Origin of the sequence: Streptococcus sp. 400_SSPC (assembly GCF_001072745.1) — a bacterium.
Lineage (GTDB): Bacteria > Bacillota > Bacilli > Lactobacillales > Streptococcaceae > Streptococcus > Streptococcus xiaochunlingii.
Genome location: NZ_JVIQ01000066.1, coordinates 1 through 57,671 on the forward strand (window position 1 = coordinate 1; position 57,671 = coordinate 57,671).

At 43.3% G+C, this 57,671-nt stretch carries 55 protein-coding genes and 2 tRNA genes (1 of these 57 running past the window's edge); 2 read left to right on the forward strand and 55 right to left on the reverse strand.

Annotated features, from left to right (window positions below; genetic code table 11):
- Positions 1–158: 158 nt before the first annotated feature.
- Complete coding sequence (locus ADH49_RS08035; RefSeq protein ID WP_048691456.1) at positions 159–2,066, reverse strand: DUF2207 domain-containing protein; 1,908 nt, start codon at positions 2,064–2,066, stop codon at positions 159–161.
- Between the two features lie 120 nt (positions 2,067–2,186).
- Here ADH49_RS08035 and ADH49_RS08040 point away from each other — a divergent pair, with 120 nt between their 5' ends.
- Both ADH49_RS08040 and ADH49_RS08045 read left to right on the forward strand, forming a co-directional pair.
- The gene (locus tag ADH49_RS08040; RefSeq protein WP_048691458.1) at positions 2,187–3,749 is read left to right on the forward strand and encodes an ABC transporter substrate-binding protein/permease; all 1,563 of its coding nucleotides are present in this window, start codon (positions 2,187–2,189) and stop codon (positions 3,747–3,749) included.
- On the forward strand, positions 3,749–4,489 hold the full coding sequence (locus ADH49_RS08045; protein WP_009732258.1) for an amino acid ABC transporter ATP-binding protein: 741 nt from the start codon (positions 3,749–3,751) through the stop codon (positions 4,487–4,489). Before ADH49_RS08040 ends, ADH49_RS08045 begins: the two co-directional genes overlap by 1 nt.
- Positions 4,490–4,684: 195 nt before the next feature.
- On the opposite strand, the gene ADH49_RS08050 is transcribed toward ADH49_RS08045, so the two are convergent.
- The 54 genes from ADH49_RS08050 to ADH49_RS08320 all read right to left on the reverse strand — a co-directional run.
- Complete coding sequence (locus ADH49_RS08050; RefSeq protein ID WP_006594972.1) at positions 4,685–4,900, reverse strand: hypothetical protein; 216 nt, start codon at positions 4,898–4,900, stop codon at positions 4,685–4,687.
- A 109-nt stretch (positions 4,901–5,009) separates the two neighbouring features.
- The gene (locus ADH49_RS08055) at positions 5,010–5,897 is read right to left on the reverse strand and encodes an SPFH domain-containing protein (protein WP_023022202.1); all 888 of its coding nucleotides are present in this window, start codon (positions 5,895–5,897) and stop codon (positions 5,010–5,012) included.
- A 59-nt stretch (positions 5,898–5,956) separates the two neighbouring features.
- A complete protein-coding gene (gene ilvA, locus ADH49_RS08060; RefSeq protein ID WP_048691460.1) occupies positions 5,957–7,207 on the reverse strand; it encodes a threonine ammonia-lyase IlvA in 1,251 nt (416 codons plus the stop codon).
- Positions 7,208–7,421: 214 nt separating this feature from the next.
- Positions 7,422–8,444 carry a ketol-acid reductoisomerase gene (ilvC, locus tag ADH49_RS08065; protein ID WP_023022200.1) on the reverse strand — a complete coding sequence of 341 codons (1,023 nt, stop codon included), beginning with the start codon at positions 8,442–8,444 and terminating at the stop codon, positions 7,422–7,424.
- Between the two features lie 65 nt (positions 8,445–8,509).
- A complete protein-coding gene (gene ilvN / locus ADH49_RS08070) occupies positions 8,510–8,986 on the reverse strand; it encodes an acetolactate synthase small subunit (protein ID WP_006594976.1) in 477 nt (158 codons plus the stop codon).
- Positions 8,979–10,679, reverse strand: coding sequence for an acetolactate synthase large subunit (locus ADH49_RS08075; protein ID WP_048691463.1), 1,701 nt, complete (start codon positions 10,677–10,679; stop codon positions 8,979–8,981). The genes ilvN and ADH49_RS08075 overlap by 8 nt, the downstream gene beginning before the upstream one ends.
- 187 nt (positions 10,680–10,866) lie before the next feature.
- Positions 10,867–11,466: a response regulator transcription factor gene (locus tag ADH49_RS08080; protein WP_048691466.1), complete on the reverse strand. Its 600-nt coding sequence runs from the start codon at positions 11,464–11,466 to the stop codon at positions 10,867–10,869.
- Position 11,467: 1 nt separating this feature from the next.
- On the reverse strand, positions 11,468–12,565 hold the full coding sequence (locus tag ADH49_RS08085; RefSeq protein ID WP_048691468.1) for a sensor histidine kinase: 1,098 nt from the start codon (positions 12,563–12,565) through the stop codon (positions 11,468–11,470).
- Positions 12,562–13,302 (reverse strand): ABC transporter permease, encoded by a 741-nt coding sequence (locus ADH49_RS08090; RefSeq protein WP_048691472.1) that lies wholly within the window; start codon positions 13,300–13,302, stop codon positions 12,562–12,564. The genes ADH49_RS08085 and ADH49_RS08090 overlap by 4 nt, the downstream gene beginning before the upstream one ends.
- Complete coding sequence (locus ADH49_RS08095) at positions 13,271–14,188, reverse strand: ABC transporter ATP-binding protein (RefSeq protein ID WP_048691473.1); 918 nt, start codon at positions 14,186–14,188, stop codon at positions 13,271–13,273. Before ADH49_RS08095 ends, ADH49_RS08090 begins: the two co-directional genes overlap by 32 nt.
- Positions 14,175–14,372, reverse strand: a complete 198-nt coding sequence (locus ADH49_RS08100) for a hypothetical protein (RefSeq protein WP_048691475.1) — start codon at positions 14,370–14,372, stop codon at positions 14,175–14,177. The genes ADH49_RS08095 and ADH49_RS08100 overlap by 14 nt, the downstream gene beginning before the upstream one ends.
- Positions 14,369–14,560 (reverse strand): hypothetical protein, encoded by a 192-nt coding sequence (locus ADH49_RS08105; RefSeq protein ID WP_023027681.1) that lies wholly within the window; start codon positions 14,558–14,560, stop codon positions 14,369–14,371. Before ADH49_RS08105 ends, ADH49_RS08100 begins: the two co-directional genes overlap by 4 nt.
- A 127-nt stretch (positions 14,561–14,687) precedes the next feature.
- A complete protein-coding gene (locus ADH49_RS08110) occupies positions 14,688–15,257 on the reverse strand; it encodes an SP0191 family lipoprotein (protein WP_048691478.1) in 570 nt (189 codons plus the stop codon).
- 161 nt (positions 15,258–15,418) lie between these two features.
- Positions 15,419–17,083, reverse strand: coding sequence for a DAK2 domain-containing protein (locus ADH49_RS08115; RefSeq protein WP_048691480.1), 1,665 nt, complete (start codon positions 17,081–17,083; stop codon positions 15,419–15,421).
- 2 nt (positions 17,084–17,085) lie between these two features.
- Positions 17,086–17,451: an Asp23/Gls24 family envelope stress response protein gene (locus tag ADH49_RS08120; protein ID WP_006594986.1), complete on the reverse strand. Its 366-nt coding sequence runs from the start codon at positions 17,449–17,451 to the stop codon at positions 17,086–17,088.
- Positions 17,452–17,775: 324 nt separating this feature from the next.
- Positions 17,776–17,964 carry a 50S ribosomal protein L28 gene (gene rpmB, locus ADH49_RS08125; protein ID WP_001140948.1) on the reverse strand — a complete coding sequence of 63 codons (189 nt, stop codon included), beginning with the start codon at positions 17,962–17,964 and terminating at the stop codon, positions 17,776–17,778.
- 118 nt (positions 17,965–18,082) lie between these two features.
- Positions 18,083–18,778 (reverse strand): LiaF transmembrane domain-containing protein, encoded by a 696-nt coding sequence (locus ADH49_RS08130; RefSeq protein ID WP_048691483.1) that lies wholly within the window; start codon positions 18,776–18,778, stop codon positions 18,083–18,085.
- A gap of 4 nt (positions 18,779–18,782) precedes the next feature.
- Positions 18,783–19,229: a LytTR family DNA-binding domain-containing protein gene (locus ADH49_RS08135; RefSeq protein ID WP_048691486.1), complete on the reverse strand. Its 447-nt coding sequence runs from the start codon at positions 19,227–19,229 to the stop codon at positions 18,783–18,785.
- Between the two features lie 177 nt (positions 19,230–19,406).
- Positions 19,407–19,718 (reverse strand): hypothetical protein, encoded by a 312-nt coding sequence (locus ADH49_RS08140; protein WP_006594989.1) that lies wholly within the window; start codon positions 19,716–19,718, stop codon positions 19,407–19,409.
- A gap of 325 nt (positions 19,719–20,043) precedes the next feature.
- Positions 20,044–20,116: transfer RNA gene (locus ADH49_RS08145), tRNA-Thr, on the reverse strand.
- 47 nt (positions 20,117–20,163) lie between these two features.
- Positions 20,164–20,625, reverse strand: a complete 462-nt coding sequence (locus tag ADH49_RS08150) for a GNAT family N-acetyltransferase (protein WP_048691488.1) — start codon at positions 20,623–20,625, stop codon at positions 20,164–20,166.
- Between the two features lie 38 nt (positions 20,626–20,663).
- Entirely contained in the window at positions 20,664–21,449 is a 786-nt protein-coding gene (locus tag ADH49_RS08155; RefSeq protein ID WP_048691491.1) for an ABC transporter permease, read from the reverse strand.
- 1 nt (position 21,450) lies between these two features.
- On the reverse strand, positions 21,451–22,269 hold the full coding sequence (locus ADH49_RS08160; protein WP_048691498.1) for an ABC transporter permease: 819 nt from the start codon (positions 22,267–22,269) through the stop codon (positions 21,451–21,453).
- 1 nt (position 22,270) lies between these two features.
- Entirely contained in the window at positions 22,271–23,263 is a 993-nt protein-coding gene (locus ADH49_RS08165) for an ABC transporter ATP-binding protein (RefSeq protein WP_048691499.1), read from the reverse strand.
- Between the two features lie 478 nt (positions 23,264–23,741).
- Positions 23,742–25,148: a 6-phospho-beta-galactosidase gene (gene lacG / locus ADH49_RS08170; RefSeq protein WP_342585590.1), complete on the reverse strand. Its 1,407-nt coding sequence runs from the start codon at positions 25,146–25,148 to the stop codon at positions 23,742–23,744.
- A 213-nt stretch (positions 25,149–25,361) separates the two neighbouring features.
- On the reverse strand, positions 25,362–27,062 hold the full coding sequence (locus tag ADH49_RS08175; protein ID WP_048691504.1) for a lactose-specific PTS transporter subunit EIIC: 1,701 nt from the start codon (positions 27,060–27,062) through the stop codon (positions 25,362–25,364).
- Complete coding sequence (locus ADH49_RS08180; RefSeq protein WP_048691571.1) at positions 27,062–27,379, reverse strand: PTS lactose/cellobiose transporter subunit IIA; 318 nt, start codon at positions 27,377–27,379, stop codon at positions 27,062–27,064. Before ADH49_RS08180 ends, ADH49_RS08175 begins: the two co-directional genes overlap by 1 nt.
- Positions 27,380–27,421: 42 nt before the next feature.
- Positions 27,422–28,255 carry a PRD domain-containing protein gene (locus tag ADH49_RS08185; RefSeq protein WP_048691506.1) on the reverse strand — a complete coding sequence of 278 codons (834 nt, stop codon included), beginning with the start codon at positions 28,253–28,255 and terminating at the stop codon, positions 27,422–27,424.
- Positions 28,256–28,546: 291 nt separating this feature from the next.
- On the reverse strand, positions 28,547–29,527 hold the full coding sequence (gene lacD / locus ADH49_RS08190; protein ID WP_048691508.1) for a tagatose-bisphosphate aldolase: 981 nt from the start codon (positions 29,525–29,527) through the stop codon (positions 28,547–28,549).
- Position 29,528: 1 nt separating this feature from the next.
- Positions 29,529–30,458, reverse strand: a complete 930-nt coding sequence (locus ADH49_RS08195; RefSeq protein ID WP_048691511.1) for a tagatose-6-phosphate kinase — start codon at positions 30,456–30,458, stop codon at positions 29,529–29,531.
- Positions 30,459–30,469: 11 nt separating this feature from the next.
- Positions 30,470–30,985 (reverse strand): galactose-6-phosphate isomerase subunit LacB, encoded by a 516-nt coding sequence (gene lacB / locus ADH49_RS08200; RefSeq protein ID WP_048691514.1) that lies wholly within the window; start codon positions 30,983–30,985, stop codon positions 30,470–30,472.
- Between the two features lie 13 nt (positions 30,986–30,998).
- Entirely contained in the window at positions 30,999–31,424 is a 426-nt protein-coding gene (gene lacA, locus ADH49_RS08205) for a galactose-6-phosphate isomerase subunit LacA (protein ID WP_048691516.1), read from the reverse strand.
- A gap of 221 nt (positions 31,425–31,645) precedes the next feature.
- A complete protein-coding gene (locus ADH49_RS08210) occupies positions 31,646–32,401 on the reverse strand; it encodes a DeoR/GlpR family DNA-binding transcription regulator (protein ID WP_048691519.1) in 756 nt (251 codons plus the stop codon).
- 154 nt (positions 32,402–32,555) lie between these two features.
- Entirely contained in the window at positions 32,556–33,437 is an 882-nt protein-coding gene (locus ADH49_RS08215) for a class II fructose-bisphosphate aldolase (protein WP_006595009.1), read from the reverse strand.
- 177 nt (positions 33,438–33,614) lie between these two features.
- Positions 33,615–33,700 (reverse strand) — tRNA-Leu (locus ADH49_RS08220).
- A 163-nt stretch (positions 33,701–33,863) separates the two neighbouring features.
- Positions 33,864–34,559: a B3/B4 domain-containing protein gene (locus ADH49_RS08225; RefSeq protein ID WP_048691522.1), complete on the reverse strand. Its 696-nt coding sequence runs from the start codon at positions 34,557–34,559 to the stop codon at positions 33,864–33,866.
- A gap of 263 nt (positions 34,560–34,822) precedes the next feature.
- A complete protein-coding gene (rpoE, locus tag ADH49_RS08230) occupies positions 34,823–35,401 on the reverse strand; it encodes a DNA-directed RNA polymerase subunit delta (RefSeq protein ID WP_048691524.1) in 579 nt (192 codons plus the stop codon).
- A gap of 217 nt (positions 35,402–35,618) precedes the next feature.
- Complete coding sequence (gene tig, locus ADH49_RS08235) at positions 35,619–36,902, reverse strand: trigger factor (RefSeq protein WP_048691525.1); 1,284 nt, start codon at positions 36,900–36,902, stop codon at positions 35,619–35,621.
- A 218-nt stretch (positions 36,903–37,120) separates the two neighbouring features.
- On the reverse strand, positions 37,121–37,684 hold the full coding sequence (locus ADH49_RS08240; protein ID WP_048691528.1) for a TIGR01440 family protein: 564 nt from the start codon (positions 37,682–37,684) through the stop codon (positions 37,121–37,123).
- A gap of 3 nt (positions 37,685–37,687) precedes the next feature.
- Positions 37,688–38,158 (reverse strand): ECF transporter S component, encoded by a 471-nt coding sequence (locus ADH49_RS08245; RefSeq protein WP_048691530.1) that lies wholly within the window; start codon positions 38,156–38,158, stop codon positions 37,688–37,690.
- On the reverse strand, positions 38,148–38,909 hold the full coding sequence (locus ADH49_RS08250) for a bifunctional hydroxymethylpyrimidine kinase/phosphomethylpyrimidine kinase (protein ID WP_048691532.1): 762 nt from the start codon (positions 38,907–38,909) through the stop codon (positions 38,148–38,150). Before ADH49_RS08250 ends, ADH49_RS08245 begins: the two co-directional genes overlap by 11 nt.
- On the reverse strand, positions 38,902–39,648 hold the full coding sequence (gene truA, locus ADH49_RS08255) for a tRNA pseudouridine(38-40) synthase TruA (RefSeq protein WP_048691534.1): 747 nt from the start codon (positions 39,646–39,648) through the stop codon (positions 38,902–38,904). The genes ADH49_RS08250 and truA overlap by 8 nt, the downstream gene beginning before the upstream one ends.
- Positions 39,649–39,793: 145 nt before the next feature.
- Entirely contained in the window at positions 39,794–43,360 is a 3,567-nt protein-coding gene (locus ADH49_RS08260; RefSeq protein ID WP_048691536.1) for a family 20 glycosylhydrolase, read from the reverse strand.
- An 896-nt stretch (positions 43,361–44,256) separates the two neighbouring features.
- Positions 44,257–45,498, reverse strand: a complete 1,242-nt coding sequence (locus tag ADH49_RS08270) for an aminopeptidase (RefSeq protein WP_048691540.1) — start codon at positions 45,496–45,498, stop codon at positions 44,257–44,259.
- Positions 45,499–45,516: 18 nt separating this feature from the next.
- A complete protein-coding gene (locus ADH49_RS10285; RefSeq protein ID WP_048691542.1) occupies positions 45,517–45,666 on the reverse strand; it encodes a hypothetical protein in 150 nt (49 codons plus the stop codon).
- Positions 45,663–46,358: a hypothetical protein gene (locus ADH49_RS08280; protein ID WP_048691544.1), complete on the reverse strand. Its 696-nt coding sequence runs from the start codon at positions 46,356–46,358 to the stop codon at positions 45,663–45,665. Before ADH49_RS08280 ends, ADH49_RS10285 begins: the two co-directional genes overlap by 4 nt.
- Positions 46,359–46,394: 36 nt before the next feature.
- Positions 46,395–50,786 (reverse strand): PolC-type DNA polymerase III, encoded by a 4,392-nt coding sequence (locus tag ADH49_RS08285; protein WP_048691546.1) that lies wholly within the window; start codon positions 50,784–50,786, stop codon positions 46,395–46,397.
- Positions 50,787–50,928: 142 nt separating this feature from the next.
- Positions 50,929–52,779, reverse strand: a complete 1,851-nt coding sequence (locus ADH49_RS08290; RefSeq protein ID WP_048691548.1) for a proline--tRNA ligase — start codon at positions 52,777–52,779, stop codon at positions 50,929–50,931.
- A gap of 17 nt (positions 52,780–52,796) precedes the next feature.
- Positions 52,797–54,056 (reverse strand): RIP metalloprotease RseP, encoded by a 1,260-nt coding sequence (gene rseP / locus ADH49_RS08295; protein WP_048691550.1) that lies wholly within the window; start codon positions 54,054–54,056, stop codon positions 52,797–52,799.
- Positions 54,057–54,097: 41 nt separating this feature from the next.
- Positions 54,098–54,901, reverse strand: a complete 804-nt coding sequence (locus ADH49_RS08300) for a phosphatidate cytidylyltransferase (protein WP_023027645.1) — start codon at positions 54,899–54,901, stop codon at positions 54,098–54,100.
- An 11-nt stretch (positions 54,902–54,912) separates the two neighbouring features.
- On the reverse strand, positions 54,913–55,662 hold the full coding sequence (locus ADH49_RS08305; RefSeq protein WP_048691553.1) for an isoprenyl transferase: 750 nt from the start codon (positions 55,660–55,662) through the stop codon (positions 54,913–54,915).
- A gap of 132 nt (positions 55,663–55,794) precedes the next feature.
- Positions 55,795–56,124 carry a preprotein translocase subunit YajC gene (gene yajC / locus ADH49_RS08310; protein WP_006595033.1) on the reverse strand — a complete coding sequence of 110 codons (330 nt, stop codon included), beginning with the start codon at positions 56,122–56,124 and terminating at the stop codon, positions 55,795–55,797.
- A 146-nt stretch (positions 56,125–56,270) separates the two neighbouring features.
- Positions 56,271–56,516: a hypothetical protein gene (locus ADH49_RS08315; protein ID WP_023022151.1), complete on the reverse strand. Its 246-nt coding sequence runs from the start codon at positions 56,514–56,516 to the stop codon at positions 56,271–56,273.
- Between the two features lie 291 nt (positions 56,517–56,807).
- A protein-coding gene (locus ADH49_RS08320) for an ATP-dependent Clp protease ATP-binding subunit (protein WP_048691556.1) crosses the window boundary here: on the reverse strand, positions 56,808–57,671 show its end. 1,242 nt of this gene lie beyond the right edge of the window; 864 of the gene's 2,106 nt are visible here — the last part of the coding sequence; its start codon lies beyond the right edge, outside the window; it ends in the stop codon at positions 56,808–56,810.

A 57,671-nucleotide genomic window follows, 5' to 3' on the forward strand; every position in this document is an offset into this window, starting at 1 on the left:
GTAGGGCTGTAAAAGCTGATGAAATCAGCGTAGTAGAGCCCACTCAACCACTGCGTCTTGCTCAACAATCCCAAAATAATTGAGAGGCTAGGACTTTTGTCCCAGCCTCTTCTATAAAATTATACACACAACTGTGGCTAGCTAGCACTTGTGCGACTCTAAAAAGCACCGAAGCCACCGCCACCACCGCCACCAGAGAAGCCACCACCAGAACTACCGCTTGAAGATACTGTAAAATGACTAGCAGTTGTCGCGGTCGTTCCATAAGTAGATAAGAGATGGCTGGAATGGATCAGATTACTACGAAATGGAGTGTAGACATAGGCATCCATACTTGGGTTATCCAAGTGGATTTGACGAAGTTTCATCACTTTACTTACTTGATCTGCAAAACCAAACAGAGTAGCATAGACTAATAAGCGATTCCATAAAACCAGCGATTGAACTTCTGCTTCTTCCAAATGAGCGATATCCCGCAACATATTACGGAAGCTATCCCAGTAATAGCGCTGTTCTGCACCGAGGTCCGTTGGGACTCCATCCCGTCGATAGAGGGTGAACTTCCCTTGGAAGGATGCCGGAAGAATCCACATTATCAACACATAGATCACACAAAAGATAGAGAGCCAATTCAAGATGAAATAAGCAATTAGGCCGGCTACCAAAGCAATGCTCCACGCAGCCCATCCAAAGAAGAGACACATACGGCCTGCACGTTCCTCCCCTACCTCTAAAGGACGGTAGTAAGGAGAAAGGGCAAAGGTTTGGATCTTTTGTTGAACTGCCTGAGCGACACGAGAAATCGCTGCATCAATCCGATCTTGCGCTTGTTTTCCTCTCTTGCGAATGGCATCTTGCTCTTTCTCAGACGCATATTTATAGAGAGAATCCGAAATTTCATAATCTGAAAACAAGTCATCTGTTCTACAATATTTTTGAGAACCGAAAGCAAGTCTAAGAAACTCGCGCTCAAATTCATCCAATGTATCTTCATTTTGAATGGTTAAAACTGTATGAGTGTCGTATTGCTCACAGATGATATTTTTTCGATCAATCAAATCAAGTAAGGTTGCTTGCACCAACTGATCAAATTTAAAGGCGCCCCGAGCATGTTTTTTGGTTGGAGAAATCTCATCTAGCTCTGTAGAGTATACAATCGAGGCCATTAGTAGAGGCGCAACGTCATTTGGAATCTCATACAAGCGGCTATTTTTTGGGAAAACTCTGGTAGAAGTCACAGATTGCATGAATCGATAACGATAATAAATAGCAAGAAGAAGGATGAACAGAATAAGGATTGGGAGTAGGACCTTCATAAATAGGCGAATCCAGGTCCGTTTTTGAACAATTCCTGCTTCCGTCCGATGATAGTTGGACTCCTCCATCAAACCTGTATCGCGATAGGATTCCCCAAAGGAAGCTACATCCGATTTCCGCCAGTAAGCATAAATCTCAACACCTTCTTTTCGTTTCAGATTCTCTAGAGTAGCCTTATAGTTTGCTTCTTCTTTCTGAACAGTTGCCTCAGCCCCCATATAAGCCGTATGGATATTCAGTTCCGATTTCGAGGCAGGCGTGGCAAATTTCGGGATAACCTGTAACTCTACTTTTTTGACCTCTTGATCCCCATCACTGATTGGTTTCCAGTTCAATAATAGGATATCTTGGTGAACATAGAGCAGGTTTTTTAAGCGCCAGGTAACCTTTATCTTGACAGTATCCCCTGCACTTCCGCCGTTATAAATCTTCACCTGATAACCATCGCCTAAATTATGAACTTCTGGTTCTTGCGACAAGGTTCTACCTTCCACTTCCACCAAAGGAGGAATTACTATTTCAAAACCTTGAGGCATTTTACCCGCACTTCCCAAGGTGACATATTGACCATTATAGGAAGTTGTAAAATGATAGACCAATTCTTCCTCATAGGTAGCATCGTCCCAAGTTTCCAAGGTAAGAGTCCCCCGATAAGACTGAACCTCATAGGAAGGACCATCCGCTTTTACAAAACCTGTTATAAATAGACAGGCCATCACTGCCAATAGAACATACAGAATTTTTTTCATTTCCCCTATACTCCTTTGGTTTATTATAGCATTTTTTCATGAAAAGGTTATCAGGTTTGAAAAGTAGACCAATTTCCTGTACAATAAGATGATACTATTTATAAAGGAAGAGGAGACTACATGAAAAAAACAATTTATGCTCTCTTTACCGGACTACTTTTGTGTCTGGGAATGAGCCATATTGTCAAAGCAGATGAGTATCTCCGGATTGGAATGGAGGCTGCGTATGCTCCTTTCAACTGGACTCAAGAAGATGATTCAAATGGAGCCGTAAAGATTGATGGCACCAATCAATATGCCAACGGGTACGATGTTCAAATCGCCAAAAAGGTTGCTGAGGGACTAGGTAAAAAACCTCTGATCGTAAAAACATCTTGGAACGGACTAATTCCAGCCCTCACTTCTGGGAAAATCGATATGATTATCGCCGGGATGAGTCCTACTGCTGAGCGCAAAAAAGAGGTTGCTTTTTCTAATAGCTACTATACTAGTGAGCCAGTCATGCTGGTCCGCAAAGATGGAAACTATGCGAATGCCTCTAGTCTAGATGACTTTAAGGATGCAAAGGTCACCTCTCAACAAGGGGTCTACCTCTACTCTCTCATCTCCCAACTCAAGGGTGCAAAACAAGAAACTGCAATGGGTGATTTTGCCCAGATGCGTCAAGCTTTAGAATCTGGTGTTATCGATGCCTATGTTTCTGAGCGTCCAGAAGCCTTGACAGCTGAGTCCGCTAATTCAAAATTTAAGATGATCCAATTCAAAAAAGGTTTTGAAGTTGGGGAGGAAGATGCAACCATCGCTATCGGGATGAAGAAAGGGGACAGTCGAATTGACCAAGTCAATGCTACACTAGCTAAGATTTCATCTGAAGACCAAGTCAAACTCATGGATGATATGATCAAGAAGCAACCCGCTTCCAGTGATGCTAGCGATGATGAGCAGACTTTCTTCAGCCAAATGATGAAGATTTTGAAAGATAATGGCCCACAGTTCTTACGTGGAACTGGTATGACCCTCCTCATCTCCATGACAGGGACAATCGCTGGCTTGATCATCGGTTTGTTAATCGGTGTCTTCCGGACTGCTCCTACGTCTAAAAACAAGGCTCTCGCTGCCTTGCAATCATTCTTTGGTTGGTTCCTCAATGTCTACATTGAAATCTTCCGCGGAACTCCGATGATCGTTCAATCCATGGTTATTTTCTACGGTTCGGCCCAAGCCTTCAACATTTCCTTGGATCGTACCTGGGCCGCCATCTTTATCGTTTCGATCAATACAGGGGCTTATATGAGTGAGATTGTTCGTGGAGGAATCTTGGCAGTGGATACTGGTCAGTTTGAAGCAGCGACTGCTCTAGGAATGACCCATGGACAAACCATGCGCAAGGTCGTCCTTCCTCAGGTCGTTCGGAATATCTTGCCAGCGACAGGGAATGAATTTGTCATTAACATCAAGGACACATCTGTCTTGAATGTTATCTCCGTGGTCGAACTTTACTTTACAGGAAATACGGTCGCAACTCAAAACTACCAATACTTCCCAACCTTTACTATTATTGCAGTTATTTACTTTATCCTGACTTTCACTATCACCCGTATCCTACGTTACATCGAACGTCGCTTAGATTCTGATACCTATACAACAGGTGCCAATCAAATGCAAGTCAAAGAGGTGAAATAATGGCAGAAAAAATACTTGAAATCAAACACTTAAAAAAATCCTACGGTCAAAACGAAGTTTTGAAGGACATCTCTCTTTCTGTTGAAAAGGGCGAAGTAATCTCTATCATTGGGAGCTCTGGTAGCGGGAAATCTACCTTCCTTCGCTCCATCAATCTCTTAGAGACACCGACTGATGGAGAAATCCTCTACCGGGGGCAAAACGTTCTTGATCCTGACTATGATCTCACCCACTATCGGGAAAAATTGGGCATGGTGTTCCAAAGCTTCAACCTATTTGAAAACTTAAATGTCTTAGAAAACACCATTGTCGCTCAGACAACTGTCCTAAAACGGGACAGAGAAACGGCTGAGAAGATTGCTAAAGCGAATTTAGAGAAAGTTGGTATGGGAGAACCTTATTGGGCTGCTCGTCCAAAACAACTTTCAGGAGGACAAAAACAACGGGTCGCTATCGCTCGTGCTCTCTCTATGGATCCTGATGCCATTTTGTTCGATGAACCAACCTCTGCTCTGGACCCTGAAATGGTCGGAGAAGTTCTTAAAATTATGCAAGACTTAGCCAAAGAAGGCTTAACCATGATCGTGGTCACCCACGAAATGGAATTTGCACGAGACGTCTCAAGTCGTGTTATCTTTATGGACAAGGGGGTCATCGCTGAACAAGGTGATCCAAAAGAAATCTTTACCAATCCAAAAGAAGAACGGACCAAAGAATTCTTACAACGTTTCTTAAACTAAAACAAACTCCCTCACTGGAAGTCCTTCCGATGAGGGAGTTTTTAAATACCATCAATTGAAAGTATGATTCCACACATAAACTTGTTAAAATCCTTTGATAGATATGAAGAAAGCTAGTGATACTTTCCTACGATATCCTGATTTATACTATATAAAAAGAAGGGAAGCTTTTTCCCTTCTTTTTTATATCTAAGTTTAATTTTCGAATTTTTGATGATTCTTATCATAAAAATCGATCAAGCCAAGCGCAGTTTCAAACGAAATGTTTTTCACTTTTGCACGACCTTGCGCAAGTGCAATGATAGACATTTCACGGGCGTTCGTTTCTTTACTGATACGATAGCCAGTGATCTTTTTATCACGTACCCAACCAACAACTGATTCCACTTTTTCGAAGTTCGATTTAGCCATGATTCTTCTCCTATATTATTATTTCCAATACTAATATAAAATTTTTTGCATATTTTGTCAACCATAATAGCTGAAAATACGAACAATTTTAAAAAAGTCAGATATTTTGTTATTTAGCTTTTAAAGCTGAGAGGATTTGGGTACGAATATTCTCTACACCATCCGGATTTGCTGGTAAGAAGAGGGTATTGGTGCCTTGTTTTTCTGCAAAGTTATTCAAAGTATCCAAATATTGGTTGGTCAAAAGAATCGACATAATCTGTTCTTCTGTCAAATTCACATTGGTGTCTTTCAATTCCTTGATAGAATCTGCCAAACCATCTACAATAGCCTTCCGTTGTTCTGCAATCCCGACCCCGTGAAGGCGATCTTTTTCAGCTTCCGCTTCGGCTGCAGTAACAATTTTAATCTTATCCGCTTCAGCCAATTCTTGGGCAGCCACACGTTTCCGTTGAGCAGCGTTGATCTCATTCATTGACTGCTTGACTTCAGCATCTGGTTCAACCTTGGTAATCAAGGTTTTTACAATGATATACCCGTAGGTTGACATTTCTTCAGCTACTTGTTTTTGAACCTCAAGGGCGATTTCATCCTTTTTCTCAAACAATTCATCCAAGGTCAACTTTGGAACAGATGAGCGCAAGGCATCTTCGATGTAAGATTTGATCTGAGCTTCTGGGCGCATCAATTTGTAGTAAGCATCCGTTACATTGTTTTCATTTACACGGTATTGTGTTGCGACATTCATGGTAACGAATACGTTATCTTGTGTCTTAGTTTCGACTACAATCTCGCTTTGTAAGAGACGCAATTGCACACGCGCAGCAATTTTATCGATACCAAATGGTGCACGGACATGAATCCCACTATTGCTGATCTTTTGATAGCGTCCAAAACGCTCAATAATTGCAACAGATTGTTGTTTCACCACATAGAGTGAGCTAATGAATACAGTAGCTCCAACTACTAGAATAGCCAATAGAAAAATCCAAATCATTTCCTGATTCTCCTTTTTATTTTATTACTTTTTTAAGTGACTCTTTGTTAAAGAAACCATCATACCAACATGTTATAGAGGGTTTCATTTCCATTTAGGTTAATGAAAGAAGGGTCAAATTGTTCAATCCGATTGATCAGACCTGCATAGTCATGCTTATCTGCCAAAGCAACCCCAATCAAGACTGGGCCAGTCCCCTTACTTGCTCGTTTGATGTACTCAAACCGCGTGATATCGTCATTTGGTCCTAAGATATCATTTACAAATTCTCGAAGAGCTCCTGGACGTTGCGGGAAGTTGACGATAAAGTAGTGTTTGATACCATCATAGATCAAAGCTCGCTCTTCCATCTCTGGCATCCGGTTAATATCATTGTTCCCCCCAGAAATCACACAGCAAATGGTCTTCCCTTTGATATACTCTCTCAACACTTCTAAGGCTGCTACACTGGCAGCTCCAGCTGGTTCTGCAACCAAGCCTTGCTTAGAATAAAGATCAATCAAGGTCTCAGAGATCAAGCCCTCGTTGACGCCAATCAAGGTCTCAACATTTTTTTTCGTTGCCTCATAAGTCAACTGGCCTACCTTTTGAACAGCAATCCCATCCGCAAACTTATCAATCTGTTTGAGTTTTACCGGGCCTCCAGCTTCAAAGGCTGCCTTCATCGATCGAGCCCCATCTGCTTCAATTCCAATAACCTCGATTTCCGGCGCTTGTTCCTTGATATAGGTGGATACTCCGGCGATGAGGCCTCCCCCACCAACCGGTACTAACACCGCATCGAAGGCAATGGATTCTTTCTTAGCTTCCTCTAGAATTTCGTAGGCTACAGTTCCTTGACCCGCTTGGACATTGGCATCATCAAATGGATCAATGAAGGTACAGTTTTTAAGTTCAGTATATTCCTGCGCCGCCTTAGAAGAAGCATCAAAAGTATCTCCTACTAATTTAATGGTCACATATTCTCCACCGAAGAAACGAACCTGGCTAATTTTTTGCTGAGGTGTCGTAATCGGCATAAAGATGGTCGCTGGGATTTTCATCTCCCGGCAGGTGTAGGCAACTCCTTGAGCGTGATTGCCTGCTGAGGCACAGACTACTCCTCGCTCTCTCTCTTTCTCATTCAACTGAGAAATTGCGTAGTAGGCTCCACGAATCTTAAAGGAACGAACCCGTTGCGCATTTTCCTTCTTTAAATAGATTTTTGCTCCATATTTTTCGGATAAATAATGATCATAATCTAAGGGAGTCTCAACAACCACACCCTTTAAGACCTTGTGGGCTTTTATGATATCTTTCGATGTTATCATGTCTTCCTCTTCTTCTCCTTATTTCATCTAATTATATCAAAAGACTGCAAAAATTTCATCGTGTTTTCCAAATTTTCAGAAAAATCACCCAAAATGCTCGCAATGGCACGTCTCTTCATACAGATTCTGCTAAGTGGTTGAAAACACCTTCCAAACCATCTCTACCATTGATGAAAAAGAAGTTGGGATTTCTCCCAACTTCAATCTCGATGGCTTAGTTGTAAATCTTAAATGCATCGTCATCGTTTTTTCCGACGAATGGCATTGCTTTACGCAATTCTGCACCAACTTTTTCGATTTCAAGGTTAGCAGCTTGTTCACGGTAAGCTGTCATTTTCGGACGACCTGCTTTGTAGTCGTTCACAAAGTCATTAGCAAATTTACCGCTTTGGATATCAGCAAGGACAGCCTTCATGTTTTCTTTTACTTGCTCAGTGATGACACGTGGGCCTGATACATAGTCACCGTATTCAGCAGTATTTGAAATTGATTGACGCATTTTCTTGAATCCACCTTCGTAGATCAAGTCAACGATCAATTTCATTTCGTGAAGAACTTCGAAGTAAGCCAATTCTGGAGCGTATCCAGCTTCCGTCAAGACTTCGAAACCTGCTTCGATAAGAGCAGTCAAACCACCACAAAGAACGGCTTGTTCACCAAACAAATCTTCTTCCGTTTCTTCTTTATAAGTTGTTTCCAAAAGACCAACGCGTGCTGAACCAACACCTTTACACCAGTCCATGGCGATATCTTTAGCATTTCCTGTAGCATCTTGGTAGACAGCGTAAAGCGCTGGCACACCAAATCCTTCTTCATAGGTACGACGTACCAAGTGTCCTGGCCCTTTAGGCGCACACATGAAGACGTCAACATCTGCAGGAACTTTGATGAATTCGAAGTGAATGTTGAAACCATGAGCAAAACCAACAGCGTTACCAGCTTCCAAGTTTGGCGCAATTTCTGTTTCGTACAATTCTTGTTGGATTTCGTCTGGTGCCAAGATCATGATGACATCCGCCAATTTAGTTGCTTCTGCTACTGTGTAAGTATCAAAACCATCTTCTTTTGCTTTCTCAAAAGATTTACCAGGACGAACCCCGATGATCACATCGTGACCTGAATCACGTAAGTTTTGAGCATGGGCATGCCCTTGTGATCCATAACCGATCACAGCAATTTTCTTACCGTCAAGTGCTGCTACTTTAACATCTTTTTCATATTCCATTTTTACTGCCATTGTTTTTTCTCTCTTTTCTATATTTATTGCCTGTTAGGCTATTTTAACAAATTTAGGTTGGATTTTTAGTCGCGGGTAAATCCAGTTGCACCAGTCCGTGCGACATTCTTAATCCCATAAGGACGAATGACACGCAGAAGAGCTTCGTTCTTCTCTGCATTCCCTGTCATCTGCACGGTGATGGAGCTCGGAGCTACGTCTACCACAGTCGCGCGGAAGGGCTGGATAATAGCCAGCAATTCTGCCCGTTTCTCTGCAGGTGCTGAGACCTTGATCAGAATCACTTCACGTTCTAGGTGAGGTTTATCTGTGATATCTCGAACGCGAATCACATCGACCTGGCGGTTGAGTTGCTTGATAATTTGTTCTACTTCATCATGAGACGCAACATCAATAATGATGGTAATCCGTGATACATTAGGATTTTCTGTTGCCCCTACTGAGATACTCTCAATATTGACTTGGCGTCTCGACAAGACACCGGTAAAGCGATTGAGGACCCCAGACCGGTTTTGAAGTTTGGCTGTTAACATTCTACGCATTAAACTTCACCCCCAACATCTCATGATTGCTCTTACCAGCTGGTACCATTGGTAGAACGTGTTCTTTACGAGAAATGTCAATCTCGATGAACATCGGTACATCTTCGGTAATGACTTCTAAATCTTTCTCAAGGGTTTCAGGATTATCAAATTTGTAGTTTTTAATCCCGTAGGCTTGGGCCATCAATTGGAAGTCAGGCAAGGTTTCAAAGACAGACTCTGATGTCCGCCCATCATAGAAGGCTTCTTGCCACTGACGAACCATCCCCAGTGAATGGTTGTTGAGCATAATGACCTTGATCGGAACCTTGTAAACATTCAAAATAGCCAATTCCTGGTTGGTCATCTGGAAACCACCATCTCCGACAAAGAGTACGACTTCTTTATCTGGATTGGCAATCTTAGCACCAATAGCGGCTGGGACACCGAATCCCATGGTTCCTAGACCACCAGAAGTCACCAACTGTCGTTCGTTTTGGTACGGGTAGTACTGAGCAGCCCACATTTGGTGTTGGCCAACGTCTGTCACGACGATGGCATCCCCCTTAGTCAACTCACCCACGCGTTCAATAACTGCTTGGGGTTGGACCACGCGTTCTTTCTTATCGTAAGAACGAACCCGATTTTTATCTTGGGTAACTTTCTCAACCCATTTCTCCGTATTGGTATGAACCACTGGCTCTGCTAATAACTGTTGGAGGGCTTTTTTGGCATCGCCAACTACTGGAATATCAACTGCAATGATTTTACCAATCTCTGCCGGGTCAATGTCAATGTGAGCGACTTTGGCATTCTTCGCAAAGGTTTTTGGATTTCCTGTCAGACGATCATCAAAACGACAACCGATGCTAATCATAAAATCCGCTTCGGTCATGGCAATGTTGGCCGCAAAAGAACCGTGCATGCCTCCCATCCCAAGGAAGAGAGGGTGGCTGGTTGCAATCGTTCCCTGTCCTAGAAGACTAGTTACCACAGGGATCTGATAGCGTTCTGCTAAGGCTACCAATTCGTCCGCTGCTTCTGCATAGCTGACGCCACCTCCAGCCAAGAGGACTGGTTTCTTAGCCTTTCCCAATTGCTTCAAGATTTTCTTAATCTGTAATTCATTTGGTTCAATAGTCGGCTGGTAACTTGGAATGTTAATGGCCGGATTGTAAATATAATCTGTTTCTAAGGCAGAGACATCTTTTGGAAGGTCAATGACGACGGGGCCTGGACGCCCAGTTGTTGCAATATGAACTGCTTCCGTGATAACCCGTGGAATATCCGCTGTCTCACGTACTTGGTAATTGTACTTGGTAATCGGCATGGTAATCCCAACAATATCTGCCTCTTGGAAGGCATCCTTCCCGATCCCAGAACGGTTGACCTGACCAGTAAACACAAGAAGAGGAACACTATCACTCATGGCATCCGCAATCCCTGTAATAGCATTGGTTGCTCCAGGTCCACTTGTGACGACGGCCACACCCAGCTTCCCAGTTGATTTGGCATAGCCTTCAGCTTCATGCAAGCAGCCTTGTTCATGTCGGCCAAGAATGTGTTTGATCCCTTTAAAACTATAAATAGCATCATAAAGGGGCAAAACCGCTCCACCTGGGTAGCCAAAAATGGTATCAATCCCAAGGTCTCGAAGCGTTTCTAGCACAAGCTCTGAACCTGTCTTTGCAGTTTCTAAGGTAATTTTCTCCATGTCTCTCCTTTCTGTTTCTTTGATTATCAAATGAGCATGCTACTATCATACCATTTTTGGAAAATATTTCAAGGAAAAATCACAAATTTTCTGAATTTTCTATCCAAATCCGAATAATGAGATTTCTCCTGAAAAAAGAACAATCCAATCAAAAAAAGTCTCTAGGAATCCTAGAAACTTTGCTTGCTTATAGCCAGCCCCTTTCTTGGGCAATCTTTGCTGCCTCGGTCCGGTTCTCTGCATCCAATTTAGTCAGAATCGCTGACATATAATTGCGGATGGTCCCGTTAGAGAGAAATAAACGATCAGCAATTTCTTGGTTGGAAGCTCCTTTGGCGACTTCTTTTAGTACTGCTTGCTCCTGAGAACTTAGAGGATTGGGATGGGTCAAGATTCCCTCCATTAATTCAGGAGAATATTCTTTTTGACCTGCCAAAACGGTATGCAGGGTGCCCATCAAGTCCGTGATGCGGCGTTCTTTTAAGACATAGGCATCGACTCCAGCCTTCAGGGCCCGCTCAAAGTAACCCGGCCGCTTAAAGGTGGTAACGATGACAACCTTGAGCTGGGGTTGTTGACTTTTGGCCCATTCCAACACTTCTAGCCCTGTTTTGATGGGCATCTCAATATCTAAGATAGCAATATCGACTGGATGGGTTTCGAGTAAGCGAATAGCTTCTTGCCCGTCTCCAGCCTGCAAGACTTCTTCTACATCCTCTTGAAAAAGCAAGAGCTGGCAGAGGGCATCGCGTAACATACTTTGGTCTTCAGCAACTAATAAGCGCATCTTATTTCCTTTCTTGATAGGGGATCCATATTTCTATGCGGGTTGGCTTGTGACGACGACTGATCTCTAACTCTCCTCCCAATAAGGCAATCCGTTCGCGAATCGTGTGCAAGTCCTTGTCGGAGACTTTGTCAAAACCGATCCCATCATCTTCTGCGATCATTTCGACACCTGTTTCAGTGGAGCGATAAGAGAGAAGGGCTTGCGTTGCTTTGGCATGTTTGATCATATTAGTGGCTAATTCCAGAGACACCATGGCCAGGGCAGACTCTAGGATCGGCGAGATGCTAGCTGTATCGAGCTCATTTTCGATCTCCACTGTGACTTGCGCCACTTCTAGCATTTGCTGGACGGTTTCTAGCTCTCTTGCCAGGGTTCGCTGCTTCAAGTTCTCCACAATCTCTCGGACTTGGTGCATGGACTCTTGACTAATGGCTTGAATCTCTTGCACCTGCTCCTGCGCCTTCTCAACCTGACCAAATGCTAAGAATTGATCAGCTAGGTCTGCCTTGACACTGAGCATGGCAAAGGTGTGGCCTAGACTATCATGCAGATCGCGCCCAATCCGATGGCGTTCGTTTTCTGCCAGCAAGAGATTGATCTGGGCATTTTGCTTGGCATGATCAGCTTTCAACTCTTCCACCATCCGAATCCGGATCATGCCGTAGGTCATGGCATGGGTAAAAAAGAAAATGATGATTAAAAATACCCATTCATACTCCATCGCACTCTGTTTGAAAAAGATGGCCCCAAAAAGCAGGAATTGCGATAGAAAAACTGTCCAAAGATAGGGAGAGCGAAAATTGCGAATCTCAAAGTGATAGACCAATAGGTTGCTGATGAAGAAATAAAACCAAAAATAGTTGGCGTTAATAAAAAGAGTATTTCCTGCTACATAGGCTAGGAGGTATAGCCAACAAATCCAGGTCAGCTTTTTGTTTTCAGTAATCAAGACTCCTAGATAGGAAGCAATAAACAAGAGGGCTAAAAAGAAGTGCCAGTATGGGACATCCCCTAATAAAATAGAGATAAAGGGAAAGCCCATAAAGACTAGGCTAGCGTAAAACATATAATGGATACGCTTGAGTTTTTCAATCATGAACGAACCTCAGAATGACGACGATAAACAATGACAAGGGTAAACAAGACCAGGGTAAACAAGGTTAAATAGACACTAGCGAGAACATTGATCTGCCCCTTGTTTAAAAAGGTCTTGATCAGCTCCATCAATTGATAGGTTGGTAGGCATTTGCCGATGGCTTGCATCCATTCTGGAAAGAGGCTAATGGGCATCCAAAGGCCACCCATGACAGCGAGCCCCATGTAAAGGAGATTACCCACAACAGACATCAATTGACTAGAAGGAAGCAGGGTCAAGACCAGACCCAAAGCCACAAACGCTAGGCTTCCTAGGATGAGAATAAAAGCCGACAAAATCCAATCTTGTAGGGACATATTCACATGGCGCACCACATGGCCCACGGTAAAGACAACTCCAATCGATAGGAGAAAATCGACAAAGAGACCCGCAACCTTTATTAGATAATATTCTACCATAGATACCGGGGTATGGCGCAAGACTTTTTGCCAATTGTTGAGTCGATCGGTTTCAAGAACTGTTGGAAAAGAAAAGATAGCCGTAGACATCATGGAAAAAGCCGTCATGGAGAGGAGATAATCCCTCATAAAGTGAGCGGGTGCCCCTGGTGTGTCCTGGTACATCCCTGAAAAGAAGAGATAAAAGGCCGTGGGCATCCCAATTGATAACAAGTAATAAATGGCTTGGCGTCGAGTCAAATGCCACTCAACCACGCCGAGAGCTTTCATGCGTTTCATCTTCTCTACCTACTTCCTTTGTATTTTCAAAAATAGAATCCAATAAACTTCGATTGGTCACCTCGATCTCTTGGATTGAACATCCTTCTTCCTGCAATCGCCTCCACAAACGATTGGCATCACCTGTCACAACCTGAAGGGCATCGGGTTTGACCGTCACTTGACCAATCCCTTCCATCCCGGCCACTAGAGCTTTGTAACGCAAAGGCAGGGTAAAATGTTTTTCTACCTCTTCACTTCTCATAGCGAGAGGTGTTGTATCTCGAAGCAAACGTCCCTGGTGCAAGACCAGGATCCGGTCAGCTGTATGCTCTACTTCCTCGATATAATGGGAAGAATAGACTATAGTCACACCTTGGTCCTTTAAATGCCCGACGATCTCCCAAAAGCGTTGGCGAGTGGACGTATCCATGGCAGCCGTTGGCTCATCCAGAAACAGAAGACTGGGACGACCAATCAAGGTCAACACAAAGGATAAAAGACGCTTTTGCCCACCAGACAGCTTACTGGCTAATTGCTTCTTTTGTTCTGGAGTAAAACGCAATAAATCATCGATGTCATTGACCGTTAAAGGGTTGGGATAAATGGAGCGAAAGAAACTGATCAGTTCCTGCACGGTTAGCTTTTGCACGATGGCATTCTCTTGAGGGAGATAAGAGACACTATCCTTTAACTGAGGATGACCAGGAGCTTTTCCTTCTATTTTAATGATTCCAGAAGTTACCTTCCTATCTCCTAGGAGGCAATCCATCAAGGTTGTTTTCCCAGCTCCGTTTGGCCCAATAAAAGCCAAGCAATCCCCTCTCTCAACTGTGAAAGAAAGATCTTCTAGGATCAACTTTCCTTTGATACTTTTGTTCAAGTTCTCTACTCTAATGACACTCATGAGACTCTCCTTTCAACCAAATCTGACCAGCTGGAATGATGACATAGACGACCAAGGTCACTCCCCAAACCGTTTGGAAAAACCAGCTAGGAAAATGGGCAGAAAACCAGCCCGTCACCATCTCAGTTGCCCAAAGGAGCAAACACAAAACAGCTACCAATCCAATTTCAAGTTTCTTTTTCATTGCTCCATCTCCTTTTTAACAGCCTTGACCATTTTCAATCCTTCTTGGACCGCCCAGCTCATGATGCCAATCCCAGCAAATAATTCCCAAGGGAAATGGTAATAGAGACTATCATCCTTTGAAAAGATTAAATAGACGACCATCCCAACCACTGTTAACGTAAACACTTTATAGAACCATTGTTTCATTTTTCCTTACCTCTTACTTTCTGACTTTATTATAGCGAAAGGAATAACAGGCCACTAGATGATTTTGTCACTGGCTCACATGACAAATGTCATGGAAAATAAAAAAAGGCCGGACAAGAGTCCGAGCCTATGGTGCTGGGGTTTCTTCTTTGAAACCATGGAGTTTTAATCCTGTGAAAACGGTCGATGCCTTGATGTCTTTCAGGTCACCGATACCAAGATCCTTAAAGTAAGATAGATCTTTAACCTTGTCCCAATCAATAGTTTCCATATCAACAGAGACCGTTGAGGCTAATTTTTTCTCTGGAGTGACCTTATATTCGATACTGAAGCCAGCTGTGTCTTTCAGAGCCTTGTATTCTGAATCTGACTGCAAACCTTCATTGATAATTTTTGTCATCTCTTCAGGACTTAGATTAGCTGAGTTAGTGGCAATTTTTTCTGGTAGGGCCGATAAAACATCTAACTTTAATTTCTGAACCTTATCACCTTTTGTCGTGATGGTGTAGCGATGTTGATTGCCATTGATTTCTGCAGTGAGAACCTTGGTTTCTTCTTTTGCCTCACTGGTAACAGTTTCACTTTTTTCTATCGAAGTAGTGGTTGAGCTTTTTGATGTTTCTGTGGACTGAGACTTAGTAGCACACCCTGTCATCACCAAAAGCAAAGCTCCTAAAAAGCAGATTACCTTTTTCATTTGCTTTTTTCTCCTATTTCTATTTTTCTAAAGTATAACATATCAAATAAAAATTGTCTAAAAACACCTATCTAATCGCTTTCATAAAGCTTTTTTTATCAAAAAAAGGGCCAAAAAATCATTTTTTGGCTCTTTTTCCTACTATTTTTGAATTTTTTTGATTATTCAACGCTAAACAAATATGGGTAAACTGGTTGATTTCCTTGATGAATTTCGACTTCGACGTCCTCATATTTAGCCATCAAGTTTTGAGCCAAGTCATTGGCTACTTCTTCTTTACCATCTTCACCAATATAAATAGTGACAATTTCACTATCTTCATCCAACATCTTGTCAAAGGTTGCTGTCAAGGTTTCCATCATATCTGGATTGGAAACGACGATCTTACCATCAACCATTCCAAGATTGTCGTTTTCATGGATTTCAAGACCATCAATAGTGGTATCACGAACGGCTGTTGTCACACTACCTGAAACAACATCTTCCAATGAAGCGCTCATGCGTTCGTAGTTTTCTTCGATCGACTTGCTCTCATCAAAGGCAAGAAGACTGGTCAATCCTTGAGGGATGGTCTTGGTCTCTACGACAGCTGCAGGTTGTTCAATGACTTCTGCTGCTGATTGAGCGGCCATCAAGATATTTTTGTTATTTGGCAAGATAATGATGTTGCGCGCATTCAACTCTTCAACAGCTTTGACAAAGTCTTCTGTTGATGGGTTCATAGTTTGACCACCAGAGATGATGTAGTCCACACCTTGCGCTTTGAAGATATCCGCTAATCCGTCACCCGCAACGACTGCAATAATAGCATATTCTTTTGCTTCAGCTGGTTTCGCTTGACGCTCTTCTTTTTCAACTTGTGCTTCGTGCTGGTTGCGCATGTTGTCGACTTTTACCTTGACCAAGCTACCATATTTCAATCCTTCTTGCATAACAAGACCTGGATCTTCAGTATGGACATGGACTTTGACGATTTCGTCATCATTAACCACTAATAGAGAATCCCCAAGATTGTTCAAATAGTTACGGAATTCGTCGTAGTCAAAGTCTTTGACATAGGTTGGGCCTTGTTTCAAAGCGACCATGATCTCTGTACAGTAACCAAAGGTGATATCTTCGGTTGCCACATGGCCCGCTACGGACTTGTGGTGCTCTGCGTTGATCATTTCTGACATGGTTGCTGGAGTCGCCACAAATTCTTCAGAAGCGATGAATTCTCCTGTCAAAGCTGATAAGAACCCTTCATAGATGAAGACCAAACCTTGGCCACCAGAGTCCACCACACCGACTTCCTTCAATACTGGAAGCATATCTGGTGTTTTGGCAAGGGCTGTTTTAGCTCCTTCAAGGGCTGCACGCATGACTTCTACTGCATCATTGGTTGATTCTGCTTTTTTCTTAGCACCGATAGCAGCACCACGAGAAACGGTCAAGATGGTCCCTTCAACTGGCTTCATAACCGCTTTATAGGCTACTTCAACCCCTGCTTGGAAGGCTGCCGCAAGGGCTGCTCCATCCAATTCATCCTTGTCTTTGACGCTTTGAGAAAATCCGCGGAACAATTGAGAAGTAATCACTCCTGAGTTTCCACGCGCTCCCATCAAAAGCCCCTTCGCAAAGATATTTGCTGCTTCACCAACAGTTGAAGCAGAGCGATCGGCTACTTCTTTTGCACCATTTTCAATGGTCATCCCCATGTTGGTTCCAGTATCACCATCTGGTACAGGAAAAACGTTCAATGAATTGACATACTCGGCTTGTTTATTTAAGCGAGTAGCCCCTGCTTGGACCATTTCTTGAAATAAACTAGTTGTAATTTTAGACACGATTATTCTCCCACAATTTTAATGTTTTGGATATAGACGTTGACTGTATCCGTTGTGATTCCAAGTTGATTTTCTAAACTGAATTTGACACGCTCTTGAATATTTTTTGAGACTTCGCTAATCTTTGTACCATAGCTCAAAACAGTGTAAACATCAACCGCAATACTTCCTGCTTCCGCTGTTTTCACAACGACACCCTTAGAGTAGTTTTCCTTACCTAAGAGAGCTTGGAAATTATCTTTAATCGCGTTTTTGCTGGCCATTCCAACCACTCCAAAAATTTCAGTGGCTGCACCGCCTACAACAGTTGCGATGACATCATCGGTCAATTCAATTTGACCATCTTTTGTATTGATTTTTACTGTCATAATTTCTACCTCAAAAGTATTTTATATTCTATTTTACCATAAAAGAGGGCGTGTGTAAAAGGGATACACCTTTCTCCTATCGGTTGATACAAATGTCCAAAAAGAGGAAAAATGAAGAAAAAGAAAAGGGAGTGGGAAAGAACTCCGTAAAATAAAAAAAGTTGAAAAGGTTCCCCAAACCTTTTCAATTTTCCCACCCCCGCGCAGTTGATTAGGAAGTACGAATGTTTCAAACATGAGTAGTTCCAATCAACCACTGCGTCATACTACTATTCCTATCAAAAAGCGAAGGCTGGACACTTTATGCCCAGCCTTCTTTCTTTATTAAACGCGTTCTACTTTACCAGATTTCAATGCACGAGCTGAAGCCCAAACTTTTTTAGGTTTACCATCGATAAGGACAGTTACTTTTTGAAGGTTTGGTTTTACGGCACGTTTGGTTTGGTTCATCGCGTGTGAACGGTTGTTTCCTGATACAGTCTTACGACCAGTAAAATAACATACTTTAGCCATTCTGTTTTGCCTCCTATTAGATCTAATATTACGGATGTGCTAGCACCACATACCGTACTATATTACCAAAAAAACTTTCTCTTGGCAAGACCTTTGAATAAGTTTTTCTTAGATCGGCTTATGAAAAGTTATTCTCACCTACATAGATGATTTCTAGATTCCCCAGTGAGACCTCTCCGACGATGTAAAAGTCTTTGCTGGTTAAATTGCTAGGATTTTCCTGGTGTTGGATGGCTGACAGAGAACTTTCTACATTGACATGAACCCGCCAGTCGCTCGGGACATAGAGACTCAAACTTCCAAGGGAGACATCCACCGCAAACTGGGCTGAGGGTCCTTCGATCCGACAATTATCAAAATAGATAGAAGCTTCTCCCAAGCTCACATCCGCACTTCCGCCCGTAAAATTCTGATCATTCAAATACTTTGTCACTGTAGAGAAGGAGACATCGATGTCATTGCCAGCAGTTTGGGAAGATGTTCCTGCTGAGTAGGAGTTCCAAGTCGCTTTTGCTTTTTTGGAAGGCTTGAAGAGAATATTGAGACCGATCACCGCTAAAATAGAAGAAAAGATGACCACTGAATTGGATACTGGAAGAAAATGGTATTGGCCGTTAAGGGAGAAGAGGGCCAAAATCCCATATAGGAAGCCCCAACCAAAGTGGCGCTTCAAGAAACTAGAGAGGGACAGGACTGCGAGCAAGACAACCCAAGTTAGCGTCCAGATACTGATCTCCCATTTTACAAAATAGCCTTGTAAGAGCACCAAAGCTGCTAGGAGGATTAAGAAAATCCCAATTAGTTTATTTTTCATTTTGTTACCTCATTTCCTTTAACCGTTCTTTTAAGATTTGATAATAGTGTCGGGACACGTGTACCTGCTTATGGGTTTGATAAAAGTTTACTGTACTGGTTCCCGAAAAAGATTTTTCGATGGAATAAATCTGCTTGGTATTAACGATGGTCGACTTGGAGATGCGACAGAAAGCAATCGGCAAGATCTCTTCCAATTCGTAGAGTTTTTGACGGACCTCATATGCCTCTTCTCTGGTATGCCCATAGATCTTTTCACCATCTGTCTCAAAGAAGAGAATTTCTGACACATCTACAAAGTACTCGCTTCGATCCTTGTAAAAGGTCAAGGGCGTCATTTTTTGCTCCAAGATCAACTGTTGCAAGCGGGCGACATCCTCCGTCAATCGAGGAGCCCGAATGATCATTTCCGGCTCATCCATCTGCGGATCTAATTCGATGCGAACTTTCATAGGACTCCTTTCTTAACCTTTGTTAGTAACATTATAACAGGTGTTCAAAATCTTACAAGACCTTTTCGGTAAGTGGTTCTTTTCAGCCCCTAAGCGGTTCTTTCAGACAGCTAAAAAGGGCTTGGTCTGAAGAAATCTCTTCATGCCAAACCCCTGAAGCGAATAAAATTGGAAGCATTATTTTTCTTTTGGTGCGTCTGGAAAGAGAAAACCAAGACCAAGACAAGCCAAGACACCCGCAGTAATCACGACCCCATTTGAAATCGGAAGGAGGTCATAGATGGCATTGGCGATAATGAAGCCAATGACGGCACAAATCAAGCTGGACTTGTAGTCTTTCTTGAGTGCATTTTCAAGCGTAAAGAAAGCAAACAAGACAACTGGAACCAAGGGCCAAAGATTGGCATCTATTTTCGGATAACCAATGATACTAAAAGTGATAACAGCGAGAGCTGCAAGGATAAATCCAAAACCAATTAATTTTTTCATGATATTACCTCTTTTTATAATGTTATCAGAAGACTAGCTTCTTTTGATAAACCTACTATAACAAACAGAAGCAAAGGTGACAAGGAAATTTGGATAAGCGGTCAAATTATCGGACTATCTGGTTACATGAACATCCATGAGCTAGACGGAATAAATGTTTTTTTATATAGATCCTATACTTCATGAAACCATTCCAGTCCATGACGATTGAGACAATCAAGGGTGAGTTTGAAAACATCCGAAAACTTTTATAATAATTTGGTACAAAAAGTGATTCGACATCAAAAAAAGCCCGTCACAAGGGGCTTTGTCTTGTATCATTCTATGCCGAATGCAGGGATCGAACCTGTGACCTACGCGTTACGAGTGCGTTGCTCTACCAACTGAGCTAATTCGGCGATTACCCCTATAGTATAGCACTCTAAGAATGGATGTCAAGGGGTTCTTAACCCATCTTTTTAATCAAAATCTGACAAGGATTTTGAGGCCCCCAAAGTTGTGGAAAAATCTCTAGTTTTTTAAAACCAAGACTGCGATAAAAGATATTGGTTCGGTCATAATCTTTATTTGAACCTTCTGCGACTGTTTTGACCTGTAGGTAGTCCACTTGTTTGACTGCTTCTCTTTCTATAGTCGTAATTAATTCCCTTCCAATTCCTTGACCTTGGAATGATTTTTTCACGCCTAGACAGTCAATCTCTGCACAATCTTCACTCGAATATGATAAACTTATAAACCCTACTACATCACTTTCTTGATAAGCAGCCCAAACTCGTAAATCCTTATCTCCTTCAATGTAGGCTTGCGTGCTTTCTGGTATTCCAAACCATTCTGGCAAATCTTTTAAAACCTCAGCGACAACTGCCATTTTTTGCTCTTCATCCTTAACTTCTTTAATAACAAGCATCATAAGTCTCTTTCTTGATTTTAGTCTTACTTTAGCTCTTACGATCCCGCACTTTCGTAGGCATCTAACCCCCTGTCCCAAAGTTTCAGAGAGATGCAAAAGAAGATAAGAGAAATCAGAATCAAACCACCAATATTAAAGAAGACATCCTTGTCCTGCAAGAAATAGCTGGCAGGATAGTAGGCCGTAAAGGCGAAAGGTACAATAAAGCTAATTAACCAACGAAGGAGCGAATTGTAAATGGAAATCGGGTACTTGGCAAAGTCATTAAACATATAAAAAATGTAAATCATGGCACCTGACTGCTTGGTCCAAAAAGCGATGCTGGCTGTTGCAATTTTCAAGGAAGTATAAATCAAGGTCGCAAAAGGAATACAAACTAGAAAAATCAGGAATTTGGGAAGAGTCCAAGCAATGCTAGTCGCCGTTGTTCCTAATAGAATGCCACCGACCAAGAGTTCACCCAAGGCATCAATCTGAAAGGTCTCAACCAGGATGTGAAAAAGAGGATTAATAGGACGCGTCAGATACTTGTCAAACTCCCCTTTTCGAACTAGTCGTTGACCTAAAGCCCAGAGATTGTCAAAAAAGAGGTGATCTAATCCCTTTGGAATTAAGGAAAATCCATAGATAAAGGCAATCTCTTGAAAGGTCCAACCTTCTAGCGAGGGGATGTGTTGAAAGAGTACATTAAGAAACAAGAGGTTCAGGCCTTGAGTCAGAAAGACTCCCAAGACACCAACCACAAAATCCACCTTGTATTCCATGATTTGCTTGATGTATTGTCTGATAAAAATCAGATGCATGCGTTGATATTTTTTCATCCTAACCTCCCTGAATGGTGATAAATGACTGGACTCGTTTCCAAATCAACTGAGACAAGCCCACCATCACTATAAGCCAGAAAAACTGAAGCAAAAGTGCTTGAAGAATCTGACTAGTATCGTATTTCCCAATAATAATCATGACCGGAGTGTAAATTAAGGATGAAAATGGCAAGAAGGACAGAATATCTGAAACGATTTTCGGAAAGAAAGCCAAGGGAATTAAACTTCCAGACATAAAGGCCACTATTGAAGTCTTGAGTAGGTTGGAACCCCATAGATTTTTAAACACAAAGGCTGAAAATCCAAAACAGATATTAAAGAAAAAGTTAATCAGATAAGCCAGGGTTAAGCTAAAGAGGTAAAGGACAGTTAATCCTAGCACCTCTATAATACCTTGCCCAGATAAGATTTTCATCAAAACAATGACACTTAAAAATGGCAGTCCAACAGAGATAAAAACCAACCACTTGGAACCAAGCTCCGTAAAGAGGTAAGAAGCCGCAAAATGCACTGGTCGCAACAAGCGCATGATAATGGAACCATCCTTGACCTCATCACCAATCATAAAGGAAGAATCCGACCTAGTCAGAAGATTAGTCACAAAACTCATGATGATGTAGAGGGTGATATCCGCCATACTGAAGCCCTGAATCAAAGGCTCCTGGGAGGAGTCAAAGACTGCCTTCCAGAGATAAAAGGCCACAAAAGCCCCCATGACATCACCAATCCGATAGAGAATAAAGTTGACTCGATAGCTAATCAACTCCTGAATCCCTGCATTGATAAAGGGTTTATAACGTCTCCACAATTTGACCATCTTAGAGCTCCTTTCGATAGAAGCGACGGATAATATCTTCAATATCTGTATCTACCATCTTCAAATCACGGACTTCAAAATCAGATAAGGTTTGCTTGATAATATCGGCCGACTGGTAGCGGGAACTATCGAATTCAATATTGAGAGTATTTCCTTGTCTATCAATGGACATATCAGGCAAGCCCTCATAATGAGAGACGAGATGACTTTGACCTGGTGTCAGCTCAAAGGAGAGAGTCTTCATCTTGCCAAAGGTCTCCTTGAGCTGGCTAACCGTTCCATCAAAAATCTCTTGCCCCTTATCAATCATAAAAATCCGATCACAGAGTTGCTCAATATCACTCAAATCATGAGTAGTCAAGAGAATAGTTGTCTCTTCCTCCTGATTAATCTGGGTGATAGCACGTCGAATGTTATCCTTGACCGACACATCCAAACCAATAGTCGGCTCATCTAAAAAGAGAACTTTGGGATTGTGAAGTAAGGAAGCCGCAATATCCGCCCGCATCCGTTGACCTAGTGAAAGAGTCCGCACAGGATCCTTGATAAATTCCTTCAAATCCAAAACTTCATTCAAAAAGTCCATGCGCTTATGGAAAAGCGAGTCCGGTACATCATAAATCTCTTTCAAAACCGTGTAGGTCTCTTGCAGTGCCAAATCCCACCATAGCTGGGTGCGTTGCCCAAAAACAACCCCAATATCCTTGACATAATCTTGGCGATTGTCCTGCGGAATCTTGCCATTAATCCGACAAAAACCAGATGTCGGTTTCAAAATACCTGTCAGCATTTTGATGGTGGTTGACTTCCCAGCACCATTTGCCCCGATAAATCCTAGAATCTGCCCTTTTGGAACTTCAAAAGTTAAATCCTTGACCGCTTCAAAAGTCTGCTTTTCAGGATGAACAAAGGAGCGCAAGGCTCCCTTTAACCCCGGCTCCTTAACTGTCTTCACAAAATTTTTCTGAAGATGTTGCACTTCTATCATTGCCATATCTATCTCCCTATCGTAAGAAGCAACATTGTATTTTTGACTACAAATATTCTAAATCCTTACTTTCTACACTTTTTCAATATTATTACAGAGGGCTTTATACCAACCTATTATAATCTAATAAAAAAAGGAATGCAAGCGTTTGCTTATTGATTATGAAATTAGAGATTTCTCTCTTAAAATGAAACTTTTAATCAAAAATTCTGTTAAATAGTTTCCTTAAGACACCAAAAAACCTGCCCTTAGGGGCAGGCTACGAATTGTAAAAAGGCAAACTATTTTGATCAATCTCCATCATAATCTCCTAATATTAACTCAACAATTTAATTATATCATGTAAAAACTATATTGCCCCTTCAAACAAAAAATTAATACTAGAAATGAGTGAATTGTTTTGTTTACATTAAACACTTTTCCAAATAAGAGAACCAAAAAAAGACCTACCCTTACGGATAAGCCTTCTTACATGTTTATTTCTTTATTCAATCACTTGAGTTTCAGCTAATTTCTTGTACCAATGTGCAGATTTCTTAGGATAACGTTCTTGTGTATCGAAATCAACGTAGAAGAGTCCGTAACGTTTTTCATAACCATTAGACCATGAGAAGACGTCCATGAGTGACCAAATGAAGTAGCCTTTGACGTTTGCACCATCGGAAATCGCATCAGACAAGACTTCCAAATGTTGTTTCACATAATCGATACGGCCATCATCGTAAACAGTGTTGTCCACAAACTCATCTTTGTAGCCCAGTCCGTTTTCAGTGATGTAGATTTTCTTATAGTTTGGATAATCCGCCTTCACACGCATGATCTGATCATATAGCCCTTGAGGATAAATGATCCAGTCCCAGTCAGTGCGAGGTACATAGTCAGGAGCTACACGACGACCAACACCTTTAATTTGGTACTTAGAGCTTCCTTTTTCCCCTTTACCATTGTGGATGATTTCAGTTTCACCATCAAATGCTTCCATCCAATCACTCATGTAGTAGTTAATTCCAAGGAAGTCATTCAGGTCTTTAGCTGCTTCAAGTGCCACAAAGTCTTCGTCTCGAAGATCCAACTCACCACCATTAACTGAAAGAATGTGGTTTACACCTTCCATGGTTTTATCGGAATAGTGTCCAAGGTAGGTTGCATCTAGAATAAACTTGTTATGGATGATATCTTCCAATTCAGCCGCCCGAACGTCTGCTGGATTTTCTGGATCCAACGGATACTTAGTTGGAAGGGCGTGAACAACTCCAATTTCACCTTCATACCCTTTGTCTTTATACAATTTCACAGCACGCGCATGAGAAACCATCATATTGTGGTGTGATTGGAACACTTTGGCAAGATCATACTGAATGCCTGGTGGGAATTTACCGACTAAGTATTGACCATCACCGATTGGGCCAATTTCATTGAAGGTTGTCCAGTAGTTGACTTCTGGGAACTCTTCAAAACAGAAGGCAGCATAATCTACGAAGTGTTCGATATTTTCACGATTCAAGAAGTCTCCGTTTGAGTGAAGAGCTTCCGGAGTATCAAAGTGGTGAAGAGTTACGAATGGTTCTACATGACGTTTATGACATTCTGCAAATAACTTATGATAGAATTCTACCCCTTTTGGATTGACTTCACCATAACCAGTTGGGAAAATACGTGACCAAGCAATAGAAATACGAATTCCGTTTACGCCATATTCTTCCGCCAACTGTAAGTCTACTGGATATTTATGGTAGAAATCGCTTGCTGGTTCTGCTGTATACCAATAGTTATCAGCTAAGTATTTGTCCCAAGCAACTGGTCCTTTTCCGTCAGTATGAGTAGCTCCTTCTGCTTGATAGGCAGCCGTTGCCCCACCAAAAATAAAATCTTTAGGAAGTGTTTTTGTCATTTTTTCACCTATTTCTTGATTGGATAAAATGAAAAGTGAGGGGAGAGGAGTTAGTGAGCCATCCATCTCCATCTCACTTCTTGTTCCAAGCCACCGAATTGTGACATGAGGAGGTAAAAACGATATATTTTTACCGACGAATTAACAAGTCGATTAGGAAAATCGCCATAGCGATTTCCGTTACGATAGGAGACTGTTTCACAGTCCCTATCGTTAATCGAATTGAGCTTGAACAAAGGCTAGAGCACCTTGTCCATCGCGTGTCAATTTAATGTACTGAGCACCTTCTGTCTTCGCCAATTTGATGCCTAGTTTATCTGTTTCAGCTTTCATATCCTCAAAGTTGGAAGCAACTTGAGGCGCCAAGATAACAAGGTCAAATTCTGGCAACATTTCACGGTGAGCACCGTAGCCACCGGCTGCCGCTTTGACAGGAACCTTGTATTCTGCCGCAGCCTTGTTCAAAGCATTTGCAAGGAGTCCACTAGTACCGCCCCCGGCACAGAGAACCAAGACATTAGTTTCTTCTGTAATGGTATTTTCAGCTGGTGCATCTTCAACACCTGCTTTTTCAAGAATTGCATCTGCTTTGTCAGTATTGAAGTTTGCTGCTACTTTTTCTTTCAATTCATCATTGGCTTTTCCAGAACGTTCCTCTTCAAGAATTTGCTCATCGTACACCTTCACAAATGGGTAGTAAATAACCACGTCTACTACTACTAGAAGAGCAGCAAGGATGAATGAAAGAACTTGGAAGTTTGTACCAAGGACAATCCCCAAAGGTCCAGGAGTAACCCATGGAAGGTTAGCCGTGAAGGAGTTCATTCCCAAGGTATCAACAAAGAATTTGAAGATCCAAACGTTGGCAATTGGTGCAAAAATAAATGGAATAAAGAAGATTGGATTTAATACAATCGGTGCACCAAACAAGATTGGCTCATTTACACCAAAGAATGTAGGTACAACGGATGCACGACCAATTGCACGGTTCCGTTCTGATTTACACAACCACATAAAGAGGAATGGAACAATCAAGGTTGCACCGGTACCACCCATGGTAACGATAAACATTTGAGTACCAGAAGTAATAACCTTATCTGCATGTTGACCAGCTTGAGACAGAGCCAAGTTAGCATCGATATTCGCGTAAGTGATCGCTGCAATCGCAGGCTCTACGATAGAAGGGCCGTGGATTCCCACAAACCAGAAGAAGGCATACGCACCAAAAATAAGCGTAATTCCAAGATAGCCATCTGCAGCTGAGAAGAGAGGCGCAAGAAGAGTACCAATAGATTCAGCTACTGTTACACCAAGACTACCCTTCACAATCAGTTCAAGTCCATAAAGGAGAACGACGGATACAGTGAATGGGATCAAGTCTTTAAATACTTGAGAGATATTTGGTGGAACTTCGTCTGGCATGCGAATAGTAACATTATTTTTCACGCAGACTTTGTAAACATTAACGGTAACGAAGGCTGCAATAAAGGCTGTCAAAAGACCTTTTGTTCCCATGAAGGCAGTCAGAAAACCGCCTTCTTTCGCTGGTTCAGCTGCCATTAGAAGGAAACCAACCATAGATGCCAACATGGTTGACAAGAAGTTGATCTGGTTTGTTGCAGGTAAATCACGGTTGACAGAATCTGTCAAAGCTTTGGCTGTGGTTCCACCTACGAAGAAAGCCAAAATTCCCATCGAATAGCTATAAGGTGTCATCAAGAAATTCTCAATTTCTTTTGACCAATGGAAGCCCCATGCATTTGGAACATAGGCAATCAAGATAAAGATAGATGAGAATAAGATGACTGGCATCCCCGCGATAAATCCATCACGAATCGCACGCAAATATTTATTACGAGAAATCTTCTCGAAGAAAGGTTTTCCTTTCTCAATTAATTCAATTAATTTATGCATTATTTAGCTCCTCTTTTGTATAGTTCAATGAGATGATGAATCACATCTTTTAATAGGATCGTTGTCATTAAGTGGTCCTGTCCATGCATCATGGTAATGCTGTAGGGGAGGTCTTCTCCTGCTGCTTCTTGCGCTAGCATAGTTGTTTGAGACTTGTGAGCCTCTGCGATACAGCTTCCTGCTTCTTCTACCAAGCTTTCCGCTTGAGCGAAGTCACCCTTCTCAGCCGCCTTGAGGGCCTCCAAGAGTTTAGAACGAGCATCCCCTGCATACGCAACGATCTCAAAACCTAATAGTGTCATTTCTTCTTTGGTCACGACCAATTCCTCCAATTTGAATTTCTTAATTTTTAAAAGTTGTTACAATAAACGTTGAATGTGCAAGACCAGATAGACCCGTTCACTCTTGTACAAGTCAACCCCGGTCTCCCTAGAAATCACATCATAAATCTTGGAACCAATCTCAAAGGCTTTAGGATAGGAGCTTTTGATATGTTCCTCCATATCTAGAAGCGATTGATTATCATCCCGATTGCGATCCAGGTAATCCAAGAAGTAGTTAAGATGAATCATGAAACGATCATAAAAGTTGTTGTTGGTCTCGGTTCGTTTGATTGAATAACTATCCAAAACCTCTTCCACACCTTTTAAGATTTCTTTGCGCTGGTCCATGGAATCCACGACCTCCGCTCCATTTTCACCTTCTGCGTTGATGAAATGATAGGCGATACGAGTGACCTCATCTTCAGGGAAGCTAGTTGTGAGCTTCTCCCGATAGATATCAACTGCCTCTTTGGCAATCTCAAAAGCCACTGGATAGTTTTCTGAGATATCCAAAAGATTACTTTCCTTATACCTGCCTTGAGTCACTGCCTGGTATGAGCAAAACATGTGGTCGGTCAAGGTCACATAGATATATTCTTGAACGGGGTAGTGATACTTTTTGCTCAAGTAATCAATCATCTCGTAGGTCACTGTGATGAAGTCTAATGGAACATCTTTTAACAGGGTCATAAAGTTCTCTCGGGATTCCTCTGTTTTCATCCGAAAGAGCTTTTCTACCTTTTCTTTAGGGACTAGGTCGCCCTTCTTTTTGCCAAAAACAATTCCTTTTCCAATGACAATCAGTTCTTCCCCTTTGTCATTCCTCACCAGAGCAACATTGTGATTGAGTGGATTTAAAATCCGATACATGGTACTCTCCTTGCTAGTTTATTTAAGGTTAAGGGTATAAAAAATGACCACAAATGAGATCAGAGAGGGTTCTCCCCGATTCATCTGTGATCATGCGTAATCTAACTTACTAACACTCACCTTGTATTCACTTATAGATTTAGTATAGCACACGCTTTTGTTTTTGTAAACCCTTTCTTAACAACTTTTTAACTTTTTTGTTTTTTCCTAACAAATAGCTGTTTATAGCTGTCTTCTCTGGGCTCTTCAAGGAAATTCGAACGCCCATTGTTAAAGGAGTAGTCTACACTGTTAAATACGTTCTTTCCAAGAAGTTGCGACTTGGTCCAAGACTTGGTTGAGTTCTTCAATGTTGCGACGACCTTCGGTACGCAACCATTCACGAGCTGCTTCTTCCCCATTCTTGATGTAGGCTTCAACTGATCCAGCCCAAGTTGCACGGCCACAAAGGACCCCGTTGAAGTTCGCTCCTGCTTCATGCGCAAAAACTAAGGTTTCTTGGAAGAGTTTAGCAGAAACACCTGCACTCAAGTAGATGTATGGAAGGTTAGTTGCTGCTTCTTGTTCTTTAAAGAAGGCTGCAGCTTCTTCACGACTATGCACGATTTCACCATCACCAAAGCCTTCTACGTATTTGACGTTGACAGGAACTTCTACCTTCAAAACATCGATGTTAAAGCGGGGGTCTGAGAAGACTTTCATCGCTTCGATGACTTTGCGAGGTTTCACTTTAGCGTATTCTACAGAACCTGCATCAGCGATTGTTTCATCGTAAGCCAAGATTTCAAGGAAGAATGGAATTTCTTCTGCCGCACATTCTGAACCGATGCGTTCGATGTAAGCTTGTTTTTCTTGGTTGAGTTCATCAGCACTATCCACATCATAGTAGAGCAAGAATTTCACTGCATCTGCACCTTGTTCTTTGATGCGTTTAGCTGACCAAAGGTTGAGGCAGTCTGGTAGACGCTTGGTGCTTGAAGTGTCGTAGCCTGTTTTTTCATAAGCCAACAAGAGCCCTGCTTCCGCATCCAAAACCTTAGTCGCTGGAAGTCCATACTCAGGGTCCAAGAGCATAGAAGATGCGAATGGTGTCAATTCTTCAGCCACTAGGACCTTCAACTCTTCCATTTGAGCAACGGTTGGTTCTGTGTCTTGATACTGAGCCATGAGGCGTTTCAAAGCGCCGCGTTGGTCAAAGGCCAAGGCTGAGATCACACCCTCTTTGGTGCTCAATTTTTCTAAATAGTTGCGTTTTTGTTCTGTTAATACCATCTTATACCTCTTTTACATTTATCTGTTGATACAAATCATCATAGCGATGAATATTGATATGGCCTGTCGTTGCTTCTTGAGCATTCAACATGCCAAGGACATTGGCTTTGGTTAAAAGTGCTTGGTCGTCTTCCTGATGATAGAGAGCTGAGGCAATCCCAGCAACTGTCGAATCACCAGATCCCACTGGATTAACCACTTCAATTTTTGGAATATCCACTTTATAGAAGACATCACCATGTTTGGCAAAGGCACCGTCAGCTCCTAGGGAGACGATGACCCAGTCAATCCCTTTAAACAAGTTAGATTGAAGGACCTCTTTTAATTGATCCAGATCCTTGGTCACCTCGTAGCCCAAGAGTTGAGACAATTCTTCATTATTGGGCTTGATAACCGTTGGTTTAATAGAAGCTGCTAGAGCTTTTTCCAAGGAAACACCTGAACAATCAAGAACAACTGGTTTTCCTGCCTTCTTAGCACGCTCGACTAATTTCACATAATAATCAACTGGTAAACCAGCTGGTAAACTTCCTGAGATAGCAACAACTGCTACATCTAGAAGCAAAGCTTCAAAGTGAGCCAGATAGGCTTGCCCTTCTTCTTCAGAAACAGACGGACCTTTTTCCAGGATTTCAGTTTGTTGTCCTTCGTGAAGGATCGCAATACAATTCCGGGTCTCCCCTTGAATTTCAAAGAATTCTTTGCCGATTTCCTGATTTAGATGGTCCAAGATAAATTGGCCTGTTGAACCACCAATCAGACCAGTTGCCGAGACAGGATCTCCAATCTCTGCAAGGACCCGTGTGACATTGAGTCCCTTACCACCTGCGGTTTTGCTTACCTTGTCAACTCGATTGACCGTATCCAAGTGTAAAGTTTCTAATGGATAGGAAATGTCGATTGAAGGGTTCATAGTTACCGTTAAAATCATAGACTCACCTCTTAGTCGTGGTATTCCCCACGATCCCATTTTTCAAGGAATTCTGTGAAGAAATCCTCATCTTCTTGATGGTCGTTGTGGGTTTCCAAATGTTGAATCTTGGCAATCAATTTCTTGTTTTCTTCACTTGGTTTGTATTCCGCATGGATGAAGGCTTCCAAAATGTCACACATCAGAAGTTCTCCTGTGACCTTCCCACCAAAACCAATCACGTTGGCATTGAGTTCTTCTTTCGCATAAAGAGCAGAGGTCATATCGCGGACCAAGGCTGAACGGACACCCGGAACCTTGTTAACCGCGTTGTTAATCCCAACACCAGTTCCACAGATACATACACCAAGATCTGCTTGACCACTCACTACTGCTTCCCCAACCTTCTTCCCAAAAATTGGATAGTGGGTCCGAGCATGGTCATAGGTTCCGAAGTCAAGGACTTCATAGCCTTTTGATTTCAAAAACTCGGAAACAGCCATTTTTTCATTTGTGACAATATGGTCACATCCAATTGCAATTTTCATTTTTCGTCCCCCCTTAGCACATCTTGTTGAGCATATCGACACGGATTTGGTGGCGACCACCGTCATACTTACCATTCACAAAACCTTTGGCAATATTCTTCGCCAATTGGTCACCTACGATTTGAGCACCCATGGTGATCATACGAGAATTGTTGTGTCCACGGGTCATGTAGGCAGAGCGCTCATCTGAAACTTCTGCGGCAACCATTCCTTTAATTTTAGTCGCTACCATAAATGGACCTGCACCATAAGCATCAATGACAATGCCCAGATTATCTTCTGCTTGTTTGACTTCTTTGGCAACAGCTAAGGTTACATCGACAAAGTCTTGTCCCTCTTCTGTGACATCCAGGACTTGAAAACCTTCCGTTTCCAAATATTCTTTGACTACTTCTTTTAAGCGAATACCTGCTGCATCCGCACCAACTACAATTGCCATATACTTCTCCTTTTTGCATTTCCGTCAACAAAGAAAGTTCTCCTCTTTCTTCATTCGACTTCGTTTTGTTATTCACAAACACAGTATAGCGCTAATTTTGTTTGTTGTCAACTATTTTTGTTTATTTTTTTCATTTTCCTTTATTTTTTATTATTTTTTATCCCTAAATTGTTTGTAATAAACAAAAAAGAGAGAATCGCTCTCTCTTTTCAGTTTATTATTTATACAATCACACGTGTATATTCCTCTAATTCTTCATGTGCTTTCTCAGATGCATCGTCCGTTATCACCGCAGTTACTTTTTTCAAGGAACAGATAGAGGTAAAGTCTTCCTTGCCAATCTTGGAGGAGTCAATCAGTAGGTAAGCTTCAGAAGAACGTTCTAAGGCTAACTTTTGCGTATAGGCTTCTTCAAAAGAAGAGGTCAGAACGCGTCCATCCACAATGCCATTCCCACTAAAAAACATCTTGTGGAAGTACATTCTTTCCATGAGAGTGTTCGTTATCTCGCCAACAAAAGCTTGACTGGTTTCTCGAAGCTCCCCTCCTAAGAGGATTACCTTAAAGCCATCACTTTTCTTCTTTAACAACTCTTGGAAAATCGGCAGACAGTTGGTCACCACACGCAATTCCTTATTATTAATGGCTTCGGAAAGAACCTCAACAGAGGTCCCCGGCCCAAGGAAGATACTCTCACCTTCTTTTATCAGTTCGCTAGCTTTCTTCGCTACCTCACGCTTAGCCAGAATATTCTTGAGTAACTTCTCTTCATGGGGAAGCTCTCGTGAAGGGAGGAATTGGTTACTTTTGGCTCCATTTCGAACACGAATAAGGAGCCCTTGCTTTTCCAATTCAATCAAATCCCGACGGACCGTCATATCCGACACCTGCATACTTTCCATGATGTCTTGAACATAAACGGTTCCAGCCTTATTGACCAGATTGATAATCTCATTCAGTCTTTCCTGTTTTTTCATTTCCTACCTACTTGCATCGTTTTTGTTTATTATAACCTTAAACTGTCAGAATCGCAATCATTTTTTGTTTACAATAAACACTTTTCCAAATCAAAGAACCAAAAAAGGCTTATCCTTGCGGATAAACCTCTGGTTAATAACGTTTCAAGCAAGATTAAGCTTTGTTTTCGCTACCAAATACGTCGATACGTTCTTCAACTGAAGCTGTGATTGCTTCGAATCCTGGTTTTAAGAATTTACGTGGGTCGAAGAGTTTCTTCTTGTCGTATTCTGCTTCGTTTGCATCGTATTCACGTACGAATTGACGAGTTGCGTTAGCGAATGCGATTTGGCACTCAGTGTTAACGTTAACTTTCGCAACACCAAGTTTGATAGCTTCTTGGATTTGCTCATCAGGGATACCTGAACCACCGTGCAATACGATTGGGAATCCTGGAAGAGCTTCTGTCAATTTCTTCAAGTGATCAAGGTCAAGACCTTCCCAGTTTGCTGGGTATGGACCGTGGATGTTACCAATACCTGCTGCCAAGAAGTCGATTCCTGTAGCAACCATTGCTTTAGCATCTTCGATTGGTGCCAATTCACCTTTACCAACGATACCGTCTTCTTCACCACCGATTGTACCAACTTCAGCTTCAACTGAGATACCTTTAGCGTGAGCTTTTTCTACAACTTCTTTCGCCAATTTAAGGTTTTCTTCAACTGGAAGGTGTGATCCGTCGAACATGATTGAAGTATAACCAACTTCGATACACTCAAGAGCATCTTCATAGTGACCATGGTCCAAGTGGATTGCAACTGGTACAGTGATACCCATTGCTTCAACAAGGTTAGCGATCATGTTGCGAGCTACTTTGTAACCACCCATGTATTTAGCAGCACCCATAGAAGTTTGGATCAAAACTGGAGCTTTTTTAGCTTCTGCTGCACGCAAGATAGCTTGAGTCCACTCAAGGTTGTTTGTGTTAAATCCACCAACTGCGTAACCATTGTCACGAGCTGCTTGGACAAATTTTTCTGCTGAAACGATTGCCATTAGTTGTAGGCCTCCTCTTATTTTTTGTGGTTAAACCACTTACATTGTTTATTTTATCACTTTTTCATTGAAAATGCTAGCTTTTCCTGAACCTTTAAAGCGTTTTCTTCTCTTTCAAGCATTCTTTCTGCTAAATGAACAAGAAAAAAGACAGCCGAAGCTGCCTTTATCATCCGATGCGGAGAGAGGGACTTGAACCCTCACGACCTAAAGCGGTCACAGGATCCTTAGTCCTGCGCGTCTGCCAATTCCGCCATCCCCGCGATTGAGTACCTTACTAGTATATCAATCTTATACTTTCTTGTCAAGATTTTTTTCAAACTTTTTTCAAACTTTGAACTTTATTACAGGGCAAGAAGAGCATTGGCTCCTTCACTTCACTCGCCTGTTCAGATGTTGACAAATCTTCTTTACTGAAGGGCTTCTTTATGGGACTGGAATTGTCTCACTGGTGGTAACCAGATATTTTTCAAATTCTAAATCAGGCATGCAAGAGGCCAAATCTTCCCTGATTCGATTGAGTGCTTCCAAGCGCGTCTCTACAGAGGTCTCTCGATTCCCCTGGATGATAAAGAGGACATTGCGGGTAGTCTCCTCCATCTTATAGCCCTCACCATCTCTCACATCTAGCCAGGCCATAATACCTTGTTGATCTCGGTAGACCGGATCGGTTTCACTAACATGCTTTTCTGTTGATAAGATAGGCAAAAAGGTATCCTCTCTTTGACTAATCGTAAACTCAATGGGTCCCTGTATCTTATCCAAATCATGCCCTCCGATGGCTAGAAAGGAACGAAGACATTCAACATTATAGATATCAATCACACTATTGATCGTCGGAAGGAAGCCACGACTTTGGATATTCTTAATCAAAGCAAGAATTGTCGGCGGGTTCTTCTTGACACTACGCCCCACTTCCTTCAACAAGTCAATGTAGCCTTGTACAACTGCCTCCTCTTTCACCGAGCTGATATCACAATTTAAAGCCCAAGCTTCCATCTCCTTCTTTTTAGATAAAAAATCTGCAGATAAGGGAGCTTGCGGATCCACCTGTTTGGCCACTCCTATTACAACTGTCTCAATCCCCAAATCCACCAAACTTTGATCAAGTATCCAGTCCATATCCCCTTCCTCCTTCTGCGCTAGGTTAGACTTACACCCTCATTATACTCCTCCTTGAACCATCCTTCAAGTAAAGAAAGAGAGTTGGACAGAAATCGGTAATTCGTTAGAATTCGATTTCGTCGTCCAACCTCCGCACAGTTGAGTAGGGCTATAAAAGCTGATGAAATCAGCGTAGTAGAGTCCACTCAACCACTGCGTCTTGCTCGACAATCCAAATAAACATAGAAAGAGGCTAGGAATTTTGTCCCAGCCTCTTTGGATTATTCTTCTTCTTCGTAAGACTCTTCTTCGTCTTCTTCGTCACTTAACTCAACTTCCTCATCCAACTCATCTGGTGAGATTTCATTAATTTCAGCATCATAAGCTTCCACTTCATCCTTCTCATCTTCTGGGTTTTCATCATCGTAAGTAAGCGCTGGATCTGCTTCATAGACATCTTCGTCTTCTGGATCATCCGCATTGTAATCGATCGCGTCTTCGTCTCCGTCCATAAAGGCATTGACACGTTTTTTCTTACGTTTCTTAGGTTCTTCGTCTTCATCTGTTTCTTCAAGAGCGATGATTTCTTCATCTACCTCATCAATCGCATACCATGAGCGAAGTCCCCATTTGTTATCCCCTAGTGGGATAAAGCTTCCATCCACATTCAATTCCGTATAGAATAATGGAAGAGCTTCACGAATTTCACTGTTTGATTTTTCGAGGTAGTTTTGAATTTCATTGACCAGGTCATTGAAATACATTTCATGATCACGGCCACGTGACTCCAAAATCGCACGGGCTACTTCAATCATTGAAAGTTCACTTTTTTCTTGTCCAGCAAATACTTCTAATTCCAAGGTAGATCTCCTTCATTTTTATCTCAAGGCAACACTCTTTTTCATTAAAAAAGAGGATACCCCTAGAATATATCATTTATCGTTACACTCTATTGTACGATAATTTTCCCCTTTCGTCAAAGGAAAATTCCGCGCCAATAAGAAGAGAAAAGCCGGGACACATGGCCTCAGCTTTTCCTCTTATGACTTCTTTCCATCAAGATGGAAGATCATCTTTTTATTTTACTTTCGCAGTGCTTGTGATCACTTCAACAGCTTTCTTCACAGCGATATCGTGTTTCAACATTTCTGGTGAAAGCAAGCTACGAACTTGTTCAACTGGCATGTTGTAGTCTGCTGCCAATTGTTCGATTTCAGCAGTTACTTCTTCGTCAGTTGCTTCGAAGCCTTCTGCTTTAGCAACTGCTTCTACGACAAGGTTTGTCTTAGTACGTGCTGCTGCATCTGCTTCATATTGTTTGTGAAGATCTTCTTGAGTTGTTCCAGTGATTTGGAAGTACATGTCTGGAGAGATTCCTTGACGTTGCATGTTTCCAAGGAATTCATTTACAGCACGGTGTACTTCTTCATGGATCATTTCTTCTGGAAGGTCAACGATTTCTGCGTTTTCTACTGCAAGGTCAATCGCTGCTGACTCAACTGCATCTTTGTAAGCTTCTTCTTTCGCTTCAGCCAACTCTTTGCGGTATTTTTCTTTCAATTCAGCAAGAGTTTCAACTTCTTCGTCGATGTCTTTTGCCAATTCATCGTCAAGAGCTGGTACTTCTTTTGCTTTTACTTCGTGGATCGTTGTCACGAATTTTGCTTCTTTACCTGCAAGGTCAGTTGCTTGGTAGTTTTCTGGGAAAGTTACGATGACATCAACTGTCTCACCAGCTGAGTGTCCAACCAATTGGTCTTCAAAACCTGGGATAAATTGACCTGAACCAAGTCCAAGTGAGAAGTTATCTCCTTTTCCTCCGTCAAACTCAACACCGTCAACAGAACCTACAAAGTCGATCACAACAGTATCACCTTCAGCTGCTGGTCCTTCTTTGATTACCAATTCAGCCAAGTTGTTGCGTTCGCGTTCGATACGTGCATCTACATCTTCATCTGTTACTTCTTTAGAAACTTCTACAGATACTTCAAGGTCTTTGTAAGCACCCAATTTTACTTCTGGTTTTGTAACAACATTTGCTGTCAATGTCCAATCTTGACCTTTTTCCATTGATACAACATCAAAAGTTGGTTGAGCAACCACTTCAAGACCCGCTTCTTTTACTGCTGCTTCATAAGCTGCTGGAAGAAGATCGTTCAAAGCATCTTGATAAAGTGATTCTTCACCAAAACGTTGGTTGAAGATCGGACGTGGAAGGTGACCTTTACGGAATCCTGGTACGTTCAAGTTTTTCTTAACAGACTCAAACACGCGGTCTAAAGCTGGTTTAATTTGTTCTTGACTAATGGTGAAAGTCAATACACCGCGGTTTGTTTCTTTGTTTTCAAATGATACAGACATTCTGTCTCTCCTTAAAATAATATAGTCATTCCTAATAATTTTACCATAAAACTTCGAAAATGCAAGTTTTTGGGCATCTTGGTTTTGTGGAAACTGCTTCTTTTTAGAAGAATTTTATAGTGGTTTCTGGAGACCCAAAGATTAAAAATCTCTTTCCTATCTCAAAATTTGTCCCGGAACAAAAAAACTAGTCCATGCCTGAACTAGTTTCCTTCCTATTAGGACTTCCGAAGCGAATCTTCTTGGTAAGTAGCACGCGCCCCACCGATTAACTTTGGACGACTGGCTAGAGCCGTTACATGAGCACCACCCAATTCTTTCAAGACAGGGCGAACGGGGACTTGCACATGCTTGACATGCATGCCGATAGAGGTATCTCCAATATCCAAACCAGCCTGAGCTGTGATAAATTCAACTTCGACTGGGTCTTTCATATAACCGAAGGCTGCCAACTGTCCGGCACCACCCGCATGGAGGCTCGGTAGTACATTGACGATTTCTAAGTCTTTCTTTTCTACTAATTCACGTTCGACCACCAGAGCGCGGTTAAGATGCTCACAACCTTGGACAGCTAAGTAAATCCCTTTGGGAGTTAGGGTATCTAGGATGGTTTTCACAATGGCTTGTCCAATCTCTAGGCTTGAGTTCTTCCCGATACTTGCGCCAGCGACTTCACTGGTGGACAGGCCTAATACGAGGATTTGTCCCTGATGCAGATTGGCCTTGGATAAAAGATCCAGCAAAATCTCCTGGGTTTCTCTTTTTAATTGCTCTAACTCCATCCTCTAATTCCCCTTCTTTGGCAAGAAATGGTACAGAGCATATCCCAGAGCCATCCCAACGAAGTTTTGAACCAGATTATGAGGAACCTCTTCAATGGCCGCTACCCAGGTATTTCCTAAAAAGAGCGCTGATGCTAGGGCATAGCCACCTACCATGATAACCGTTCCTAGAAGCAGACCGATGTAACGGGCTTTTCCTTTAAAGCCAGCAAAGTAACCTTGAGCTCCGTGGAAAAGGAGACTAAAGAACATCCATTGAGGATAGCCAGAGAGGAGGTCTAAGAGAAAGGCACCAAGACCACCGACCACTGCTCCTTCTTTGCGCCCCAGATAAAAGGCGGTAAAATAAACGCCCAGATCCAGCAAGGTCACCATCCCGGTTGGAGTTGGCAACTTGGTGTAATAGCCCAGCACAACTGTCAAGGCGGTTAAAATGGCTAAATGCGCGATTACTTGGGTACGGTTATTGGTCATATTGAACTACTCCATATTGATCTGATTTTTGAATGGCTTGGTAGACGAACGCTTTTGAAGCCTTAACAGCTTCTAACGTTGCCTTCCCTTGAACTAACTGGCTTGCAATGCTAGAGGCAAAGGTACAACCAGCTCCTGTATTATTCTTTTCTAAAACGTCTTCTTCGAAGACCGTAAAGTCTTGGCCGTCATAAAAGACATCGATGGCTTTTTCCTTGTTAAGGCGGTTGCCCCCTTTGACCACGACAGTCGCTGCTCCAAATTCATGGAGCTTGCGAGCTGCCTCCTTCATATCGTCGAGCGATTGAATCTTGCTTTGGGTCAAGATTTCAGCTTCTGGTAAGTTTGGCGTGATGATGGTCACATAAGGGAAGAACTTGATCAGTTCATCTCGAAGGGCTGATACTTCCACGTCATGAGTTTCCTTGCAGACCAAGACAGGGTCTAGTACCACAGGAATCTCCGCATGGGCTTTGACATAGTCCAAGGCTAAGTCTGCCACTTCAACATTTGGCAAGAGGCCGAGTTTAATAGCAGAAAAAGGAACATCCTTGAGAGAGTTGAGCTGTTGAGCAAAGGTCGTCGGATCCACCGGAATCACTTCAAAACCGTGCTCCGTCATAGCGGTCAAACAAGTCACTGCTACAAAGCCATGCTGTTTGTTGGTTGTATAGGTGGCCAGGTCAGCGTGAAGACCTCCCCCACTAAAAATATCATTTCCTGAAATAGCTAGAATCAATTCATTACTCATAACGGATCTCCTTTAAATATAAGCCATTTGGCGCTGCTGTAGGACCAGCTAGATTGCGGTCCTTTTTTTCTAAAATCAAGTCTATTCGATCCACCGGCATTCGTCCATTGCCAATCTTCAACAAAGTCCCCACCATATTGCGGATTTGCTTGTAGAGGAAGCCATTGCCCGAAAAGGTAAAGAGAAGACGATGATTTGCCACATCCTCAACCAAGCGAGCCTCTGTAATCGTACGAACCTTGTCTTCCACACTGGTTCCCGAAGCTGTAAAGCCGGTGAAATCATGGGTTCCCTCCAACTTTTGGATGGCTGCTTGCATCTTTTCCACATCCAAGGGATAGGGGTAGTGGGTGGCATAGTGGCGCATCATGGGGTTCTTGGGACGACCATAATCCACGATGAATTCATAGGTCTTGCTGTGCTTCTGGTAGCGTGAGTGAAAGTCATCTGTTACTTGCTCCACCCGGATAAAGTCAATGTCCTCTGGGGTCTGGGTATCGAGGGCGAAGCGGAGCTTCTCCTCATCCCGCGGCTGGGGGAGATCAAAATGGATGACCTGCCCGAGGGCATGGACACCTGCATCTGTCCGGCCTGCTCCATGGATGGTCACAGGATTTCCTTGATTGAGACGCATCAAGGTCTTCTCGATTTCTTCTTGCACACTACGGGCATGCGGTTGGCGTTGGAAACCAGCAAATAGAGTTCCATCGTAAGAAATAGTTGCTTTGTATCGTGTCATGTTTTTATTTTATCAAGTTCATCCGAGCTGAACAAGGCGGAAAAGAGAGAACTGTCCGGGTACAGTTTCTGAAACAAAAAAAGAACCAAGTCTTTCCTCTTCCATATCCGGAAAATAGAAAGACTTAGTTCAATCGGGGGGCTGATTAGTCTTCTTTCCGTCCTTTGAGACTCATCCCTGTCGCTCCTAAGATTGCTCCAAGCAAAGCCAATCCTAAAATAGACTCTTGTCCAGTCTCAGGAAGCTGATGACTAGACGGTGTTTGATCTTGCATCGGTGTTAGCTTAGCCTCTTCTACTGTTTTTTGTTCTGAAGCGACTGGAGCTGGTTGAGCGTTCACAAGTGGCTTCACTTCAGGGACTACTGGTCTTACTTGATGATGACCTCCTTGATCAACTTGAGGTAAGTCTGGTTGAGGACTTGGACCATCCTGTAAACCTGGAGTCGGAGTGATCACTTCTGCCTCCTTGGTTCCCACTTCCACAATCTCAGCAACAGCTTCTTTCGAAACTTCAGTTCCTAGCACTTGGCGGCTCTCATCAAGGGCAGAAACCGCAACAAATTCACGCTGCTGGCCTTTGACACCTGCTTGAACCACTTTTCGTTCACCCTTGGCTAGTTCTGGATTGGTCCGTTCAACAACTTCAAAATCCAGTTCTTTTTCGACGACTTCCAAGCTTGGTTTGTCTGCTACCAAGGCTCTGACATCATCTTCTGCTTGGCTTCCCACTTGGGTGATTGGTTTCAATTGACTGAGAGCTTGAGTTACCTGTTCAACCTGCTCTGCCACTTTTTCTTGGTGAGCACGACTGATCTTCCAATTTAGCTGGTCTAGCACCGTTGCAAGAGCTGAACGAGATTCCTCAGTGTAGATGGAAAGATCGGTTGGAACATTGGCAAGAGCCGCACGAAGGGCTGTATAGTCAGCTTTGAAGTAGTCCTTATTGTGGTTGGCAAATGCTTCCATGACCTGGAAGACTTCTTCTTCCTTGTATTCATTGGCTGGTTCATCTGCCCAGATTCCCAACATACTTCCGGACACTGGTAATTTCACATCAGGGTATTTGGTTGAAGCTAATTGTTCAAATGGAACAGTTTCTGAATGTTGGATAGCTTTATCGAGTGGATAGCTTTGATCTCCTCTGTGGCCCAAAACATAGTACCAGTCCCCGTTTGTATTGAGGAATTTGTAGCCCTTGTCTGCTAGGTACTGTGGTGATGCGAGGTTATAGCCCCACCATCCTTTAGACCAGTAAGAAATCAAGACGTCCTTGTCAAAGGTAACATCATCTTCGTCTCCATAGTAGAAGCCATCGTTAAAGGCCATTGGTTGCAAGCCTTTTTCACGAGCCATAGCAGCGAGACTATTAGAATAGTCCGCAAATTTACCATAGAGCTCATACCATTTGAGGTAGTACCAGCCTTGGGCATTGGTAGCATCATTGGCGTATTCGTCTGTTCCGTAGTTAAAGATCTTAGACTTGCCTTTGAAATAGTCCATGTACTTGCCAATGAGGGCCTTGGTGAAGTTGACCGCTTCTTCGTTGGTCAAATCCATGGTTGTCTTAGAAACCGTATCAAAGGTCGCTTGCGGATGTTCGATACCTAGTTTTTCCATCGCTACCAAGATAGCATCCATATGACCTGGACTATTGACTGCTGGGATCAAGCCAATTCCTTTAGAAGTCGCATAAGCCAACAATTCGTCCATCTCTGCTTGGGTCAAGGCTTGACCATTTGGATCGTCATAGTAGGCTTTGGTTCCTTCGAGAAGGGCCTGTTTCACGTCATCGCTGGCATAGGTCTTGCCATTAGCTTCCACCGTCATATCATCGAGGACGAAGCGCATGCCATCGTTTCCGACAAGGAGGTGCAAGTCAGAGTAGCCTAGCTCACTGGCCTTGTCCACGATTCGTTTCAGCTGATCCAATGAGAAGTATTTGCGTCCTGCGTCAATGGAAATCACCTTGCTCTTAGCTAGTTTTTCAGCAGCTTCCTTGTCTGCCAACTCTTTGGCATAGCTTTCTGTATAGACCAAGGACTCTTGAGCGGCTTTGAGAGAAGCAATCAGTTCCTTAGCTTCTGCTCGAGTCGTGTCTGTTCCTACTCCTTCTAGCGCCTTTTTTGCTGCTGTAAAGGCTACTAGGGATTCTGGTGTGTAGTGGTCCAAATCAGTTGGAGCTTCCGCCAGAGCTTTTTCAACGACTTCAGGATCTGCTACAAAGTAGTCCGCATTCTTATCCGCAAAAGCGTGCATGAGCTTGAAGAGTAGCTCTTTTTTGTAGGTTGCAGATGGCGTATCTGCCCAGGCAGCTACCATCCCACCAATGAAGGGAACCTTAGCCCCATCATTTTTTTGAACAACATCAATCGCTGACTTGGAAATCCCTTCAAGTCCTTGATCGAGATTGTACCAGCCAGATCCAGCCTTATCCCGGCCGAGGACATAATACCAAGCATCATTGGTATTAAAAATTTGATGGCCTAGTTCAGATAGGAATTTTGACGAAGCCACATCATAGCCGTTCCAACCACCAGTCCAATAGGATACAATGATATCCTTATCAAAGGTTCCGTAGGAGGTATCGCCATTGTAGTAGATACCGTCGTTGAAGGCCATTGGTTTCATCTTGTGTTTTTTCACAATAGCCGCTAGATCATTGGCATATTGGATGAATTTTTCGTAGCCTTTATCTGGATAACCTTCATCTGGCCAATGCTTGCTAGCTTGAAGGACCTGCCAACCATGGGCATCTGTTGCATCATTGGCATATTCGTCCAAGCCGATGTTAAAGATTTCTGTCTTGCCACTGAAATAAGCCGCATACTTGTCCACCAAGGCTTTGGTGAAATCTAGAGCTTTTTGGTTGTCTAAATCGACAGTCCGTTCTGACTTTTTCGTACCAAAGTAATTAAAGTGAGGGTTTTCGATTCCCAATTGCTCCATAGCTGTCAAAATCGCATCCATGTGCCCTGGGCTATTAATCGTTGGAATGACCCCTATTTTCTTGGATTTGGCATAAGCCAAAATCTCATCCATTTGAGCCTGAGTCAAGGCTGTTCCATTTGGATCATCATAGTAGGCTTTGGTTCCTTTTTCTACAGCCTCTTTGACCGCTTGACTTGAGTAGGACGCGTCTCCTACTTGCAAGGACATGTCATCAAGGACAAAGCGCAAGCCGTCATTTCCCACTAAGAGATGCAAATCGGTATAACCTGTCTTGCTGGCTTCATCAATGATTTCCTTGATTTGATCAGGTGAGAAGTATTTGCGTCCCGCATCAATAGAGATGACCTTTTTCTTGGCCAATTTTTCTTCTTGCTCTGGATCTTTAGCGGGTGTTTCAGTCGCTGCTGTTACTGGAACCGGTTGAGCTGTCCCATCAGCTTCTGTAACAGAGATCGCTTCTTCACGAATCAAGCGATCAAGATCGGATGCGCGCAATTCTCGATCAGATAGGGTCGGTTGACTTTGCTCGACGATTGGAGCAGGAACAATTGGTTTTTCTACTACCGGCTGAGCAGTTTCCTCCGTAGCAGACTGAGGCAAGTCTCCTTCACTTGGCTGTGTCGGAAGAGTCGTTGCAGGGCTTTCTGTAACGCTTGGCGTATCTGCTGCTACGACTTGACCGCTGGCAAAAAAGCCAACCAGTACCGAAGCAACTCCTACAGCATACTTGCGAATAGCATAACGTGGTTGATGTGATTTCATCAGGACCTCCTAAAATTTGTTGTGTGTAAACGCTTACTTCCAGTCTATCTAGAAAGCAGGCCCTCGTCAAGGCTTCTTTGAAAGGTTCTTTAATTAAGAGAAGAAGCTATAAAATTTTATCCCTATATTTCATTAAAACTAGCGGACACAAGAAAAAAGAGCTTGGCTGTTAAAACCAAACTCTTTATTATTATTCTTGAAAAACAAAGGCTCTAAGTACCTCATTTCCGTCTCCCGGCGCAGTGGTTGATTGCTCAAAACACTGTTTTGAGGTGGCGGATAGGGATTGCGGAGCAAGGACCTTCCTAATCAACTGAGCGGGGGCACTAAAAAGGTCCTGTGGGCCTTTTTTGCCCGAGCCTTAAAACCGAAAAGCGAGGAAGAAATCGAGACTACGTCTACCGATTTCTGTCTCTTAGCACAGTGGTTGATTGCTCAAAACACTGTTTTGAGGCGGCGAATAGGGATTGCGGAGCAAGGCCCCTTCCTAATCAACTGTGCGGGGGCACTAAAAAGGTCCTGTGGATCTTTTTTGCCCGAGCCTTGAATCAAAAAAGCGAGGAAGAAATCGAGACTGCGTCTACCGATTTCTGTCTCTCGGCGCAGTGGTTGTTTGCTCAAAACACTGTTTTGAGGCGGCAGATAGGGATTGCAAAGCAAGGACCTTCCTAATTGGGCGGGGGTACTAAAAAGGTCCTGTGGACCTTTTTTGCCCGAGCATTAAAACCGAAAAGCGAAGTAGAAATCAAACTCTTCGAGTTACTGATTTCTGTCTCTTAGCACAGTGGTTGATTGACGGTACTTGAACCTTTCGGTTCTTCGTCCAGTCTAATCAACTGTGTGGGGGCAAAACTACGAAATCAAACTCTTCGAGTTACTGATTTCTGTTTTGCTCCCTATATTGCCCAATCTCCGTTGCGGAAGACTGGGACGCGGGTGCCGTCTTCTCGGATGCCGTCGATATCCATTTGGCTTGAGCCGATCATGAAGTCGACATGGACGTCTGAGCGGTTGAGGCCGGCTGCTTCGAGTTCTTCTTCTGTGAACTCTGCGCCACCTTCTACACTGGTTGCATAGGCTGCTCCGATGGCCAAGTGGTTAGAGGCATTTTCATCAAAGAGGGTGTTGAAGAAGGTGATGCCTGACTGTGAAATTGGGCTTGGGTCTGGTACGAGGGCACATTCACCTAAGGCACGCGCTCCCTTGTTTTTGAAGACCAAATCTTTCATGACTTGATCGCCTTTCTCAGCTGTGATGTCCACAATTTCTCCATTTTCAAAGGTCACTTTGATGCCTTCGATGATGTTCCCATTGTAGCTAAGCGGTTTTGTAGAGGTGACATAACCTTCTGCACGACGGAAGTCAGGAGCTGTGAAGACCTCTTCTGTCGGCATGTTTGGCAGGAAGCCTTCGCCTTGGGCATTGATAGCCCCCGCAGATTCCCAGACGTGGTTCTTCGGCAAGCCAAGAGTCAAATCTGTTCCTGGTGCTGTGTAATGAAGGGCTGAGAATTGCTCCTTATTTAGTGTATCTGCCTTGCTCTTGAGAATAGCTGCATGCTCTTCCCAAGCCTTGACTGGGTCTTCTTCGTATACCCGGCAGGTCTTGAAGATTTGATCCCAAAGGAGATCCACTGCTTCTTCGTCGCTCGCCGCATTTGGGAAGACCTTTTTCGCCCATTCTAAACCTGCTGCTGCAGCAACTGTCCAGCTGACCTTGTTGGATTGAGTAGCGATGCGCATTGGTTTCATAGCCATGCCCAAAGCCTTAGCAGAAGCCGAAAGCTTTTCTGCCTCGACACCATTTAAAGCACCTGGATCAGATGAACGCACACCCAAACGACTGGCCTTGTGTTCCAAGAGGTAATTCATCTCTGCAATCTTGTAATCAGGCACGTTGTCCAAGCGATCCATCGGTGCATGGAGGAATTTTTCACGGGTAGTAAAATCATCTGCCCATTGGATGATCACTTCATGCGCCCCCAAGGCATAGGCTTCCTTCACGATCAAGTGAGCCAATTCTCTTTGCTCCACATCGATGTTCAAAGCCAAGGTATGGCCAGGTTGCACGTTGATGCCGTTTGCCACCAACAATTTTGCGTATTTTTCTAAGTTTTCTTTAAAATTTGGTAAAACCATGTTCAATCCTTTTCTATATTAATCCTTTAAGAGTGACAAGAGGTTTGCTATCACTACAGTGGAGCAGACCAGGCCAGTGACTTTTAAAATTGTATCGGTATCTAGCTCTAATTGATAGCTAAATGTTTTTTGAGCAGGTTTGTCTTCTGCAAAAATTTTGACTCTCATCGTTCTATTCCTTTCTTAGCATCCTCCTCGCCTAGATAGAGACGTTGAGCCTCTAGGCTGTTAGTGAGGATATCTACATAAGTTTCATAGTCATCAAGCAAGGGCTTTCCCAAAGAGATATCTAGCTCTGGATTCACATTTTTCCCATAGAGAAAGCAGAGATAAAGACGTTCATTGAGCGTCGGAAAGACTTCTAGAGACATGAGCTCAGCCTGACCGACCCGCTCCCAATCTTGCTCTTGGATATCTGGTAGGATATAGGCTTGGAAGAGTCCCATCAGAGGATTATCCTCTGGTTGGCCACTTTCCTTGTCCGCCTCAACCAAGGAAAGCCGATGACCAAAACCAGCTACTTGGCGCTCCTGTCCCTTCACCGAAACCGTAATCGGATGCCCTCCCATATGGCTATAAATCCATTCTTTAGGCAGCCGATAATCTAAGAGAGGCTCAAGATCTTTGACAATCGTTACAGGACTAGAGCGTAGAAACTGACGAGTGACTGCTTTACAAAAGAGAATATTCTCCTCTTTCAAGGTCACTCCCTTCCAGCTATTTTCCTCCTTAAAATGGTTAAAAAATATCAGATAGGGCTCTCGCACCATTTGTGCTAAGACATAAACACCATTTCGTAGGCGAATGGAAATGACTTTCCCTGACTTCCAGGATGTTGCTCTTTTTTTCTTTTCTATCATTAACCAACCTCAAACCGAGCGAGGATCGTTGATCCATTAAAACAAATCATCAAAGAGACTGAGCTGGTTGTCTTCTGGCATATTGCCAAGGATTCCCATCTCGTCCATCTTTTCTACCAAGGTTGAGGAGACGCCACCACGTTTGCGTAACTCTGTTTTAGAGAGGAATTCTCCTTCTTTGCGAGCTCGCACAATCTGCTTGGCTACGTTCTCTCCCAATCCATCCATGGCGACAAATGGCGGGATAAGGGTGTCTCCATCGATGATGAATTCCGTCGCATCACTGCGATAGAGGTCTAGCTTCCCAAACTTGAAGCCACGCTCCCACATCTCATTGACAATTTCAAGGGTGGTGTAGAGGTCAATCTCCACATTGGAAGCTTCGTTGTTCTTACGTTTTTCAGCAATCTCCTTCATCCGCGCTTTCACAGCTTCTAGGCCTGCGCCCATGGTCTTGATATCAAAGGCCTTGGCCCGAATGGAGAAGTAAGCACAGTAATAGTAGAGAGGATGGTGCACTTTGAAGTAAGCCACCCGTAAGGCCATCATAACGTAGGCAGCCGCATGGGCTTTGGGGAACATATACTTGATTTTTCCACAAGACTCGATGTACCATTCAGGGACATTGTTAGCCTTCATGGCCTCGATATAGCCATTGCGCTCCTCTTCAGGAATCTTGAGCCACATGCCTTTCCGCACCCGCTCCATGATGGTAAAGGCCATTTTTGGATCTAGGCCAGCGTGCATGAGGTAAACCATGATGTCGTCCCGACATCCGATAACGGTTGATAGGTCGGCAATTCCTGCCTTGATCAAGTCTTGGGCATTTCCCAACCATACGTCGGTACCGTGAGACAAACCAGAAAGCTGAAGCAACTCGGCAAAGGTCGTCGGATGGGTTTCATCCACCATTCCCCGAACGAAGTTGGTCCCAAACTCTGGGATTCCCAGCATACCAGTTGAGGTACCGATTTGCTCCGGTGTGACTCCTAGGATATCGGTTCCTGAGAAGAGGGCCATAACACCTGGATCATCCATAGGGATATCATTTGGATCAATGCCTGACAAGTCCTGGAGCTTCCGAATCATGGTCGGATCATCGTGTCCCAGAACATCGAGCTTGAGGACGTTCTCGTCGATATCGTGGAAGTTAAAGTGGGTGGTCTGCCATTCGGCTGTCACATCATCGGCTGGGTACTGCACAGGAGTGAAGTCATAGACGTCCATATAGTTTGGAATAACAACGATTCCCCCTGGGTGCTGACCGGTCGTCCGTTTAACCCCAGCAGCTCCTTGAGCTAGGCGTTCCACCTCTGCATCCCGGTAGTACTTGCCATAATCCCGCTCATAACCCTTGACAAAGCCATAGGCCGTCTTAGCAGCCACAGTACCAACCGTTCCTGCCCGGAAGGCATATTCTTCCCCAAAGATATCCCGGACATCCAAGTGGGCACTCGGCTGGTCCTCCCCTGAGAAGTTCAAATCGATATCGGGTACCTTGTCTCCATCGAAACCAAGGAAGGTTTCAAAGGGAATATCCTGTCCATTTTTGCTGAGCTTGTGACCACAGTTTGGGCAGTCTTTATTAGGCATATCAAATCCGGAACCATAGGAACCATCGGTGATAAACTCACTGTACTGACACTGACCACAGACATAGTGAGGAGAAAGAGGATTAACCTCGGTAATCCCGATCATGGTCGCCACGAAACTGGATCCGACAGACCCCCGTGAACCCACCAGGTAGCCCCGTTCATTGGAACGATGCACCAAGAGTTGGGAAGCCAGATAGATCACGGCGAAGCCATTCCCAAGGATAGAGGTCAACTCTTTTTCAATCCGTAGATCGACAATATCTGGTAGCGGATTGCCATAGATTTCAAAGGCCTTCTGATAGGTCAATTCGGCAACTGTCTCTTCGGCCTTGTCGATAAATGGCGTATAGAGGTCGCCCTTGACCACTTCAACGGGTTCGAAGATTTCTGCCAGTGCGTTGGTATTTTCGATGACCAATTTTCGCGCCAAGTCTTCTCCTAGAAAGGCAAATTCATCCAGCATTTCATTGGTTGTGCGGAAATGAGCTTTCGGTAGGGGTGCTGGTTGAGCATTTTCTCCATGACCGATGGTCCGGTTGATCATAGCTCCTTGTCCGAGACTGCGGACAATAATTTCCCGATAGATTTCTTCTTCAGGCTCTAGGTAGTGGACATTTCCTGTTGCCAGGACCGGTTTGCCAAGGCGATCTCCCACCTCAATCAAGCTCTTGATGATGGTCTGGAGCTCGTCCATGTCTTTGACCTGCTCTTTGGCAATGAGAGGCGCATAGATGGCTGGAGGCATCACCTCAATAAAGTCATAATACTTGGCTACTTCGACTGCTGCGTCAACTCCTTGAGAAACGACCGCGTCAAAGACCTCTCCTTCAGAACAAGCCGATCCCAGGATCAAGCCTTCTCGATGGGCATCTAAAACTGTCCGGGGAATCCGAGGAACACCCTCAAAATATTGAGTATTGGAAAGAGAGACTAATTTGAACATATTTTTCAAGCCGGTCTGGTTCTTGACATAGATGGTCGCGTGTTTGACACGTGCCTTTTTATAGGAATCTGGACTAATTAGATCCACATTCAACTTGGCTAGATTGGTCACGCCATGTTTTTCTGCGACATCCTTGATAAAGATAAAGAGCAAGCGACCTGTCGCTTCCGCGTCATAGTTGGCCATGTGGTGATGTTCCAAGGCAACGCCGAAGCGCTTGGTCAAGGGACCCAAACCATGACGCTTGTACTCTGGATAAAGGTTGCGAGCGAACTCTAACGTATCAATCACTGGCTGAGTGATTTTTGGAAGGCCATGACGCTCATAGTTGGCATTCATGAAGCCCACGTCAAAGGTGGCATTATGGGCAACCAACACCGCATCCTGACAGAATTCCTGGAACTCCTCTAGGACTTGTTTCAAAGGTTTGGCATTGCGAACATGATCGTCAGTAATGCCTGTCAGGTCCGTTGTAAAGGCAGAGATAGGATGACCTGGATTGATGAACTCATCAAATTCAGCGATGATATTGCCCTTGTGCATTTTAGATGCGGCAACCTGAATCAAATCATTGTAAATCGCTGAAAGTCCAGTCGTTTCCACGTCAAAAACCACATAGGTTGCTTCATGAAGGTCTAGATCGACTTCATTGTAGGTAATCGGCACACGGTCTTCGACGATATTGGCTTCCATCCCATAGATGAGTTGGATACCAGCTTTCTTGGCAGCCTTATAGCCATGAGGGAAGGACTGCACATTTCCATGGTCTGTGATAGCCACTGCTTTGTGACCCCATTTGGCTGCTTTTGCGACTAGCTCCTCTACCTCAGGTAGGGCATCCATAGTCGACATATTGGTATGGGCATGGAACTCGACCCGACGCTCGCCTTCTGGCATCAGATCCTTGCGCTCATAGTGGACCACTTCTTGGACATCCTGGACATTCATGGTCAAATCTCGGGTAAAGTTATTGACCTCAATATTCCCACGGACCCGCAACCAAGAATTTTTCTTGATCATATCAAACTTCTGAGCTTCTTCTTCGTTTTTAGCCCATTTTTGGAGCGAAAAACTAGAAGTATAGTCGGTCATCTTGAAATTGATCAAGACCCGACCTGTCCGCGTCACCTTGTGCTCAACATCAAAGACCACTCCTTCAAAGACAATGCGGTTCTCTTCTGTCGTGATATCAATCATAGGAGTGACTTCTGCCTTATCCAGCTTGGGCTTGGCCGCAGCCTTTTTGGCCTTGAAATCAAAGGCTGGTTTTTCTTCTGCTGGTGGTGGGGCCATTTGAGACAAGGACTCCATAGCCCGCAAGGTTTCTTCATTAGCTGCTTGGAAGATTTGATCCTTTTCAGCCTCGAAGGCTTGATGGAGTTCTTCTGTCAACTGGTCATCCGCCTCAACCCGACACTGGAAATGAGGAAAACCAAACTTGGTCAATTGACTCGCAAGATTAGGCAGATGGTTTTTCCGGTGGTGCTCCGTATCCACAGATGAAGGGCCACTAATGATCAACTCTTCTCCTTGAGAGCGGACTTGTAAGTGCTGATACATGCTCTTAAAGCCCTGACTCGCACAGGGGCCATCTTCAAAAGCCTCCTGATAATAGGCTTGCAAGAGCTCCTCACTAAAAGTTGGATTCTTTACCTGAATCTCAAACTCCGCTCGATTTCCTGTCTTTGAAAACTCCTCAGCCAAGCGGTTTTTGAGCTCCTGAAAAATCGTGATGGGAAGAATTTCGGCAAAAACAAAACGAAATTCCCAAACACGACTGAGCTTATGGACGATGACCTCTTGGATTTCAGCCCCTTTAAAAGCGTCTGATTCACGCATTTCTAAAGGCATTCCCAACTGATTCATTAAGATTTCAAAGCTAGTTGACATGATTTCTCCCTGACGAATTACTAGCCTTTATTTTATCATAATTCGCCTAACTTTTCGACTATAAGAAGATCCTTTCAGCTAGCTGGATCAGCTTACAAAAAAGAAGGCTAGGATGTTGAGAATCCTAGCCTTCTACCATTGCTTATTTATTTAAAATAGAAAGAGTTTCAAGCAGGTTGTCTGCATGTACTTCAATCGTGTCACCTGAAGCTTTGATTTTCACTTCTACGACACCGTCAGCTGCTTTCTTCCCAACAGTGATGCGGATTGGCAAACCAATCAAGTCACTATCGCTAAATTTAACACCGGCACGTTCGTTGCGATCGTCTACCAAGACTTCGTAACCGGCCTTGATCAATTGATCTTCGATCTTACTTGTCAATTCAAGAGAAGCTTCGTCTTTGACATTGACTGGAATCAAGTGTACATCAAATGGCGCTAATTCTTTAGGGAAGTTGATGCCCCAAGCGTAACGGTATTCACCTTTAGGCGTCTTGTTAACAAAGAGGCGAGCGTGTTGCTCCATAACGGCTGAAAGAAGACGACTGACACCGATACCGTAGCAACCCATAATGATTGGTACAGCACGGCCATTTTCGTCCAAGACATCTGCTCCCATACTTGCTGAGTAACGAGTACCCAGTTTAAAGATGTGACCAATCTCAATCCCACGCGCAAAATTGAGAACGCCTTGTCCGTCTGGAGAAATCTCACCCTCACGCACTTCACGGATATCGACATATTCCGCAGTGAAGTCACGACCTGGGTTGACACCCGTCAAGTGGTAGCCATCTTCGTTGGCTCCAACAACCGCATTGCGGCTATCTTGCACCTTGCGGTCAGCAATAATCTTAACATTTTCTGGAAGATTGACTGGGCCAAGAGATCCAAAGTCCGCTCCCAACAATTCCTTCACTTCGGCCTCAGTTGCAGGTTCCAAGAAGTCTGCTCCAAGGTAGTTTTTCAATTTGACTTCATTGAGCTGGTCATTGCCAACGAGTAGGGCCACAACTGGCTCCTCGTCTGCGATATAAACCAAGGTCTTGATGGTTTGCTCTTCAGAGATATTCAAGAAGGCTGCGACTTCATCAATCGATTTGACACCCGGCGTTTCCACGCGAGCTACTTCTTCTTCCGTCACAACACGGTTGCTTGGTTTGTAGGCGTTGGTAGCCATTTCCAAGTTGGCCGCATAGCTTGACTCACTTGAGTAGGCAATGGTGTCTTCACCAGAAACCATCCATTTGAGCAATTCTGCCTTGATTTCTTCTTGCACTTCTGCAGGAATCTCGTCAAATGATGCAACAGACTTGTCTAACACCACCCAACGGTCAAGGTCTGTACGAGTAGGGGTGATGGCCATAAATTCTTGGCTATCTTTACCACCCATGGCTCCACCGTCACCGATGATGGCTTTAAAGTCCAAGCCACTACGAGTGAAGATACGCTCGTAGGCTGCCTTGTACTCATCATAAGTTACATCCAAACTATCGTAGTTAGCGTGGAAGCTATAACCATCTTTCATGATGAATTCACGCGTACGAAGGAGGCCGTTCCGTGGACGTTTTTCGTCACGGTACTTAGGCTGGATTTGGTACAAGTTCAGTGGCAATTGCTTGTAAGACTTGACAGAATCACGGACAATTGCTGTGAACGTTTCTTCGTGAGTTGGACCTAGGATAAAGTCTGACTTCTCACGATTTTTCAATTTATACAAGTCTTCACCGTAAGTTTCATAACGGCCAGATTCACGCCAAAGGTCAGCACTGAGAAGGGCTGGAGCCAACATCTCAACCGCACCAATCTTATCAAATTCTTGGCGCATGATCTTCTTAGCTTTTTCGATCACACGGTTAGCCAATGGCAGATATGAATAAACACCTGCTGATACTTGACGAACATAACCAGCACGAAGCATCAAAGCGTGGCTGATGACCTGCGCATCACTTGGCATTTCGCGAAGTGTTGGAATAAGCATTTTACTTTGTTTCATTCAGATTCATTCCTTTTCTATTTCAAAAATAATTTCATAATATCGTTCCAAGTAACGGCAATCATCAAGATAACCATGACCGCCACTCCAGCAAGGGTTAAGTAGGTCTCTACCTCCTGCTTGAGTGGTTTCCGACGAACCAGCTCGATCAAATTGATCAAGATTTTTCCACCATCCAAGGCCGGAATGGGAATCAAGTTAAAGATTCCGATATTGATGGACAACATGGCCATCAGGGACAGGATAGCTGGAAGTCCAAGCTCCGCGGCTTGCGAACTCGCTTTGTAGATCGCTACCGGACCACCTAACTTGTTCAAACTAAAGTGGAAGAGGATATCCTTCAAGGCCGTTAAGATACGAGTTGCTGTGTACCAAGTATCTGTCACACCTGACAGAAGCTTATCGAAAAAGCCCGTCTTGACAGCATTGGTCACACCGATATAATAGCGTCCACCATCTTCTTCTGGTTGGACCGTCACTTTTTGAGTCTTCCCGTCTCGTTCATAGGTAATCGTTACTTCTGGATTTTTTCCTTGGTTATGGGTTGCCTTCTGGACAGAATCTGTCAATTCATCCCAGTTGGAAACCTTGTATTCATTAATCTGAACGATCTGGTCATTGTCTTTTAGACCAGCCTTAGCCACCACTCCTTGAGGAACAACTCGAACATGGTTGCTGTAGTAGTCCACTGCTCCTCCCTGCATAAAGGCCAGGAGCGAGTACACAATAATACTCAGAATAAAGTTGTTCATAGGACCCGCAAAGTTGGTAATGAGTCGTCCCCAGATACTAGCATTTTGATACTGCACATCCAGAGGAGCAATCCGTACTTCTGTCCCATCTTCCTCAACGATGGTGGCATCATGGTGGACGGGATAGGTCTTGGTCTCTTCGATGACGATTCCTGTGATTTCAAGTTTATCCTCAAAATCAAAATCTGTAACATTCATAGGAAGAGCTGTCTGATCGATATTTTTCCCAGAAAGGTTGATCCGAACAACTGTTCCCTCAGGGTTCAAAGTTAGACTGACAGGCGTTCCTGTCTTAATCTCTGTTGTATCTTCGCCCCAGCCTGCCATTCGGACATAGCCCCCCAATGGAAGGATTCGAATAGTATAGGCTGTTCCGTCCTTGCCTACATGGGCAAAAATCTTGGGCCCCATCCCAATCGCAAACTCGCGAACAAGGATGCCTGATTTCTTTGCAAAATAGAAATGGCCGAACTCATGTACCAGGACAATGACGCCAAAAATGATAATAAAGGCAATAAATTGCATACACGCTCCTTCGTTTTATCTGATGATAGGATGATTTCTGTTTAAAACAGACCAAAGAATAGCATCAGTGGGAAAACAAAAATCAAGCTATCAAATCGATCCAAGACACCACCGTGACCAGGAATAAAACGGCCAGAGTCTTTCACTCCAAAATGGCGCTTTATGGCACTTTCGACTAGGTCACCAAACTGAGCTGCTATACTGAAAAGAATGGTAAAGAGAATCATGGTCACCCAACCGTAAGAGCCTGCAACGGTACGATCTAGCATCATAAAGATCATCGTCACAACGACAGCACAAGCAATCCCGCCTAGACTTCCTTCAACAGTCTTGTTAGGTGATACTCTTGGCAAGAGTTTTTTCTTACCGAACTGGCTCCCAATAAAGTAGGCCCCTGAATCCGTAGCCCAAACAATAAAGAGGGCCAAGAGAATCTTATCTACACCTGCTAAGCGTGCTTGAATCAAAGCATGGAAACCAAAGCCAACATAAAAACTTGAAGCAATCGGATAGACAACCTCGTCATAGGTATAGCCTTGCGCCAAGACAGTCGTCCCCATCAATAATAAGACCAACAGGCCATAGGCGATGAAATTGCCACCTGCTGGCAAGAAGGGAAGGTAACTCTCTAAAGGCAGCGCCAACACAAGAGCTGCTAGCATGGCCAAGGCTCCCTCGATGGTTTCAGTCTGCAGGCCTTTCATCTTCAGCAATTCATGAACACCCAACATAGCGATGAGTCCCACTACAATCTGGAACACAAGGCCTCCCATAAGGACAACTGGGATAAAGAATGCTAGGGCGATTCCCCCAAAAATCACTCGCTTCTGTAAATCTTTTCTCATCTATTTCTCTCCTATACACCACCAAAACGTCGATGACGATGGCTGTATTCTTCTATTGCATCATGCAAGGCCTTTTCTCCAAAGTCAGGCCACATCACATCGGTAAAGTAAAGCTCACTGTAAGCTGCTTGCCAAGGCAAAAAGTTGCTCAAGCGAAGCTCACCACTGGTCCGAATAATCAGGTCAGGATCTCGCAAGTCCTTGGGTAGACTACTGGTATACAGATAATTAGCAATGGTCTCTTCTGAAATATCACCCGGATTTAAGTGTGCATCGAGAACCTCCTGGGCAATTTGTTTGACTGCTTGGGTCAGTTCCGCCCGTCCTCCATAGTTCAAGGCAAAATTCAAAATCAAGCCTGTATTGGAGTGGGTTAACGCCTCTGCCTTTTCCAGAGCCTCTAAGGTTTCCTTCGGAAGACGGGAAACCTCGCCAATCATCTGGATCTTCACATTATTTCTATGAAGTTCTGGAACAAAGCGATCGTAAAATTCAACTGGAAGATTCATGATAAAGCTCACTTCCTGTTGAGGACGTGTCCAGTTTTCCGTTGAGAAAGCATAGACCGTTAGGGCTTGCACTCCCATCTCCTTGGCTGCGATGGTTACTTCTTGCAGAGCCTCCATGCCGGCTTTGTGGCCAAAGACACGAGGTTGCATCCGTTTTTTGGCCCAACGACCGTTCCCATCCATGATGATTCCAATGTGCTTGGGCACTTCTAAGGGAACACTTAATTTTTCTTTCTTTTTAAAACGAAACATGTTTTTCTACCTATTTCACTGTTTTTATCGCTTCATTATATCATAAATCCGCTTAAATTGGCAGTCTAGCCCCTTTTCTAGGGGGCATCAAGCTAAAAATGAAAAAAGCGACCCTTTGATCGCTCTTTCTTATTATTCACCGTCGATGATAGAATCTGAGTCACCAGCACCTTCAACTGCACCAGCTGTCACTCCTTCTGAAACTGGCAAAACTGTTTTAATAGCTGTCAATTCAAATGTGAGGTATACGCCATCCACATCCAAGACAACGGTTTTACGTTCAGTGTCTACTTCATCAACTGTTCCATACAAACCACCGATGGTAATCACTTCATACCCTTTTTGAAGCTTGTTCAAGCTCTCCATCCGTTTTTGGTATTGTTTCTTTTGGCTACGGCTCATGAAGAACATCATTCCGACCATTAGCGCAAGCATAAATAGCAAGGTTGTACCACTTTGCATACCGTTTCTCCTTTTTAAATCATATATGCTCTACTATAGCAAATTTTATAGGTATTTTCAATACGAACCCTTGATTTTCAAAAAAATAAGTCCATGGATGGAGGTGTCCAGCCACTATTCGATCCAGACAGCTTTTATGGTTTTTGCTAATCGATTGTGATTCCATATTTTTCATGATTTTTATCATACCATTCAATCAACAACATCGCTGTTTGATAGGTAATGTTTTTAATTTTACTGGTTCCTTTTGTCAAGGTAGCTAGACTCATCTTACTAATATCTGTTTCAGTCGCTACTCTATAACTTGTTACTTTTCCATCCACCATCAATTGAACGACAGCTTCAACTTTCTTATAATCTTTTGTCGAATAAATATCAATTGGATTTTTCATAAAATCATCCTATCCCCTTAAATTTAGTCTTTTATATATTATATAATTTATTTGTTCATTTATATGAAAATCTTGCTTACAGACGCTTTCTAAGGCATTTTCACGCTGTATTTAGCATCAATTCATGAAAAAACATACCTATTTTTTATCATTTTTCACTTTCTGGGAAAAAAAACGATAAAACTATACCTTATATATTTTTCTTTTGATGACATAAAAAAGGCTAAGAATTTCTTCTTAGCCTTCTTTTTCAAACTGATTTTCTCCCGTTTATGGTGCTAGATGTCCTAGTTATTCTTCTGAGTTTGTATTCTCTTTAATAACCAATTCTCCATCTTCCATATCCGCTAACAAGTGTTTAGCCTCAAGGTGATCCAAGTGGAAGTCGGTCACTTTGTCACGGATTTGTTGTTCAACCACCCGACGGAGTGGACGTACGCCCATGACTTCATCATAGCCTTCTTCAGTCATGTATTCTTTAGCAGCATCGCTCACTGTCAAGTCGATATCTTTCTTCGCAAGAGTTTTGTTCACTTCTGCTAACATCAAGTCAACAATCTTAGAAAGGTCTTCCTTGCTCAAGTGTGAGAACTCGATCACTGCATTAAAACGGTTCAAGAATTCTGGACGGAAGAATGGTTTCAAACGATCCAAGAGTTCTGGTTTGTCCGCATCTTCTGTCAAGTTGACTTCGTAACCAAAGCCAGCGTTTGAAGTAGCGATAATTACGGTATTCTTGAAGTTGACGGTGTTTCCTTGACCGTCTGTCAAACGACCATCATCCAATACTTGAAGGAGGAGGGTGATCACTTGAGGATCCGCCTTTTCAATCTCGTCAAGAAGGACGATAGAGTATGGATTGCGACGGACGCGTTCTGTCAAGGTATTGTTGTTATCATCGTAACCAACATAACCGGCAGTTGTACCAATCAATTTAGAAACGGCTGTACGATCGCTGTATTCTGACATATCCAAACGGATAATAGCATCTTTAGTTCCGAACATATCGAGAGCCAATTGTTTAGCCAACTCAGTCTTACCAACACCAGTAGGACCGACGAAAAGGAAGCTACCGATTGGGCGGTTTCCTTCATCAAAGCCAGCACGGTTCCGACGAATTGCTTTTGCAACGGCTTCAACAGCCTTATCTTGACC

Coding starts and splice junctions, on each gene's coding strand:
- lacG (WP_342585590.1), bottom strand. CDS start 25,148: ATGACAAAAACACTTCCTAAAGATTTTATTTTTGGTGGGGCAACGGCT.
- ADH49_RS08110 (WP_048691478.1), bottom strand. CDS start 15,257: ATGAAAAAGGTAATCTGCTTTTTAGGAGCTTTGCTTTTGGTGATGACA.
- ADH49_RS08175 (WP_048691504.1), bottom strand. CDS start 27,062: ATGCATAAATTAATTGAATTAATTGAGAAAGGAAAACCTTTCTTCGAG.
- ilvN (WP_006594976.1), bottom strand. CDS start 8,986: ATGCGTAGAATGTTAACAGCCAAACTTCAAAACCGGTCTGGGGTCCTC.
- ADH49_RS08085 (WP_048691468.1), bottom strand. CDS start 12,565: ATGATTGAAAAACTCAAGCGTATCCATTATATGTTTTACGCTAGCCTA.
- ADH49_RS08140 (WP_006594989.1), bottom strand. CDS start 19,718: ATGAAAAAATTAATTGGTTTTGGATTTATCCTTGCAGCTCTCGCTGTT.
- yajC (WP_006595033.1), bottom strand. CDS start 56,124: ATGCAAAGTGGTACAACCTTGCTATTTATGCTTGCGCTAATGGTCGGA.
- lacB (WP_048691514.1), bottom strand. CDS start 30,985: ATGAAAATTGCAATTGGATGTGACCATATTGTCACAAATGAAAAAATG.
- ADH49_RS08245 (WP_048691530.1), bottom strand. CDS start 38,158: ATGACCAATAACCGTACCCAAGTAATCGCGCATTTAGCCATTTTAACC.
- ADH49_RS08050 (WP_006594972.1), bottom strand. CDS start 4,900: ATGGCTAAATCGAACTTCGAAAAAGTGGAATCAGTTGTTGGTTGGGTA.
- ADH49_RS08160 (WP_048691498.1), bottom strand. CDS start 22,269: ATGGTCAAATTGTGGAGACGTTATAAACCCTTTATCAATGCAGGGATT.
- ADH49_RS08135 (WP_048691486.1), bottom strand. CDS start 19,229: ATGAAAGTTCGCATCGAATTAGATCCGCAGATGGATGAGCCGGAAATG.
- ilvC (WP_023022200.1), bottom strand. CDS start 8,444: ATGGCAGTAAAAATGGAATATGAAAAAGATGTTAAAGTAGCAGCACTT.
- ADH49_RS08225 (WP_048691522.1), bottom strand. CDS start 34,559: ATGGACTGGATACTTGATCAAAGTTTGGTGGATTTGGGGATTGAGACA.
- ADH49_RS08305 (WP_048691553.1), bottom strand. CDS start 55,662: ATGTTTCGTTTTAAAAAGAAAGAAAAATTAAGTGTTCCCTTAGAAGTG.
- truA (WP_048691534.1), bottom strand. CDS start 39,648: ATGACACGATACAAAGCAACTATTTCTTACGATGGAACTCTATTTGCT.
- ADH49_RS08210 (WP_048691519.1), bottom strand. CDS start 32,401: ATGAAAAAACAGGAAAGACTGAATGAGATTATCAATCTGGTCAATAAG.
- ADH49_RS08300 (WP_023027645.1), bottom strand. CDS start 54,901: ATGAGAAAAGATTTACAGAAGCGAGTGATTTTTGGGGGAATCGCCCTA.
- ADH49_RS08090 (WP_048691472.1), bottom strand. CDS start 13,302: ATGAAACGCATGAAAGCTCTCGGCGTGGTTGAGTGGCATTTGACTCGA.
- ADH49_RS08150 (WP_048691488.1), bottom strand. CDS start 20,625: ATGCTTGTTATTAAAGAAGTTAAGGATGAAGAGCAAAAAATGGCAGTT.
- ADH49_RS08215 (WP_006595009.1), bottom strand. CDS start 33,437: ATGGCAATCGTTTCAGCAGAAAAATTTGTCCAAGCAGCTCGTGACAAT.
- ADH49_RS08080 (WP_048691466.1), bottom strand. CDS start 11,466: ATGCGCTTATTAGTTGCTGAAGACCAAAGTATGTTACGCGATGCCCTC.
- tig (WP_048691525.1), bottom strand. CDS start 36,902: ATGTCTGTATCATTTGAAAACAAAGAAACAAACCGCGGTGTATTGACT.
- ADH49_RS08055 (WP_023022202.1), bottom strand. CDS start 5,897: ATGATTTGGATTTTTCTATTGGCTATTCTAGTAGTTGGAGCTACTGTA.
- ADH49_RS08290 (WP_048691548.1), bottom strand. CDS start 52,779: ATGAAACAAAGTAAAATGCTTATTCCAACACTTCGCGAAATGCCAAGT.
- rseP (WP_048691550.1), bottom strand. CDS start 54,056: ATGCAATTTATTGCCTTTATTATCATTTTTGGCGTCATTGTCCTGGTA.
- ilvA (WP_048691460.1), bottom strand. CDS start 7,207: ATGATAACATCGAAAGATATCATAAAAGCCCACAAGGTCTTAAAGGGT.
- ADH49_RS08270 (WP_048691540.1), bottom strand. CDS start 45,498: ATGGTTTTACCAAATTTTAAAGAAAACTTAGAAAAATACGCAAAATTG.
- lacD (WP_048691508.1), bottom strand. CDS start 29,527: ATGGTATTAACAGAACAAAAACGCAACTATTTAGAAAAATTGAGCACC.
- ADH49_RS08185 (WP_048691506.1), bottom strand. CDS start 28,255: ATGTATCGGATTTTAAATCCACTCAATCACAATGTTGCTCTGGTGAGG.
- ADH49_RS08100 (WP_048691475.1), bottom strand. CDS start 14,372: ATGAAAAAGAAACTTGAAATTGGATTGGTAGCTGTTTTGTGTTTGCTC.
- ADH49_RS08240 (WP_048691528.1), bottom strand. CDS start 37,684: ATGGAGTTAGAGCAATTAAAAAGAGAAACCCAGGAGATTTTGCTGGAT.
- ADH49_RS08075 (WP_048691463.1), bottom strand. CDS start 10,679: ATGGAGAAAATTACCTTAGAAACTGCAAAGACAGGTTCAGAGCTTGTG.
- ADH49_RS10285 (WP_048691542.1), bottom strand. CDS start 45,666: ATGAGAGTCAAAATTTTTGCAGAAGACAAACCTGCTCAAAAAACATTT.
- ADH49_RS08040 (WP_048691458.1), top strand. CDS start 2,187: ATGAAAAAAACAATTTATGCTCTCTTTACCGGACTACTTTTGTGTCTG.
- ADH49_RS08045 (WP_009732258.1), top strand. CDS start 3,749: ATGGCAGAAAAAATACTTGAAATCAAACACTTAAAAAAATCCTACGGT.
- lacA (WP_048691516.1), bottom strand. CDS start 31,424: ATGGCAATTGTAGTTGGTGCGGATGCAGCAGGTATTCGCTTAAAAGAA.
- ADH49_RS08315 (WP_023022151.1), bottom strand. CDS start 56,516: ATGAAAAATCCAATTGATATTTATTCGACAAAAGATTATAAGAAAGTT.
- ADH49_RS08165 (WP_048691499.1), bottom strand. CDS start 23,263: ATGGCAATGATAGAAGTGCAACATCTTCAGAAAAATTTTGTGAAGACA.
- ADH49_RS08105 (WP_023027681.1), bottom strand. CDS start 14,560: ATGAAACAATGGTTCTATAAAGTGTTTACGTTAACAGTGGTTGGGATG.
- ADH49_RS08130 (WP_048691483.1), bottom strand. CDS start 18,778: ATGAAAAATAAACTAATTGGGATTTTCTTAATCCTCCTAGCAGCTTTG.
- ADH49_RS08260 (WP_048691536.1), bottom strand. CDS start 43,360: ATGAAATCACATCAACCACGTTATGCTATTCGCAAGTATGCTGTAGGA.
- ADH49_RS08285 (WP_048691546.1), bottom strand. CDS start 50,786: ATGTCAACTAGCTTTGAAATCTTAATGAATCAGTTGGGAATGCCTTTA.
- ADH49_RS08195 (WP_048691511.1), bottom strand. CDS start 30,458: ATGATTTTAACGGTAACTATGAACCCTTCAATCGACATTTCCTATCCA.
- rpmB (WP_001140948.1), bottom strand. CDS start 17,964: ATGGCTAAAGTATGTTATTTTACTGGTCGTAAGACTGTATCAGGAAAC.
- ADH49_RS08120 (WP_006594986.1), bottom strand. CDS start 17,451: ATGACAGTAAAAATCAATACAAAAGATGGTCAAATTGAATTGACCGAT.
- ADH49_RS08280 (WP_048691544.1), bottom strand. CDS start 46,358: ATGATAGAAAAGAAAAAAAGAGCAACATCCTGGAAGTCAGGGAAAGTC.
- ADH49_RS08035 (WP_048691456.1), bottom strand. CDS start 2,066: ATGAAAAAAATTCTGTATGTTCTATTGGCAGTGATGGCCTGTCTATTT.
- ADH49_RS08155 (WP_048691491.1), bottom strand. CDS start 21,449: ATGAAAAAATATCAACGCATGCATCTGATTTTTATCAGACAATACATC.
- ADH49_RS08250 (WP_048691532.1), bottom strand. CDS start 38,909: ATGAGTAATGAATTGATTCTAGCTATTTCAGGAAATGATATTTTTAGT.
- ADH49_RS08095 (WP_048691473.1), bottom strand. CDS start 14,188: ATGAGTGTCATTAGAGTAGAGAACTTGAACAAAAGTATCAAAGGAAAG.